Consider the following 56,623-nt stretch of genomic DNA (forward strand, 5'->3'; position numbering starts at 1 on the left):
ACTTTCACTGCCCGCCATTGCCAACCCGGACAAGTCGCCTTTGACATCGGATAGAAACACCGGGACGCCCGCAGCCGAGAACCCCTCGGCCAGGATTTGCAACGTCACCGTTTTGCCTGTGCCCGTCGCCCCTGCGATCAACCCGTGCCGGTTGGCATATTTGAGGGTCAGGTTTTGAGGCTGGCTGTAATCTTCACCCGCGCCGCCCAGAAAAATGTTTTTGTCCATGTAGGTAAGGCCTTAATTCCACCGATCTGGACCCAGCATACAAAGTTAACCTTTGACTGCGATAGTCATTTTGCTGCCCTCGCTGTCAGAGGTCGGGGGCGGCAAACTTCCTCCCTGTCGACTGACCGCGCCTTCGGGCGCGGTTTTTTTAAAGCAATGCTGGTTCTTCCATTAAAATTTCAGGTTTTCAGTTGACGCATGCGACCGCCTTTCGTAACGTCTGCGCATAACTAAGTCGGCCAGTCCGACGGGGAGAAAATTTTATGAAAGGGAGCCGCTCCACCGGTTCCCTTTCTTTTTTGTTTCATCCAGGTTTCAAGCACTGGAAAGCGGCAAAAAGCTGACTACGGTCACCCATTTGTGCAGCTTAATGCCTGACACCATGATCCAAGGATGATAGACGGGTCAAAAAGCTCAATCACATTGCCGAGGCATTCATGATCAAGAACACTCTATCTCTCAGCCTTGTGGCCGCTGCGCTTTGGTGTGGTGCCGCTTATGCACAAGAAGCAACGCAGGATGCCGAGGCTCCGCAAACCCAAACCGGTGCTGACCTGGATCTTGGGGAATCCGGCCCGCGTATTGGCGAGCAGTACCTTAAGGAAGAGACCGGCGACTGGGCAGTCATGTGCATCAATACAGGAACTGACAGCGAACCTTGTGTAATGCGACAGATTCTGACCGGTCAGCAAGACCAGCCCATTGCGGAAATTACGATTGAAAAGCTGCCCGAAGAAGCTCCGGCCGTAGCTGCTGCGATCATCGTTGTGCCCCTCGAAGTGCTTTTGCAAGCTCAGATATCCTTGTCGATCGACGGAGCGCCGGGCAAACGATACAACTATCACCACTGCAACCCCATTGGGTGCCTTGCGCAAGTGGGCTTTACCCAGCAAGACGTCGAAGCTTTGAAGAGTGGGACCAAAGGTACCTTGTCGATGGTTTCTGTTCTGGCACCTTCGCAGGCGCTGCAATTGGAAATATCACTAGCAGGGTTCACTGCCGGGTTTGACCAGTTGGAAGTCATCAAAAATTAATGACTAGTAAAACAGAAAACGCCGCCCAGTCCTTCGGGCGGCGTTTTGTCGTTTTGCTTCCGAAGTTTCAGACCCGTTTCAGAGCCAAAACCGCGTTCAACCCGCCAAAGGCAAACGCATTGCTAAGCGCAACATCCACCTTCGCGTCCCGCGCCTCATTTGGCACCACGTCCAATGCACATTCGGGATCTGGATCTTCATAACCGATGGTTGGGGCGATAACCCCGTCGCGCAACGCCATGATACATGCCAGCAACTCGACCGCGCCAGTACCCCCAATCAAGTGCCCGTGCATGGATTTCGTGGACGATATCATCAGGTCGTCTGCGTGCGGCCCGAACACACCGGCCACCGCCGCGCATTCGGTCTTGTCGTTCGCCGCTGTGCCCGTCCCATGCGCATTGATGTACCCGACCTGGTCCGCATTCAGGCGCGCATCGGTCAGCGCACCTGACATGGCACGCGCCGCGCCCTGCTTACTGGGCATCACGATGTCAGACGCATCCGAGGACATGGCAAAGCCGACAACCTCACACAGGATATCTGCCCCTCGTGCGCGCGCATGTTCGTATTCTTCAAAGACAAAAGCCCCGGCCCCTTCGCCCTGCACCATTCCATTTCGGTTGGCGCTGAACGGGCGGCAAGCGTCCTTGGACATCACGCGCAGGCCTTCCCAGGCTTTGACGCCGCCGAAACACAACATGGATTCTGATCCACCCGTGATCATTGCAGGTGCTGCGCCGCTGCGAACCATCTGAAACGCCAATGCCATCGCGTGATTGGATGAGGCGCAAGCGGTTGAAACCGTAAAACTTGGCCCCTTCAGGTTATGTTCCATAGACACATGGCTGGCCGCCGCGTTGTTCATCAGTTTGGGCACCACAAATGGATGCACACGGTTTTTACCGTCCTCGTAGACGGAACGGTAATTATCGTCCCAAGTGGACACGCCGCCACCGGCGGTGCCAAGAACCACACCGGACCGAGCAGCAAGATCTCCGTGAAACTCGATCCCGGATTGGTCAATCGCCTCTTTCGCGGCGGTCAGCGTGAATTGCGTAAAGCGATCGTAAAGGCTCATCTGCTGGCGATTAAACCGCCCTTCGGCCTCGAACCCGCGCACTTGGCCGCCGATTTTGATGGAAAGCCGCTCAACATCGCGGAATTCAAGTTGCGAGATACCACAACGCCCTTCGCGCATAGCTTCAAGCGTATCAGGGACAGAGTGACCCAGCGAATTAATCGTCCCGGCCCCGGAAATAACAACGCGTTTCATAACTTCAGGTCAGACCTTTTCCGACACAAGCTTTTCGATCCCGGCAATGATCGCTGCCACATTTGAGATATCGAAATCGCTGGCTTGTGGTTCATTCGCGTTGAACGGGACCGAGATATCGAACTCTTCTTCGATGGCGAAAATGCTCTCGACCAGACCCAGGCTGTCGATACCCAGATCTTCAAGTGTACTTTCGGGCGTGACGTCCGAAGGCTCCAGCACGGCCTGCTCAGCAATGATTGCGATGACGCGGTCGGTGATGCTCATGTCGGTCCTCTGATTTTCCCGTTGCGGATGATTTAATCACTCGGGGGCTGTTTGAAAACAGCCTTTTTCAACGCCTCGACGTCACGCGCCATGCGGGGCAAACGACGTTGTGCTTTGTAGATGTCGGTATGGGTTTCCATTTTGATGGCCGGATATCCCATTAGTACCCGACCTGCAGGAACGTTGGACAGGATTTTAGTGCCGCCCGCCGCTATCACGCCGTCACCGATAAAGATGTTGTCGACCACGCCGGTCTGGCCACCCAGTACCACGTTATTGCCAATCTCGACCGAGCCGGACACGCCAGCCTGACCACAAATTAGACAATCCTGCCCAACCCGTGTGTTGTGCCCCACATGCACAAGATTGTCCAACTTGGACCCGTTTCCGATGCAGGTATTCCGGATCGTTCCGTTGTCGACGGTACAATTGGCGCCGACTTCAACGTCATCCCCGATCTCAACTGCACCCAGCGAATGAATGCGAAGCCAGCTTTGCGCCCGCGCATCACCTTTGTCGCCCATTGTTTTGCGGACATTCTCAACATCCGAAACCTCGGGGGTAACAAAGCTGAACCCGTCGCTCCCTATCCGTGCGCCGGGTTGGGCAATGAAACGATCACCGATCTGCGCCCTGGACCCGATGCTAACCATCTCACGTAACATGGCGTTTTCGCCCAGAACCGTATCCATGCCAATCACGCAATGCGGTCCTATAACTGCGCCTTTGCCAATACGAGCCCGCGCTCCGATAACGGCCAAGGGACCAATGGCCGCATCTTCTGCGATCTCTGCTGTTGGGTCGATGACGGCTGAGGGGTGAATGCCCGGCGCAACGCCCTGCCCGCGGTCCAGCATTGCGGTGACCCCGGCCATCGCCATGCGCGGACGGGGCACGAAAATAGCCGCCTCCAACCCTAGCGCTTGCCAATCCGCACCTTCCCACAACACGGCTGTCCGTGCCGAGCTGCCGCTCAGCGCCTCGGCATATTTCGGAGACATCGCCATCGCCAGATCGGTCGCCGCTGCATCACCCGGCTCAGCCGCGCGTTCAACGATCAGGCCAGTATCGCCCTGGCAGTCTGCCCCAAGAGCGTCGGCGATTTGCTGGATGGTATAGTGCATATCGGGCTTCCCGGTTTAAGGATCTGCCCCGCTGATTACCCCTGAACGTCCGGCAGGGCCACCCCTGCTTTCTGCAAGGCCTCCCAGATTTTCCGATCACGCTCATAGACATCCCGGCGATACTGAACCTCCCCCTTGGGGCCGACATAAGCCGTGCGGTAGATCAGGTGAACCGGAACATGCTGTTCCAATTGCACCGTGGTTTCCTTACCCGTGGCCAGAACACGCTGAAAAAACGCCTTTGGGTTTTCTTCCTGCTTGGCCAACAACGCATAGGCGAAATCAAACGGATCTGCTAGGCGGATACACCCGTGCGAGAACGCCCGCACCTCACGCGCGAACAGACTTTTCTGAGGCGTATCATGCAGATAGATGTTGTACTTGTTGGGGAACATGAACTTCACCAGCCCCAGCGCATTGCTTTTGCTGGGCGGTTGGCGCATCGCAAACGGAAAGTTCCGCGCGTTGAACTGGGTGAAATCCACCGCGCCGCGATTGACCTGCCGACCGCTGCGGTCGGTGATCTGGATATGGCCAACGGCGTTGGGATTTGATTGCAGTTGGGGCAGGTATTCCTTGGTGATGATCGAGCGCGGCACATACCAACTGGGGTTGATGACCATATGCTCCATCTCGTCCGAGAACTCGGGGCTGCGTCGGTCATGTGTGTTCTTGCCGATCACCGTGCGCGTTTCGAACGTGACCAAACCGTCATCGACAATCTTGGCCGAGAAATCAGCCTGATTTACCAAAATGTGCCGCTCACCCCGTTCGCGCGGCAACCAGCGCTCGCGCTCCAATGCGACATAGACAGCCTTTAGACGGTCTGCGGCGCTGCGGTTCAGCTCAGAAATCGTGCCCTGACCGGCCACACCGTCCGGCGCAAGACCATGATCTGTCTGGAATGCTTGCACGGCACCCAACAAAGCCGCATCGAAATCCGGATTGGCCGTCGGACGCAGATATCCCATGGAAACCAAACGGTTCCGCAGCTTTATTACATTGGGCCCAGTGTCACCATACTCCAACTTGGCAACAGGAACCGTCGCGCCCCAACCGCCTTGATGGATGAGGTCCTGCAGCACCAACTTCTGCTTCATCAACGCCCGGTACTGGGTTGTTTGCGGGGCCAATTGATCGAAATACGAGCCATTTTCCCCTGCGATCAACCCCTGCAAGTGCTCCTTTGTCGAAGCCCTTTGAACCTTGCGCACTAACCCATCATCAATCTGGGATGGGCGCAGCGCGCCCGACTGAAGATTGCGCGCGTATTCAGCGAAAGCGCGGGTCAGACTGATCTCAACAGCGCCCAGATCGCGCGTCGTACGGGCCTCTTGCATCTGTTCCACAAGGGACTGGGCGCTCTCCGAACCCTGCGGCAATCCATGCATATCAGTCGATGACAAGGCCTGGATCAGCCGTGCGCGGCGCGCCGAATGTAGCGGCGTTTCGCCAACCCAGACCGGGGCAAAACCATTCTCGCGGTAAAACTCGGCGATTCCTGACCCCGAGGGCGCAAATTCGGCAACAGCCATCTGAAACGCCGTCGCTGGCCGGGTGTCTGCATTCACTACGGAAGCCGAAGCCAGAAAACATGCGGTGAATATAATACCAGAACGGGTCCGAATACCTGAGAACATTGGATGGCCTTGATTATTCATTATTTTACGCAGCAGAAATGTGCGCGGATCAAATATGGTTACGCCTTGGGCGCGTTGTCTATTCACAAACGTATCAACCTGGTGCATCTTTCGGTGCGTGATGCGTCTTTGCATCGCCCGGCGGAAACGCGCCGCCAAATGTCTCAATATTATACATATTCGCATCACCTGCGCAAAAAACTGCCGAAAATTCCCCCTTGAATTGATGAATCCGAAAGACTTCTTGGCGGACAAATCCGACTGTGTCATAAATCCCGCATCTGGGATGGGAAAAAATTAATATCGCGCGCGTAACATCGTGTGCAGGCAGGAACAGTACGGGACGAAACTGAAATGACGATGAGCAGTACATCGGGCTTGACCCGGCGTGCCCTTCTGGGCGCATTTGCAGCTACGGCAGTTGTGGCCGCACCGACCTATTCCAATGCAGCAGGTTTCCTTCGAGGCGGCGGCGATATCCGCCGTATTCGTATGTATTCCGGTCGCACCGGCGAACGGATTGATATGATTTATTGGGTCGATGGAAAATACATCAAGGACGCTGTCAAAGAAGTGAATCACTTCATGCGTGACTGGCGGACCGATCAGAGCAAAGACATGGATCTGCGCACGATCGACATCATGGCTGCATCGCATAACCTTCTGGATGTAAATGAACCCTATATGCTGCTGTCCGGCTATCGTTCTCCGCAAACCAACGCGATGCTTCGGTCTCGTTCTCGTCGGGTTGCCAAGAACTCGTTGCATATGAAAGGCCAAGCGGCTGACCTGCGCCTGTCGTCGCGTTCAGTGTCGCAAATGGCCAAGGCTGCAATGTCCTGCCGCGCTGGTGGAGTGGGCAAGTACTCCCGCTCGAATTTCGTCCATATGGACTGCGGTGAGGTCCGTAGCTGGGGCGGTTAACACTTCCAAAATCTTAAAAAACAACGAGTGCCTCTGGGCGCTCTTTGTTTTTAAGTAACCTAGAATTATTCCTTATGAAAAGAACAACTCAACCTTGATGAACTGCGATCCATCGACCAGATATTGTCGCTTACCGGACTGTATCAGAACCAGTCATCATAGCGTCAAATTAAAGGACGCACTCTCCAATATAAGACACTCAGAATAACTGCTAATGCGAGGTGGTATGGCGCACCTGAGAGGATTCGAACCTCTGGCCTCTGCCTTCGGAGGGCAGCGCTCTATCCAGCTGAGCTACAGGTGCCTTGGCCGTTAGCTATCCTTGTTCCGATCCGGGTGCAACTGAAAATCCACCCGGATCGACCAGCTTTTAGGCAAACAAATCATGCGCCAGTTCAAGGGCATCAACCAGCGTGTCGACCTCATCTTTGGTGTTGTACAGTCCAAAGCTGGCGCGGCAGGTGGCGGTCACGCCGAAGAAATCCATCAGTGGACCAGCGCAATGATGACCGGCCCGCACGGCAACCCCTTTTTTGTCGAGGATCGTCGACACGTCATGCGCATGCCCTGCCCCATCCAGCGTAAAGCTGAAAATAGCGGCCTTATCGGGACGTGTGCCTTGTACCTGCAGCCAGTTCAAACCGGTCAACCGCTGCATCGCATAGTCGCGAAGCGCGCCTTCGTGGGCGGCGATGTTCTCCATCCCAAGGTCCATCATATAGTCAAGCGCCACGCCCAAACCAATCGTTTGCACGATACCGGGTGTTCCGGCCTCAAACTTCATTGGGGGGTCGTTGTAGATCACCTGATCTTTGCTGACCTCTTTGATCATGTCGCCGCCACCGATGAAGGGGCGCATCTCGGCCATGCGTTCGGATTTGATATAGATCGCGCCCGAACCGGACGGGCCATACAGCTTGTGCCCGGTGATTGCATAAAAGTCGCAGCCGATATCCGACACATTGACCGGCATATGCACGGCACCCTGGCTGCCGTCGACCAGCACCGGAACGCCTTTGGCATGCGCACCTTCGGTAATGGCCTTAACATCCACCACCGTTCCCAGCACGTTCGAGCATTGCGTGACCGCGACCAGTTTGGTCTTAGGACCGATTGCATCGATCACGGCCTGCGGGTCCAGCCCGCCATCCGCATCGATATCGACCCACTTCAGGACAACCCCCTGCCGTTCGCGCAGGAAATGCCAGGGAACGATGTTGGCGTGATGCTCCATGACGCTAAGGACAATCTCATCCCCGGCCTGAAGGCGCGGCATCGCCCAGCCATAGGCCACAAGGTTGATCCCCTCGGTCGTGCCCGAGTTCAGGACGATCTCATTCTCATCCGCCGCCCCAAGGAAACGGGCGATGGTGCCGCGGACGGACTCGTACTTTTCGGTCGCGAGGTTGGACAGGTAATGCAGGCCACGATGCACATTCGCGTATTCCTCGGCATAGGCGCGGGTCACCGCGTCGATCACCACCTGAGGTTTCTGCGCAGAGGCACCATTGTCCAGATAAGTCAGCGGTTTGCCGTTTACCTCACGCGACAGAATCGGAAAGTCCGCGCGGATTTTTTCTACGTCATACATGGTCTTCATATCCCTATACCGGGCCGCTTGGTGTTAAAGCGAGGACAAAGGGGGCTGCGATCAACGCAGACAACACTATGACCCCAAAGGATTTCCAAAGCGTTCCGAACTTATGCGCTTCATTGAGGAAATGCAGCGTGACGTAAAGGCTCACCAGCGCTGTGGCAAACAAAAACAGCACCATCAAAACCGGAACGAAAATTGCCAGCACAAGCGTTACGAACATCGCCGCGCTTTGCAGGAACTGCAACCAGACCGTCAGCGTCATGATCTCGTCGAATGACGCGCGCCCGCCCAGCAAACGCCCGACGAACAGGAACGCCGCAATGCTGAACATCATTAGGGCGGCCGAGCGGATAAGGCTCATGAAAATCGGTTCGGGTGCAGGAACATTCAGGCCTTCCGGCGAAGGAACCAGATGTTCGATCCCAAACTGCACCAGCCCATTCAAAACGACGGCCAGACAGAAGGCCAGCCACAGAACTTCGCGCCCGACGCGAAAGGATAATAGGTGCCGGGCCGCTTCAGCCGGGTTGACCAGCGTCAGGACCGCAATGTTACCTAGGGTCGAGAAATTCATTCCACCTGCCTTTGTGTTTGTCTCAGGCCCGCCAGCCAGAACCAGATAAACACGCCAAACCAGGCTGCCCCTACCAGGGTTAACGCAGGTCCTGGCCCGATGAGACCCGCCACCAGACCGTTCAACAACACCAATGGTGTCGACGACAGTAAAGCCCAAAACAAAGCCAGACGAGCACCGTAAGCCGTGCCGCGACCGCCAACCAAACGAGCGGCCCCGTATGATACGAACGCCAGAAGGTAAAACAGCAACGGCAGTATGAAAACAGTGCCTAGCAAAGCCGCGGCCATCAGCGCGTTCAGCTCAAGCCCTTCCAAATGCGCCCGCCGCGCGAGGCCGGGAAGCTGTGCGATGAAAGCCACCACGCAAAACCCCATGACAAAGACCAAGGCCCTGTCTTCCCGCTGCCCCAAATCCAGAAGCCGACGCACGACGCGCCCCGGCCCCCGGTACGTGGCCACGATATCCGATGTGACTGGCATCAGCTGCGGCGCGCCAGCCAATCTTCCAAACGGTTCACGATCTTTTCAGCAACTTCGCTGTCTTCGATCTCGTCCACCGCTTCGGCCAGAAAGGCCAGTGTCAACATGTTGGTTGCGTCTTTGACCGGAACGCCGCGTGATCGCAGGTAGAACAGAGCCGTCTCGTCAATCGCGCCCGAGGTCGAGCCGTGTGAACAGGCCACATCATCGGCATAGATCTCAAGCTCGGGCTTGGCGAGGAACTGGCTGTCGTCGTCCAACAGAAGCGACTGGCTGATCTGATAGCCATCTGTCTTCTGCGCGCCTTCTTTCACGAGGATCTTACCCTGGAAGACGCCGGTCGCACCGTTGCGCAGAACCTTCTTGAACACCTGGCGGCTTTCGCAGTTCACCGCGTCATGGGTGATAAACACTGTGTCGTCATGGTGAAAATCACCGTCTCCGACACATGCACCTGCCACATGGGCAACCGCATCATCTCCGGTCAGTTCCACGACCTGCTCATTGCGGGTCAGAACGCCGTTTGCGGTCAGGGTAAATGACTTATAGGTCGATTCCGTTCCCAGACGGGCGAACATATGAGTCATTGCCCGACGTTCATGATCGCGACCTTGCGCGCGCACATGATGCAGCGTCCCATTGTCGGCGATGTCAATCTCCATCACCTTGTTAAAGCGCGACGCGGCCGGACCAACCTCAAGCACGGTGACTTCGGCATCTGGTTCGACGCGGATCACGTGATGCAGCATCGCGTCCGATGTTTCCGAGGCGTGACGATACATCAGGCAGATCGGCTTGGACGGTTTGCCTGTCACATGGATGGCAACACCATCTTTGGCAAAGGCTGTGTTCAGCGCAGCTAGCGGACGTGGCACCGGGGTCTGGCCACGGCTCTCTAACGCGCCATACAGCTCTTTGGCCCAGTGAATATCCTTGCCGCAGATATCCTCGATCCGGTCGATCATCACACCCTCAAGTGTCAGATCATCGGATTCCTCGGGGCTGAATACTCCGTCGACGAAGACAATTTTCAGATTGTCCATGTCTTCGAAAATCATGGGCTCGCCCGCGTCGAAAACCTCGGCGCGCGGTGCTTGAGCCGAGATCAGCGTATCAGGACGTGTGTACTTCCAGTACTCATCGCGACGGCCAGGCAGGCCCATCTCTTGCACACGCGCAAGCGCATCCTCGCGTGCGGCACGGGTGCATCCGCACATCTCGGGCATGGCCAGGGATGCCAGCCGCTCCTCGGTTGCGGTCAGTTTCTCTTGTGGCAAAGCCATCAGTTCACCTCGGCCAGAATGTCGGCATAGCCGTTATGTTCAACTTCCAACGCCAGCTCGGGTCCGCCGGTCTTCACGATACGACCGTCAGCCATGATGTGTACGACGTCCGGTTTGATGTGATCCAGCAACCGCTGATAGTGGGTGATGACCAAAAAGCTGCGACCTTCGTTGCGCAGCGCGTTCACGCCTTCGGACACCAGCTTCATCGCATCCACGTCGAGACCCGAGTCGGTTTCGTCCATGATGCACATCTTGGGTTCCAGCATAGCCATCTGCAGGATCTCGTTGCGCTTTTTCTCACCGCCCGAGAAACCAACATTGACCGGACGCTTGAGCATATCGGCGTCGATTTTCAGCGTCTTGGCCTTGGCGCGCACTTCTTTCAGGAAGTCTGCCGCTGACAGCTCCTCTTCTCCGCGCGCTTTCCGCTGAGCGTTTACCGCCGTGCGCAGGAAAGTCATGTTGCCAACGCCGGGAATTTCGACCGGATACTGGAACGCAAGAAAGACGCCAGCGGCAGCACGCTCTTCTGGCTCCATGTCCAGCAGGTCTTCGCCTTCCAAAGTCGCCGTACCTTCGGTGACTTCATAGCCGTCACGTCCTGACAGCACATAGCTGAGCGTCGATTTGCCCGAGCCGTTCGGTCCCATGATCGCGTGTACCTTGCCAGGCTCGACCGTCAGGTCCACACCCTTGAGGATTTGCTTATCTTCGTCTTCAAGCTGTACGTGCAGGTTCTTGATTTCCAGCATGTTTTCTCTTTCTGCCCCGATCAGGGAGCGCGTATCGTTTCAGGTTGTTTTGTGCAATTGGTCAACATAACTATTCGCGGATTCCTCAGAAATTTCTCCACGTTTCAATAGTTCTGTCAGTGAAAGAGCCGCGACATCGAAGCTTTCGAATACCGAGTCGGCCAGAATGGCGAGATGCTTTAGTTTTTCGCTTTCCACTTTATCCAAGTTCAACAAGTTTCGCAGAAACACTGCGTCCCCATCGGTCAACTGGTTGGCGTGAAACCTTGGGCGCAGGCGTTTGGACAACTTGCTTCCATGCAGCGCTCTCGGTTTGAAGAAGAGAAACTTGTGAAGAGAGTATCCGTATCTTTCCAAAACAGACATCTGAGCATTCAACAGTGGTTGGTCCTGGTAGATGGGAATCGCAGCCACTTCAGAAATAACCGCGCATGCCTCGCTCAGCTTTTTGCCACCTTCTTCAAAAATCTGGGTCTCGGCACCTTGAACGTCGATTTTGAGCAAATCAAACTCGGGCAAGCCTTCAATATCGTCCAGACGATGTCCGACAACATCCAACTTTTCCTTAAGCGTGAGTTGTTTGTCCCACTTCCCTAGAGTTGCCAACCAATCCGGGTTTGGCTCGTAAAAAGACGTAAAACCACTGCTCCTGTACACGTTGAGCGTTTGTTCACCTCCGCACCCCACAGCATACGGTAGATAGTGTTCCTGCGATCCTGCTGACTCAACCAATTGGGCATATGCCTCTGGTTGAGGTTCAAAACCCCACACTTCACACAGCTTCGCATCTCTGAGTTTGTAGTACGGTGATTCATCCAGTGGATTGGCTCCGATATCCACAACGCGCGTCAATCTTTCCGGACCGAGAAGATCGATCAGGTGGTGCAACCTGTTGATGTCAAAAAATTTTGGCATTTCACAGTAGTCCCAGAGGAAGCCTTTTCCAGAATGCTTCTACCCAACCGAGCCTTCCAGCGAGATTGCAACAAGCTGCTGCGCTTCCATGGCAAATTCCATCGGCAATGCCTGCAGCACGTCCTTGCAGAACCCGTTGACGACCAAGGCCACGGCTTCTTCCTCGTCCATACCGCGCTGGCGGCAGTAGAACAGCTGATCGTCGTCCACTTTGGATGTCGTCGCTTCGTGTTCCACACGGCTCGAGTTGTTCTTGACCTCGATATACGGAACCGTATGTGCGCCGCATTTGTCACCGATCAGCAGGCTGTCACACTGCGTATAGTTCCGGCTGTCCTTCGCCTTGGGGTGCATCGAAACCAGCCCGCGATAGGTGTTCTGCGCCTTGCCCGCGCTGATGCCCTTGGACACGATGCGCGACTTTGTGTTCTTACCTAAGTGAATCATCTTGGTGCCGGTGTCGGCCTGCTGATAATTGTTGGCAATCGCGATCGAATAGAACTCACCTTGGCTTTCATTGCCACGCAGGATGCAGGACGGGTATTTCCAGGTCACGGCCGAGCCGGTTTCGACCTGCGTCCACATCACCTTGGACCGGTCGCCCCGGCAATCCGCCCGCTTGGTCACAAAGTTATAGATACCGCCCTTGCCGTTTTCATCACCGGGGAACCAGTTCTGAACGGTCGAGTATTTAACTTCAGCATCTTCTTCGACGATGATCTCAACCACAGCGGCATGCAACTGCGCGGTATCACGTTGCGGCGCGGTGCAGCCTTCCAGATAGGACACATATGATCCCTTATCGGCGATGATCAGCGTGCGTTCGAACTGACCAGTGTTTTCGGCGTTGATGCGGAAATAGGTGCTCAGCTCCATCGGGCAGCGAACACCCGGTGGGATGTAAACGAACGATCCGTCCGAGAATACGGCCGAGTTCAGCGTGGCATAGAAGTTGTCGGATACCGGAACCACAGTGCCCAAGTATTTCTTAACCAGTTCAGGGTGTTCCTTGATCGCCTCAGAGATCGAGCAGAAGATCACACCAGCCTTGGCAAGCTCATCCTTGAAGGTTGTACCAACAGAGACCGAGTCAAATACCGCGTCCACAGCGACCTTACGGCCTTCGGCGGGCGCATTCTCGGCGCCTTCGACGCCGGCCAAAATCATCTGTTCTTTCAGCGGAATGCCCAGCTTTTCATAGGTGGCCAGCAGTTTGGGGTCGACCTCGTCCAGCGATTTTGGCTTTTCTTCCATCGACTTGGGACGGGCATAGTAATACTGGTCCTGAAAGTCGATCGGCGGGTAATGTACCATCGCCCAGGTCGGCTCTTCCATCTTGGTCCAGCGTTCAAAGGCCGACAGACGCCATTCGGTCATCCATTCAGGCTCTTCGTTTTTGTCAGAGATCAGTCGAACGATATCCGGGTTCACACCTTTGGGCGCGTACTCCATTTCGATATCGGTATCCCAGCCGTATTTATAAGTGCCAGCCTCGCGCACCGCGTCCACGGTTTCCTGATCGACACCTTCTTTTACCTGGGTCTGGTCCAAAGCGGCCATTTCCTTCACTCCGTCAAGTCACGCGGCACGCGCGCGATGCTTTTTCTCTTTTTCCAGCCACGTTTCGGCGAAACGCAGCACATCTTCTTTCGTCGTAAAAGGTCCCAGCGAAACGCGTATTGCGCTGGCTGCCGTGACCTCATCATACCCCATTGCCGTGAGGACCGTGCTGGCGCGCACCTTGCCACTGGAACAGGCAGAACCCGCGCTGATGGCAAACCCCGCCAGGTCCATTTGCATGACCTGCGTTTCGCCTTTCCATCCCGGGGTGGCAAAACACAATGTGTTAGGCAGGCGATCCTGATCCTTCCCGACAAAAATAGTCAATTTAGAACCGGCCTCAAGGGCATTTTCTAGAATATTTCTAATTTCTTTGACCTTGTCCCAAACCCCATTGGCAAGATCCCGTGCAGCGGCTTCTGCTGCGGCCCCGAAGCCCGCGATTCCAATGACATTTTCGGTACCCGACCGGCGCCCCATTTCCTGACCACCGCCTTGAATTTGGGCAGGCAAATCCGTGCCGCGTTTCATCACAACAGCGCCGACACCCTTGGGGCCACCCAATTTATGCGCTGAGATCAGCGCCATTTGGGCACCCAGCCAGTTGAAGGCCACCGGTAGTTTTCCAAAAGCCTGCGTCGCGTCGGTTACGGCAAGCCCCGCAGGCAAAGCCTGCACGATACCGGTTTCCGAATTCGCCAGCTGCAAGGTCGATTGAGCAGGATCGGAGACTTGAACGCGGCCCGAGGCGTCCGCTGGCAAGTCTTCTGTAATCCAGGATCTTACCGCGTCATGCTCAACAGCAGATCCATGCAGGCCACGCCCGCGTAAGGTCAGCGCCGCCCCCTCGGTGGAACCCGACGTGAATACGATATCCGCCCCATCCGCACCAAAGGCCGCCGCGATTTGCGCCCGCGCCTTCTCGATCAAGGCCTTGGCGGCACGTCCCTCGGCATGCACCGAAGAAGGGTTGCCGCAAACCTCCATCGCCGCGATCATCGCCTCTCTGGCCTCGGGGCGCAAAGGAGTCGTGGCATTATGATCCAGGTAAACACGACTCATAGAGTCACCTTTTCACGAATGCGAAGTGGTATCGCGTTTTCATAGACCAAGTGCATAATCTCACTCGTCCACCACTGCAAACAGGCTCGGAACCGCGGGACACGGGGCCAAATCGTTTCTGATTACGTCCGACAGTCGGGTTTGATGTAGAAAAACATAAACATGGGCACTTAGCCCTTCCCACAAGCGGTTGCTTAGCGATTGCGCCCGGCTTCCTGATGACGCACCCGACGCCCCTGCGCCTTTTTGCAGCGCATCCACTGTTTCGTCGACCGCCGACAGAATCTCGACCACGCGAATTTCCGAAGGCGACCGCGACAACCGATACCCGCCACCCGGTCCGCGAACCGATGAAACCAGATCGGCTCGGCGTAGTTTCACGAACAATTGCTCAAGATAAGGCAGTGAGATGTCCTGCCGCTCAGAAATCTCACTCAGCGTTACAAGCGTATCTGTCGGTTGCAGGGCGATATCGGCCATAGCTACCATCGCGTAGCGACCCTTGGTCGAAAGCTTCATTCTCGTCCCCTTTTGGTCGATACCGCGCGAAAACATTGACGCCGCCGCTGCCAGTGCGTATCTCCGACGGGCAGCGCATTGCGCAATGCAAAATTATTAGAACCGTTCTAAGGTGCCTGACGATAACCGTCAAGTATATCCCGGCACCAAGAAGAAAAAGACAGGACCAAAGCACACATGCCCGAGGTGATTTTTCCCGGACCCGAAGGCCGCCTGGAAGGCCGCTACCACCCGCAAAAGGAAAAAGACGCACCGATCGCCATCGTGCTTCATCCGCATCCTCAATTTGGCGGGACCATGAACAACAAGGTGGTCTACAATCTGCATTACGCATTCTACAACATGGGCTTTACCGTTTTGCGGTTCAATTTCCGTGGCGTGGGTCGCAGCCAGGGTGAATACGACCAGGGTGTTGGTGAGTTGAGCGACGCAGCCTCGGCGCTGGATTACCTGCAGTCAATGAACAACAACTCGAAACACTGCTGGGTCGCGGGTTTCTCGTTTGGTGCATGGATCGGCATGCAGTTGTTGATGCGGCGCCCGGAAATCACCGGCTTTATCAGCGTGTCACCCCCTGCAAATATGTACGACTTTTCGTTCCTGGCGCCCTGCCCGTCCTCGGGCCTGATCATCAACGGATCAGCCGACCGCGTGGCACCACCTGCGGACACAACCTCGCTGGTGAACAAGCTGCACGAACAAAAGGGAATCACCATCACCCATAACGAGGTTGATGGCGCCGATCACTTCTTCCAGGATCGTCACATGGATACTCTGATGACCGATGTCAGCGACTATGTGAAACGCCGCCTGACCGAGAACACACGCTGATGTCTGACACCATCACCACCCTGGCCGCCAAGCTGGCCGAGGACACAATGAAAGTGATGGATGAAACCGGCGACGACCGTTTCTTTGTCGAAGTGGGCGAACATCTGGGAGCGTCCTCGCAGACTTTGGAAGAGGCCTTCCTGACCGAAATTCGCGTGCGCTTGGCCGAGCGCAAAGCCCGCAAGTTCGTGATCCAGAGGCTCTCGGATCACCGCTCCAAATTGAAAGCGATCGAAAAACAATGACGAACAGACTGTCCGCGCAAATCGAATTTCTCAAACGCGTGGACAGGCTGAAATCGGTCAATCGCGCGAACTTTCTTCTGGATCAGTCCCGCGCTGAAAACGCCGCTGAACACAGCTGGCAACTCGCGCTTTGGGCGCTGGTTATGCAACCCTTGGCTGATGAAGGTGTCAGCATTGATCGGGTCATCCGCATGCTGTTGCTGCATGATTTGGTCGAAATCATTGTCGGCGATCATCCGATCCATCTGCAAACCGATTGGCAAGCGGTCGAACGGGCCGAGCAAGCCGCCGCATCAGAATTGTTCGATCTTTTGCCCGAAGATCAGGCCGAGGCTTGTCTGAACCTGTGGCAAGAGTTCGAGGCCGATCAGACCCAAGACGCCAGATTTGCGAAATCCCTTGATCGCTGCCAGCCGATGTTTCAGGTCCTCTGCGCCGCGGCCCCGAGGGCGGATCACAAAGCTATTGTTCAGGACAATCTGAACGGCGGGCGGGCCGCTTATCTGAAGACCGAATTTCCAGACGCCTATACCACAGCGCAAAGCCTGCTGATCGGAGACACCCCTGCACAGACTTCATTCTCAGCTCGCCTTGGATTTCTTGCCGAAAGCGACCAACTGAAATCCGTCTACCGGGCTTCGCGCCTGCTCAGCGGTGAGCGGTTCGAGAATTCGGCCGAGCATTCATGGCACATCATGCTGTACGCTTGGATTCTGTCCGAATACGCAGCACCCGATGTGTCCATTGACCGCGTTTTACAAATGCTTCTGCTGCATGATGTTGTTGAGATCGACGCCGGGGATAACCCCATTCATGGTCATGTCGACCACGCGGCCCAAGAAGCCGAAGAGCAAGCCGCAGCAGAGCGCCTGTTCGGGATGCTACCGGATAATCAAAAGGCGACCTTTCTGTCTCTGTGGCATGAGTTCGAAGCAGCCGACAGTCCCGATGCCCGCTTTGCCAAGGCAGTTGACCGTTTTCAGACACCAGTCGGAAACCTGGCAACGGGCGGCGGATCATGGGTGGATTATGATGTCAGTTATGCGCAGATCGAAACCCGTGTCGGCACTCCGGTCAAACGCGGCGCACCAGACTTGTGGGCGTGGCTGCAACCCCAGCTAGATGCCTATTTCGCCGCCATGGCCACCACGTAGGAAAAGAAAAAGAGGCGCAAAGGCCTCTTTTTCCCTTGTTTCGGCAGGCGCTCAAACCTGAAAACTATCTAACCGTTCAACAAACTTGGCCGCGTTTTTGTCGACGGACCCCCCGCCAGCAAGCCACCCAAGCGCCACGATCAAAGCCGAAACAAAAACTATTATTCCTGCAAATTTAGTCATGCGATGTAACCTGGAAAACAAAAATCATTAAAAAACAACGCGTTTTTAACATAACCCAGGGTCAAAAAATAGTCAGGTTATCCATACTTCCTAAATGGCTAGTGTTTTTGCCTTAACGTCATTGCGCATGTCGAGATTCCGAAATTTTGCTTGCTCGCTTTGCCGTTTTCATGCTCAACCTCGCAAAACATTTGTCGAGATACTTACCGTGCCCAAAGCCTATCTGATCTTGTTGCTGGCGGTCATCGCAGAGACCATCGGCACAACGTCCCTGCAAGCCAGCCAACAGTTCAGTCGTTTCTGGCCCTCCGTTCTGGTGGTTGTCAGCTATGGCATTGCTTTTTACCTGCTGGGCCTGACGCTAAGATACATGCCGGTCGGAATTGTTTATGCGATCTGGTCCGGGCTTGGCATCTTTCTGATCGCGATCATCGGCTTCATTGTTTTCGGGCAAAGGCTGGACTGGCCAGCCGTCATTGGGTTGATCATGATTTTGGCCGGAATCCTGATCATTCACCTGTTTTCCAAGACGGCCGGCCACTGATCGCCGGTTAGGGCTGGTCTATTTGGTCAAACCACGCTATGCGCGCGGCAACTTCCCGTTCAAAGGCTGACCTCTCATGGACCTGCGCAATATCGCAATCATCGCTCACGTGGACCACGGCAAGACGACCCTGGTGGATGAGCTGCTCAAACAATCCGGCGCGTTCCGGGAAAACCAAGCTGTGGCTGAACGCGCCATGGACAGCAACGATCTTGAACGCGAGCGTGGCATCACCATCCTGGCCAAAGCCACCTCGGTCGAGTGGAAGGGCACGCGCATCAACATCGTCGACACCCCCGGGCACGCCGATTTTGGTGGCGAGGTTGAGCGGATTCTCAGCATGGTCGACGGCGTGGTACTGCTGGTCGATGCCGCCGAAGGCCCGATGCCACAGACCAAGTTTGTGACCTCCAAGGCGCTTGCGCTGGGACTGCGCCCGATCGTCGTTTTGAACAAAGTCGACAAGCCCGACGCCGAACCCGACCGCGCGCTGGACGAATGTTTCGACCTGTTCGCCAACCTTGGCGCTGATGATGACCAACTGGACTTCCCGGCAATGTACGCATCGGGCCGTTCGGGCTGGGCAGATATGGAACTGGACGGACCGCGCAAGGACCTGACTGCGCTGTTCGACCTGATCGTTGATCACGTCCCTGCCCCGCAACAGGCCGAACGCAAGGACGAACCGTTCCGCATGCTGGCGACCACGCTGGGCAGTGATCCCTTCATCGGCCGTATCCTGACCGGCCGCGTGGAAAGCGGCACGCTGAAAGCCGGCGACAGCCTCAAGGCGCTGTCACGCGATGGCACCCAGATCGAAAACTTCCGCGCGTCGAAAATCCTGGCGTTTCGTGGCCTCGCGCAACAACCCATCGACGTGGCCGAAGCTGGGGACATCGTTACCATTGCAGGGATGAGCAAGGCCACGGTGGCGGACTCGTTGGTATCCCCGCAGGTCGAAGAAGCCCTGCCCGCCCAGCCCATCGATCCACCGACCATCACTGTGACCTTTGGCATTAACGATTCCCCTCTGGCAGGTCGTGACGGCAAAAAGGTCCAATCCCGCGTTATTCGTGACCGACTGATGAAAGAGGCCGAATCCAACGTCGCCATCCGCATCACCGATACCCCCGGCGGCGAGGCGTTTGAGGTCGCGGGTCGTGGCGAATTGCAAATGGGCGTTCTGATCGAGAATATGCGCCGCGAAGGGTTCGAACTCAGCATTTCGCGCCCGCAGGTTCTGTTCCGTGAGGAAGAAGGCCAGCGTCTGGAACCTATCGAAGAAGTCACTATCGACGTCGATGACGAGTTTTCGGGCTCGGTGATCGAAAAGATCACCGGTGCACGCAAAGGTGAATTGGCCGAAATGCGCCCCGCCGGTGCAGGCAAAACCCGGATCATCGCACACGTCCCTTCACGCGGGTTGATCGGGTATCATGGCGAGTTCCTGACAGACACACGTGGCACCGGCGTTCTGAACCGCGTGTTCCACGGCTGGGCCGCGCACAAGGGCCCGATCCCGGGCCGTCGCGCAGGCGTTCTGATCTCGATGGAGAAGGGTCAGGCCGTGGCTTATGCCCTGTGGAACTTGGAAGAGCGTGGCCGCATGTTCGTTGCCCCACAAACCGACGTTTACCAGGGCATGGTTATCGGTGAGCATTCGCGCGACAATGATCTGGAAGTAAACCCTCTCAAGGGTAAAAAGCTGACCAACGTTCGCGCAAGCGGATCTGACGATGCCGTACGGCTTACGCCCCACGTTCAGTTCTCGCTGGAAGAGGCGATTGCTTATATCGATGATGATGAATTGGTTGAGGTCACCCCAAACGCTGTTCGTCTACGCAAACGCTTTCTGGACCCGCATGAACGCAAGCGTATGGCGAAGTCTGCTTGAGTCTCCCTTAAGTATAGTTGCCGCAATTGCAACAATGCCACACATCTGACAAATTTGTGCGCGCATGAACTGCGCAAATATACGAAAAGCCCGCCGTTTTGGCGGGCTTTCTCTTTGTTTTAAGTGTATTTTTTTCGCGTAAAATTTGTTCCTAAAATTAATTCAAATTAAACACCCCCTGTAAATGTGACCCAAAATGGGTGTAATTATGGTTGAAGTATGGCACAATTGATGTACCAAAACGTAAAGCACAAACTGTAGTGCAATAGTGTTAGTAACGAGTTCTGAAGGAGCGGCGCCATGCGCGTGAAATCCCATTTATTATCTTTTGTATTTGTCTCAGCAACATTACCGTTCATCACCGCCAGCGCGGCGCAGGCGGAAAGATGCAACATCAAAACAGCCCGACAATCGGTATCGACAGAAACGTTGTGCGGCTGCTCAGTCGTCGATACGCGCATGTTGCGCTATATCCAACGCCGAGCTGATTTCGAGGACATTCTGGCCCGTACACTTGATAGTTGTCCGGCTTTTGCGGCTGTCCTGACTGATTTGCCAACGGCGTCCACGGCTGCATCTGATCGCGATAGTGACAGCGACACCTTTGGCGCTTCAGGCAACGGTGATAACGGCGGCGGCAGCAGTGACGACGGCGGCGGCAACAATGGCGGCGGCGGCGGTGGCGGCGGCAATAACGGCGGCGGTGGCGGCGGCGGCAATAACGGCGGCGGCGGTGGCGGCGGCGGCAATAACGGCGGCGGCGGCAATAATGGCGGCGGTGGCAATTCCGGTAACGGCAACGGCGGCAACAATGGCGGCGGTGGCAATTCCGGTAACGGCAACGGCGGCAATAATGGCGGCGGTGGCAATTCCGGTAACGGCAACGGCGGCAACAATGGCGGCGGTGGCAATTCCGGCAACGGCAACGGCGGCAACAATGGCGGCGGTGGCAATTCCGGCAACGGCAACGGCGGCAACAATGGCGGCGGTGGCAATTCCGGCAATGGCAACGGCGGCAACAATGGCGGCGGTGGCAATTCCGGCAATGGCAACGGCGGCAATAACGGCGACGGTGGCAATTCCGGCAATGGCAATGGCGGCAATAATGGTGGCCCGGGCAATGGAAACGGGAACGCCGGAAACAGCGGTAATGGCGGCGGCAACAACGGTGGTTCAGGACCGGGCACCGGCAATGGCGGCAGCAATAATGGCCAAGGCGGCGGTAGCGGCAATGGCGGTGGCGGTTCCGGGAACGGCGGCAGCAATGGCGGCGGCACCGATGGCGGCAGTGGCAACGGCGGCAATAACGGTGGCCCGGGCAATGGGAACGGGAACGCCGGAAACAGCGGTAATGGCGGCGGCAACAACGGTGGTTCAGGACCGGGCACCGGCAATGGCGGCAGCAACAACGGACAAGGTGGCGGCGGCGGCGGCAACGGTAATGGCGGCAGCACAGGCGGCGCTTCTGGTGGAAATGCTGGCGGCCCCGGCAGCGGTGGAACGTTTTAACCGAACTGCTGGATCTGACTTGCGTCCTAAGATGCTGAATTAATGATCAGATCAAGCTAAAAACCATGGAATGCACAAAGGGCGACCTCCGGGCCGCCCTTTTTTTCTTCAAGCCTGATGGGCATTTGAGAAAAGCCTCAACTACGACCGTAAACACCAACCCAACCGCTGGGTTTCCTTGGGTTTTGCATGCGAAGGAACAGATATTGCGTGGCGGCCCACGGTTTTATTTGATTGGTAAGGTTATCCAGGACCAAGTCTCCGGCTGCCGAGCGATAGACAAGCACGGCATGTGAATTGCGCTTTGCATCTAACACAGTCGCGATAAGCAATTTACTGGGATCAACCCCGGCCCGAATTAAATCGCGTTTCTTAAGCAGCGCAAAATCTTCGCAATCTCCACCACGAGAGGTCGGCAAGGCCCATCTTTCCGCGGTCCGATATTGCGACCGATCCGTTACCGCGCGTGTCGTAGCATTCACCTGACGATTTACCCGTTGAATAATCTGCATCTCTTTCTGGCTGGACATGGACACAGTTGCTTTGGTCGAACACGCCCATCTGTATTGACGGCACAATTGCCGAGCGCCTGACGGCGGCGGCGACACGGCTGCAATCTGGATAAAGCGTCCCTCGGTTGCTTGTGCATCGGTGCCAACACCCAAAGTTCCTAACGCCAATGCGGATACAGCAACCAGTCGACCAATTGATGAGATCAACCGTGCAGATACATCTCTGAGTTCATTGCTCAACAGCTTCATGCCTGTTCCTCGACCATTATTCATCCTCGCAATTGCGGACAAACAGGACCGTAGATCGTTTAGCTTAACTATCAGTAGACGGGACCGTTTGCGCAATCTGAGGTGAAGTTGCAAGGAAAAAGAGGCGGAAATTCGTTCCGCATTTTGACCATTTCAGGCAAGAATTGTGAGGGCTTGGCCACAATCCAAAAGTTACGCCAGGTTAACTTAGCGTAAGCTTTTAAAGGCAAATAACTGTAATATATATAAATATTGCGATATCAAAAAAGTCAGGCGACTCATCAAGTTGCCTGACTTATCCATTGGCTAAATTCCGCCTACACAACCAGAAGTTGGCCAATCTTTGGCGGTCGAGCTTTATTCAGTGGTCTCGACAATCAACAATTCACGTTCACTAGCCCCGCGTGCATGGTCCAGCGCCTGTTGATATTCGGGTGAATTGTAGCATTCCACTGCGGCCTCGACCGAGGGGAAACGGGCAACAACATTGCGTGGGCGCTCTTTCCCTTCAAGCTGCACATACCGTCCAGCACGTGCGATGAACGAGCCCCCGTGCTTGGCAAGCGCCGGTCCTGCCAGTTCAGCATATTTGCCATAGGCCTCGTTGTCCGTCACGGTCACGTGGGCAATCCAAAGTGCCGGCATTTTATCCTCCCAAAACTTGTTCTGCGGCTTTGATTGCCGCTTCTGAATTTGACGCATCCCGGCCACCGCCCTGCGCCATGTCCGGGCGTCCGCCGCCACCCTTGCCACCCAGTTCGACCACTGCAGCCCGTACCAAATCAACGGCTGAAACCTTGTCGGTCAGGTCCGATGTTACACCAGCAGCCACGGCAGCCTTGCCACCGGCATCCGCAATCAACAGCACCGCGCCCGAGCCCAGACGGCTTTTGTGTTCGTCAATCAATGCAGGTAGATCCTTGCCCGAAACTCCGCTCAGCGCCTGCGCCAGGAAAGGCACACCGTTCACTTCGCGCGTCTCGGCTCCGCCGCCCTGCCCTGCACCACCGGCCATCGCCAGATCACGGCGCAACTGAGCAACCTCGTTTTGCAAGGCTTTGCGTTCATCCAGCAGAGACTTGACACGGGTGACCACATCATCCGGCTGCGCTTTCAATTCCGAAGCAATCTGACCCAGCCGCTGATCTTGCGCCGACAGATGCCGGAATGCCTCATCCCCGGTCAGCGCCTCGATCCGGCGCACACCGGCACTGCTGGCACTGTCACCCAGTACAACAAACGTGCCGATATCACCGGTCTGACGCACATGCGTGCCGCCACACAGTTCGATGGACCATGTATCACCGTCATGACCCTTGCCTGTCTGAGCTTTACCCATCGACACAACCCGGACTTCGTCTCCGTACTTCTCACCAAACAACGCCTGCGCACCCAGTTCGCGCGCATCGTCGGGCGTCATGATTCGCGTTTCAACGGTCGAGTTCTGGCGAATGAATTCATTCACTTCACGTTCAATCTTTTGAATCTCATCAGGGCTAAGCGCTTTGGAATGGCTGAAATCGAAACGCAGCCGATCTGATGCATTCAGCGAACCGCGCTGTGCCACGTGATCACCCAGCGTTTCACGGAGCGCCTCGTGCAGCAAGTGCGTGGCCGAATGGTTGGCCCGGATCGCTGTTCGACGGGCATGATCAACCTCAAGCTCAACAGCATCGCCCTTCGACAAAGTACCCTGACTTACCGTGACCCGATGCGCATAAACCTTACCTTCTGCAAACTTGCGCGTGTCTTCGACTTGCGCCACGTCTTGCAGGTTCTCAAGACGCCGAATTTCCCCGGTGTCACCAACCTGACCACCAGCTTCGCCATAGAATGGCGTCTGGTTCACGACAACCCATCCCGAGCCGCCCTTTTCAATCTTGTCAACCAAAGCGCCATCAACCACCAGAGCTGCCACCTGCCCTTCGGCTTTTTCGGTGTCGTAACCCAGAAAATCGGTGGCGCCCGCTGCATCCAGCACATCAAACCAAACAGCCTGATCCGCTGACTCACCGGACCCGGCCCAAGCGGCGCGGGCCTTGGCTTTTTGCTCGGCCATGGCCGCATCGAACCCGTCCGTATCCACAGTCCGGCCTTTTTCACGCAATGCATCTTGCGTTAAATCCAGTGGGAAACCGTAAGTGTCATACAGCTTGAACGCCGCTTCACCAGACAATGCACTGCCTTCAGGCAGGCCAGAGACCTCATCATCCAACAGCTTCAGACCGCGATCCAGCGTCTGTTTAAAGCGGGTTTCTTCCAGCAGCAGCGTCTCTTCGATCAGGGCTTGCGCCTGACCAAGCTCGGTATATTGCGCGCCCATCAGTTGCACCAGCGCGGGCACCAACCGGTGCATGACCGGGTCTTTCGCGCCCAGCAAATGCGCGTGACGCATGGCGCGGCGCATGATCCGCCGCAGAACGTAGCCTCGGCCGTCATTCGACGGCATCACACCATCTGCGATCAGGAACGATGTCGAACGCAGGTGATCCGCAATCACCCGGTGATGCACGTTCTGATCACCATAAGGATCAACGCCCGTGGCGTCCGCCGACGCCTCGATCAGGGTTTTGAACAGGTCCGTGTCATAGTTGTCATGGCTTCCTTGCAGCAGCGCCCCAATCCGCTCCAGCCCCATGCCGGTGTCGATCGACTGCATGTCGAGTTCGACCATCGAGCCGTCTTCGAACTGCTCGTTCTGCATGAAAACGATGTTCCAGATTTCAATGAACCGGTCGCCGTCTTCCTCGGCCGATCCGGGAGGGCCACCCCATATGTGATCGCCATGATCATAGAAAATCTCGGTACACGGACCGCACGGGCCGGTGGGGCCCATCTGCCAGAAGTTGTCATTGGTGGCGATACGGATGATCCGGTCTTCTGGCACACCAACCTTCTTCCAGATTTCAAACGCCTCATCATCGGTGTGATAGACAGTGGTCAGCAGGCGGTTCTTGTCGACACCGAATTCCTTAGTGATCAACTCCCAGGCAAACGGGATTGCCTCGGGTTTGAAATAATCACCGAACGAGAAATTCCCTAGCATTTCAAAGAACGTGTGGTGCCGTGCGGTATAGCCCACATTGTCCAGATCGTTGTGCTTGCCGCCCGCGCGCACACATTTCTGAGCGGTGGTCGCACGCTGATAGTCGCGGGTTTCCACACCGGTAAACAGGTTTTTGAACTGCACCATCCCCGAGTTCACGAACATCAGCGTCGGGTCGTTGCGCGGGACCAGAGGGCTGGACGGCACCACTTCGTGCCCCTGTTTGTCAAAGTAGTTCAGAAATGTTGATCGGATATCATTCAGCGTGGGCATAAGGCTCTCTCGGCGCGCAATCATATTGTGTCAAAACGGGTTTATCCCTGTCCCTGCGGATAGTCCACAGCGTTGGACTCGCAGAACGAAACAAGGCGACCCCGATGGACCGCCTTGTTTCGGATTTTCTAAGCACTGGCTGTGTGACGCGGAATTTTTTCCGTTCCCGTCAGCGAGCGTTTATGCCTCGAGGATATCATCATCCTCAGTCGCGCCGGGCGGCATTTCGAAATCCAGACCGTGTGCTGCGCGAATCTTGTCTTCAATCTCAAGCGCGGCGCGGCTGTTGTCGCGCAGGTATTGCTTGGCATTCTCTCGCCCCTGCCCGATCCGTTCGTCGCCATAGCTGAACCATGAGCCCGACTTTTCGACCACGCCAGCCTTGACGCCCAGATCCAGCAGTTCGCCCATCTTGCTGATGCCTTCACCATACATGATGTCGAATTCGACCTGTTTGAATGGTGGCGCCACCTTGTTCTTGACCACTTTGACGCGGGTCTGGTTGCCCACAACCTCATCACGATCTTTGATGGCGCCGATACGGCGGATGTCCAAGCGGACCGAGCTGTAGAATTTCAGAGCGTTACCACCGGTCGTGGTTTCCGGGCTGCCGAACATCACGCCGATTTTCATCCGAATCTGGTTGATGAAGATTACCATGCAGTTCGAGCGGCTGATCGAACCGGTCAGTTTGCGCATCGCCTGGCTCATCAAACGGGCCTGAACGCCGACATTGCTGTCGCCCATGTCGCCTTCCAACTCGGATTTCGGCGTCAAAGCCGCAACAGAGTCGACGACAACCATGTTCACCGCACCCGAGCGCACCAACGTATCGGTAATCTCAAGCGCCTGTTCGCCGGTGTCGGGCTGTGAGATCAGCAACTCGTCCAGATCGACGCCCAGCTTGCGCGCATATTGCGGGTCCAGCGCATGTTCCGCGTCAACAAAAGCGCAAACACCACCACGCTTTTGCTGTTCGGCAATGCAGTGCAACGTCAGCGTCGTCTTACCAGAGCTTTCTGGCCCGTAAATTTCAACGATCCGGCCCATCGGTAGGCCGCCAATCCCCAGAGCAATATCCAGACCCAGAGAGCCGGTCGAGCTGGCCTCGATGTCCTGCTTGGAATCCTCGCCCAGCTTCATGATCGAACCCTTGCCGAACTGGCGTTCGATCTGGGCCAGCGCGCTGTCGAGCGCCTTTTGCTTGTCTGCGTTTTTCTTGTCGCTCATCGTCAGAAGATCCGCCATTGTCCTGTCGCCTTCCCTTTTGTCACACCCTTGAACGGGCGGCAATCGCTGCTTTGTTCGCCTCTTGTTCCTTATGGGACCAAAAAGAGAACATTTCAACTAAAACTTACAATACTTACTGTTGGGCAATTGTGTTAAAGAGTCGTTTACGCCAATCTGCACCCGTAACAAAGATCGGCAAAAGGCAAATAAATGCTTGTTTTCTATAAGGAACGCCTCGCGTTTCTGGCTGTTCCAAAGACCGGCAGCACGGCCTATCACTCAGCCCTGCGCGAGCGCGCCGATTTTGTCGTAGCCGGTCCACCGGATCTGAAGCACGCTCCTGTGCGGCGCTATGACCGCTTTTTTCAGAACATTTTTCGGAAAATGTACGACACCGAAATGGAGGTCATGGCCGTCGTACGCGAACCGATCGACTGGCTGGGCAGTTGGTACCGATTCCGCAGCCGCGATGACCGGGTCGGGCATCCACATTCAACTCGTGACATATCCTTTGACGATTTTGTGCAGGCCTATATGAAATCTCCGCGCCCCGATTTCGCGGATGTGGGCAGCCAAAGTCAGTTTTTCCGCACCCGAAGCAACGGTTTTGGTGCAAGCCATGTCTTCAAATACGAAAATCAGGATAAGATTTTGAACTTCCTTCAGGATCGTCTGAACATGCAGATTAACCTGCAGCAGGAAAATATCTCACCCCGACGTGAGCTTGCCCTGTCACTTGAAACCGAGCGAAAGTTTCGAAAACGCCACGACGCCGAGTTCATATGCCACGACGCTGCACTTTGATTTGGTCAGTTAATCTGTTGAAACACCGCTTCGGTCAGCTCATTCAATGAGAATGGTTTCGGCAAGAAGGCCGAATGCGCGATTTCCGGCCCGGAATCACCAAAGGCCCCTTCGGTATAGCCAGACATGAAGATCACCCGTACATCCGGACGCGTTTTCATCGCCTGACGCACCCAAGTTGGCCCATCCATCCCGGGCATGACCACATCGGTGACAAAAACATCGACATTCAACGCCCCGTCCTCAAGCAAGCGCAGTGCCTCTTCTGCCGACCCGGCCTCAAGAACGGTATAGCCCTTCAACCTTAATGCGCGTGTTGCAAAGGCACGCACCGGGGCCTCGTCTTCAACCAACAGCACAACACCCTCACCCTGCCGAGCGCTCTGCATTTCGACCGCGGGCAACAACTCTTGCTGAACTTCCTGAGGCGCGGCGGACACCGGAAGGTAGACAATGAACTCAGTTCCATGTCCCGGAAGGCTGTCGACAAAAATGAACCCGCCCGTTTGCTTGACGATTCCATAGACCGTGGACAAGCCCAACCCCGTACCTTCGCCAGTGCGCTTGGTCGTATAGAACGGCTCAAATACCTTTTGCAGCTTGTCTGCCGGGATACCAGTGCCGCTGTCGATTACCTTGACGGTCACGTATTCCCCCGGCTGAACCGTGGCACGGTCGCGTGTGAAGGGTTGGCTCAGCACGACCACCTCGGTCTCAATCCGAACCTCGCCGCCATCCGGCATGGCGTCGCGCGCGTTCACAACTAGGTTCATCAGCACCTGCTCTAGCTGTCTTTTGTCCGCCCGGACGGGTTTCAGAACCGGATCATGGCTGAGTATCAGACGCACTTTTTCGCCCACCAATCGGTTCAGCAGGTGGATCAGATCCGAGATCGTATCGCGCAGATCCAGCACCTCGGGCTGCAAGGTTTGTTTGCGCGAAAACGCCAGCAGCTGACTGACCAGAGCCGCAGCCCTGTTGGCATTCTGGTTGATCTGAACCAGATCGCCGTAGTTCGGGTCATTTTGGTCGTGCCGCAAAAGCAGCAGGTCGCAATGCCCGGAAATGGCTGTCAGCAAATTGTTGAAATCATGGGCAACGCCACCGGCCAACTGGCCCACCGCCTGCATTTTCTGACCCTGCACGAACTGTGCCTCAAGCGTTTTGAGTTCAGTAGCGTCATTCAACACCGCAATCAGGCAGACCTGCCCGTTGTTTACCACACGGTTTAAGGTGACCTGAACAAAAATCTCTTTGTCCTGGCGGGTCAGCCGCAGAAACTCGGACCGCATCGTGGGTTCTTGTGCGGCGGTCCGCCCCAACCAATCCAAGATTGGATGCCCCAGCCCTTGCATGATCTGATCGACATTGGTTTCGTCGGGCTCGATATCACCGATCAACTTTACCGCCAGCCGGTTCGCCTCGAGAATACGACCATCGGGGGCAAGGCGCATGATCGGCACTGGCAAATCGGCAAAGGATGTACCACTGCTGGCTTGCCGGTCCTGCGCCACAGGCAACACAAGCAGGTTTCGCACAGTGCCGGACCAGCCGAGTTCGCTTACAATGGCTGAAACCGCACCCCTTGTTGTCTGAACCTGTACAATTTCACCCTGCGTATGAGAATCGCTCGTGAGCACTTCGTTCAGCGCGTCCGGCCTCTGCCCCAGCATATGCGCCGCTGCATCATTCACCCGCAGCAAAGTGCCGTTGCGCCCCTCGGTCAGGACCGGGATGTTGACCTCGTCCCACTGTCCTGGCGTATCCAGATGAAAACGCCAGCAAAACCGACCCTGACCAACATTGAACACTGAAACCGGGATCGTTGACCCAACGGTCACAATGTCTTCGCGGGCTTTGCCATAAATTTCAGCCGATGACTGCAGTCGAAGCAAAATAGCCGGAGGGTTCGCGAACAGGGATTTCAGGCATTGCTCTAACCGACTGCCCGGAAAGGCCTGAAACTGCGCGCGTGCCTCGGGGTTGGCGGCCAGAATTTCGCCTTGGGCATTCGCAATCACGCAGGGAAACAGATCTTGCTCTGCGAAAACGGCCATGGTTTTCACCGCCTGCTGCGCCAAATAGTCCGTGATCTTCCCCCGAAGAACCACCAGAAACGAAGCGGCCAGAAGGGATACGCCCGCAACCATGAAGCCTGTATGCCAAACGTCGGGCAACAGCCCTAAAACCGGCGTCAGGCTTAGAAGCGCACCGATGACAACCAAAGAGGCAAGTCGCAGGCCGGATGGGGTTTTGTGGTCAGACGGATCGGCGAATACTTCCGTAGTGTCAGTCATAAACAACTCAAGTCGATGGGCTTTGGCGTAGTCAGCCCAAATAAGGTTAATGTCCGATTAAGCGAAACCGGATACTCTACCTAAAGTTGCTATGCTCTGACGCACTATCGCGTCAAGTGTGCAGTGAAGAAACCATCAGCTCCGTGCGAAACAAGCCACGTTTTGCGAAATGCCTCGGACCACTCTGGATTGGCGCACAGAAAGGAGGCGACGACAGCGCCGTTTTCATCCTCCAACATCGAACACGTCGCATAGGCCAAGACACCGCCCGGCGCGACCATTGTCGATAACTTATCCAGAATGGTCGATTGAATTCCGGTAAGCTCCTGCAAGCGACTTTCGGTTAGCGCCCACTTGCCCGCAGGCGCACGTCGCCACGACCCGCTGCCCGAACATGGCGCATCCGCGAGAATGACATCAAACGGCTTTTGCTGTTCGAGTTGGTCCGTGGACACGATCTGAATCCGCACCCCCGCACGTTCCGCGCGCGCAGGCAAGTCACGCATCCGGCCTGCGTTTACATCATGGGCAAACACCTCGACCCCCTGATGCGCGGCCAGGGCCAACGACTTGCCACCCCCACCTGCGCAATAGTCCAGAACCCGCATCCCCGGGCGCAGATTCAAAGCGGCCACAACGGCCTGACTGGCGGCGTCCTGAAGTTCGACCAGCCCCGTTGCATAGGTCCGGCTTTGGGCGATCTTGCGCGCGCCTTGGGTCACTTCCAAGGCTGTTTCGCAAGTTGGATGCGGGGCGGCTGTAATGTCTTCAGCCGCTAGCGATTTGCTTGCGAAAGCTACATCCGTTTTGACCAGATTAACCCGCAGATGCACCGGCGCGCGGTGTTGCAGCGCCCGCGCGACGGCAACTGCCTGATCTCCCAGTGAGGACTGAAATCTGGGCCAGAGCCATTCGGGAATGTCCAAAGACTCGGCATCCGAACGAAAATCACGCCCGACCTCACACTCAGATAAAATCGCGGGCGCGTGACGGGCGCCTGTGAACAAATCCTCCGGCCGTTCGCCAGAGGCGCGAAGCGCACCGATCATCAAACCTCGGCCAGTGTCAGCACCACCCAGCGCCGCATAGGACCGCTGACACCGCAACGCATCAAACACATGATCACGAACCGCAGCACGATCCTTGGATCCGGCAAACCGGCTGCGTCGCGCCCAGTTGGTCAGTGACTTCTCGACAGGCATACCCAAGAGAATCTGGTCAAGGATTTCAATCGAAGCCTGAATACGAGCGGCCGGGGTCATGGTGTATTCCGATGCTGTTGTCTTGGCGCGTAAAGATGCGCTGAAAACGCAAAACGGCGCCCTGATCCGGACGCCGCATTACGCATTGGATGCAATTACATCACCCGGTAGTTCGGGCTTTCACGGGTGATCTGCACGTCATGTACATGGCTTTCTTTCAGGCCCGCACCAGTGATTTTGACGAAATTGCAGTTCTTGCGCATCTCTTCAACTGTGGCGCAGCCAGTATAGCCCATCGCCGCGCGCAAACCGCCAACCAATTGGTGAACCACCGCACTGGCCGACCCTTTGTAAGGCACCTGCCCTTCGATCCCTTCGGGAACCAGCTTGTCGTTGGCCGCATCCTTCTGGAAGTAACGATCCGCCGAGCCGCGCGCCATCGCGCCCAGGCTGCCCATGCCGCGGTAGGATTTGAATGAACGGCCCTGATACAGGATCACCTCGCCCGGGCTTTCATCGGTGCCCGCGATCATCGAGCCGACCATCGCACAGGATGCACCCGCCGCAATCGCCTTGGAAAAATCGCCCGAGAATTTGATGCCACCATCTGCAATCACCGGAACCTCCCCTGCGGCCGATGCGCAATCCATGATCGCTGTCAGCTGAGGCACCCCAACACCTGCGACCATCCGCGTGGTACAGATCGACCCCGGCCCGATACCGACTTTGATTGCATCCGCGCCCGCGTCGATCAGCGCCTTGGTCGCCTCACCCGTTGCTACGTTACCTGCGATGATCTGAACCTCATTCGACAGCGTCTTGACCCGTTTCACTGCGTCCAGAACGCCTTGCGAATGACCATGCGCCGTATCCACCACAATGATGTCGACACCCGAATCCACCAACTGTTCCGACCGTTCAAACCCGGCATCCCCGACCGAGGTCGCCGCAGCCACACGCAGACGGCCCAGACGGTCTTTACAGGCCGTCGGGTTCAGCACCGCTTGTTCGGTGTCCTTCAACGTCAGCAGGCCGGTCAGCTTGCCCTCGCCATCGACCACCAGCAGCTTTTCGATCCGACGGGCTCGCATCAGGCTTTTGGCCTCTTCCAGATCGGCGGGCTCTTTCAGCATCGCCAGATTGTCCGAGGTCATCATCGCCTTGATCGGCGTGTCATCCGAGGTCGCAAAACGCATGTCGCGGTTGGTCACGATGCCAACGACGCGACCTTGGTCATCAATCACCGGAAAGCCAGTAAAGTTGTAACGCTGCACCAGCGCCTGCGCATCTGCCAGCGTCTGATCCGCACTCAGGGTCACCGGATTATACACAATGCCGGATTCAAACCGCTTGACCCGCCGCACTTCGCGGGCCTGTTCCTCGGTTGTCAGGTTCTTATGAATAACGCCAATGCCACCGGCCTGCGCCATGGCAATGGCCATGCGCGCCTCGGTCACCGTGTCCATGGCCGAGCTGAGCAGCGGGATGTTCATGGTAATCTCTCGGGTCACGCGCGTGGTCGTGTCCGCCGTCGCAGGCAGCACCGCCGATGCCCCCGGAACCAAGAGTACGTCGTCAAAGGTAAGTGCCTCACGAATCTGCATCTGCTAACCTCATGCAAAAGCCCGTTTGGCGGTGACCCTATTACATGGATTCATCCCAAGGAAAAGCCCCTGACCTAAACTAGTTTTCCCCCGCAAGCCGCTACCACGGTAAAAAACGACGTTCATTATCCAAAACGTGCCGCGGAATGCCCTTTCCCTTTGCGCACAAACCCATATCTTGCCGGCAAACGCGCGAATACAAAAAGGCAGGCCAGATATGACCACCGACCCCCTTGTTGTCTTTACCCCCTCGGGCAAACGCGGGCATTTCCCCGTCGGCACCCCGGTTTTGACCGCTGCCCGTCAGTTGGGCGTCGACCTGGATTCGGTCTGTGGTGGCCGTGGCATCTGTTCGAAATGCCAGATCACGCCCAGCTATGGAGAGTTTCCCAAGCATGGCGTCACCGTATCTGAGGACGCGCTGAGCGAATGGAATGCGGTCGAGCAGCGTTACGATGATAAGCGCGGCTTGAAAACCGGTCGCCGTCTGGGTTGTCAGGCGACGGTTCAAGGCGACATCGTGATCGACGTCCCACCTGAAAGCCAGGTACACCGTCAGGTCGTCCGCAAGGCTGCCACCGCGCGCGCCATCACCATGGACCCGGCAACCCGGCTGTATTTTGTGGTGGTGGAAGAGCCCGATATGCACTCACCCACCGGCGATCTGGAGCGGCTGGAGCGTGCCTTGCGCGAACAGTGGCACATCGATGCGGTCACAGCCGATCTGTCGCTGATGTCCAAGCTGCAGCCGGTTCTGCGCAAAGGTAAATGGGAAGTTACCGTTGCTGTTCACAAAGGGCACAAGGATTCGGTCGCGAAGGTCGTTGAAATCTGGCCCGGCCTCCATGAAAGCGGGTTGTATGGGCTGGCTATTGACCTCGGCTCGACCACAATTGCGGCCCACCTGACCGATCTGGAAACAGGTGAAGTCAAGGCATCATCGGGCCTGATGAATCCACAGATCCGCTTTGGCGAAGATCTGATGAGCCGCGTATCATATTCGATGATGAACCCCGGCGGCGATCAGGAAATGACAAAAGCCGTGCGCGAGGCGATCAATGACCTGTCCACCTCGATTGCGGATGAAGCTGGGATTGATGCCGACCTGATCGTCGAAACCGTGTTCGTCTGCAACCCGGTCATGCACCATCTACTGCTGGGGCTGGACCCGGTTGAACTTGGTCAGGCGCCGTTTGCTCTGGCCACGTCGGAAAGCATGTCTCTGCCCGCGCGTGAGATGGACCTGACGAAAATGAACCCACGCGCGCAGGTCTATATCCTGCCCTGCATCGCGGGTCATGTCGGCGCCGACTGTGCCGCCGTTGCCCTGTCCGAGGAGCCCGGAAAATCCGAAGACCTCGTTCTGATCGTCGATGTCGGCACCAACGCCGAAATTCTGCTGGGCAACACCAGCCGCGTTCTGGCTTGTTCCTCGCCCACGGGTCCTGCATTCGAGGGCGCGCAGATCAGTTCCGGCCAAAGAGCCGCCCCCGGAGCCATTGAAAGGATCGAGATCGACCCCGTTACCAAGGAACCCCGCTTCCGCATTATTGGTTCCGAGAAATGGTCTGACGAAGATGGCTTCGATCAGGACGTTGCCACCACCGGTATCACCGGCATCTGTGGTTCGGGCATCATCGAGGCGGTCGCTGAAATGCGCATCGCCGGGTTGCTGGATGAAAGCGGTCTAATCGGGTCGGCCGAGCAAACTGGCACCACGCGCTGCGTGCCCGAAGGCCGCACCCATGCCTACCTGATCCATGACGCCAGCGCCAAGGGCGGCCCGCGCATAACCGTGACCCAAGGCGACATCCGTGCCATCCAGTTGGCCAAATCCGCGCTTTATGCCGGTGCGCGCCTTCTGATGGATGTCATGGAGGTCGATAAAGTGGATCGCGTGGTACTGGCCGGAGCTTTCGGTGCGCATATTTCGACCAAACACGCGATGGTTCTGGGCATGATCCCCGACGCGCCGCTGGACAAGGTCTCAAGCGCGGGCAATGCGGCGGGCACCGGTGCGCGGATTGCGCTGTGCAACATCACCGCCCGGTCGGAAATCGAGCGCGTCGTGCGCGAGATCACCAAGGTTGAAACCGCGATTGAACCCAAGTTCCAGGATCATTTCGTCGCCGCAAACGCTATCCCGCACAAAACCGATCCGTTCCCGGAGCTGTCGCAGGTGGTCACCCTGCCCTCACCTACCTTCAACTCGGCCGGAGGGGCCGATGAAAAGTCTGGTCGCCGACGCCGACGCCGGTCATAGTCGCGTCACCTGAGGTAGGCGATCATGCAAGCAGCGAACGAAGAACAGGCCGAATTTTGGAGCAATTCTCCCTCTGGCGCCAATTGGCTCACCTATGAAGAGCAGATGGATGAAATGTTGGCCCCGGTTCTTGATCTGGTCCTAGACCGAGCCGGGCTACAACCCGGCATGCGGGTGCTGGATATCGGCTGCGGCACCGGTGCAAGCAGCGTCAGGGCGGCAGAGTCCGTAGGCGAAAGCGGTCACGTACTGGCGGCGGACTTCTCGCAGCCATTTCTGGACCGCGCGGGGCAACGGGCCATCGAAAAAGGGTTGTTAAACATCGACCTCCAACATGCCGATGCCCAGACCCACCGGTTTGTCGAGGCAGATCACGACGCAATGATCTCGCGTTTTGGGGTGATGTTTTTTGAAGACACGGTCGCTGCCTTTGCCAACATGGCACGTGCGTTGAAGCCGGGTGGTCAGATGACCTTTGCCGCCTGGGGACCATTAGACGGAAATCCCTGGTTCAAGACACCGCATAGCATCGCATGTGCCCGACTGGGCAACCCACCTGTAATGGATCGAAACGCCCCCGGCCCATTGGCCTTTCATGACCACGAACGGGTCTCTCGCCTACTGGACCAGGCTGGCCTGACCGATATTCGTGTCGAACAAGTACATGTCTTACTGCGCATTCGCGGAACGATCGAGGATTGCGCAACCTTGTGTACACGTATCGGTCCGGCGGCCCGTCTGATCGCCTATTTTGAAGGGGATGCCGAGGACGTATTGAATATCCAGCAAGGAATTACAAAGGCATTTCAACCGTATGCGTCTGAAAAAACGGTCGAAATCCCGGCTTTGATCAACCTGTTTCAGGCGCGAAAATCTGAGTAATTGGAGCGGGTAGCGGGAATCGAACCCGCGCGTTCAGCTTGGGAAGCTGACAGGCTACCATTACATCATACCCGCCGCGTGGCGCTGAATAGCACCGGCGATTGATTAACCGCAAGCGTCTTTCCATCTCAGCTCCCATTTTACTCGGTCCGGGCACGCAGGTCGTCGATCAGGGATTGATCCACATCCAGCGCCTCGCATGCCGCATCCAGCGTGCGCTGATCCAGATGCTGGGGGTTCAGGTCGATATCTTTCGAAAACGCGTCAACAATTGCCTGCATTGCTTTGATTCTTGCATATTTCTTGTTGTTGGCAGGGATCACATACCATGGCGCGACATCGGTTGAGGTACGGGCCAACATTTCATCTACGGCAACTTCTGCTTCGGCCCACCGCTCTCGATTGCGAAAATCTTCATAGGTCAGTTTCCACCGCTTCATCGGGTTGCGCAGACGTTCGGTAAACCGCTCCATCTGTTCTTCCTGAGATATGTGAAAAAACAGCTTTACGATGCGGGTGCCGTCATCCACCAGCATACGTTCGAAATCATTGATCTCACGATAGGCCGCGCGCCAGCGCTCTTCGGGGGTGAACTTCTCGATCCGTTCCACCATTACCCGGCCATACCAACTGCGATCAAAAGCCGAGATCGCGCCTTGAGGTGGTAGCCTCTCCCAAAACCGCAACAGGTAGTGACGGTTCAGATAATAGTTCCGTGGCGCCCCAATCGGCCACACTTTGAAACTGCGTGGATCCAGAGCCTGACTGATTCGTCGGATCGTGCCGCCCTTGCCTGCCGCGTCCCATCCTTCAAAGACCAGCACGCCCTTGGTTCCGTGAAACAAAAACGCCTGTTGGATCAGCGCCAACTGCGCCTGCAACTCGGCCAGTTTCTTGAAATAGCTCTGCTTGCCCAATTTCAGGTTCAAGTCCGCGTCGGCGAGCTTTGGGGGGTGATGTCGGGTCATGATTGCGCTGGTCCTTCGTCATCTGTCCTAGTCAGTCTGACCCGCCACCCTCGCCTTAGCCTTGATTGGTATCAAAAACGAAAAAGGCTGGGCGCGAGGCCCAGCCTTTTACTGTATTTGGTGTCCGGTTCAGGACGCGCGGCGACGACGACCACCACCGCGACGGCCGCCGGCGGCGCCTGCGGCCCCAGCTTCGTCCGGCGCTTTGTTGAATCTAATCCACTCACCGCCATGCGGGTCGTTGTTGGTCAGCAGGTTGGCGGCACGAATGGCCTCCATCTCTTTACCAGCGCGCGGCTTGGTCGAACCCAGACCAAACATCTGGACGAAAGCCTCGTCATCCATGCCTTCGGGCAAGATGATGCCAGCGGCTGTGACGGCCTCTTTCTTCTCGGCAATCTTTTTCTGCGTCACCGGCAAGGCGACCGGGTTCATAATCGCCGAGGTCATGCCAGCGCCCATTGCCATCGGCAGGAACGCGTTATTGATGCCGTGACGGTTCGGCAGACCGAACGAGATGTTGGACGCACCGCAAGTGGTGTTCACGCCCAGTTCCTCGCGCAGGCGACGGACCAGAGCGAACACCTGCTGGCCTGCGGTTGCCATCGCACCGATGGGCATAACCAGCGGGTCAACGACGATGTCATGGGCCGGGATGCCGAAATCAGCGGCACGCTCGACGATCTTTTTGGCAACCTCGAACCGCACATCGGGATCTTCGGAAATACCGGTGTCGTCGTTCGAGATCGCAACGACTGGAACGTTGTACTTTTTGACCAGCGGCAGAACCATTTCCAACCGCTCTTCTTCGCCGGTGACCGAGTTCAGCAGTGGACGACCTTCCGCGGCTTCCAAACCCGCTTCCAAAGCGCCGGGAACTGAGGAGTCAACGCACAGCGGCACATCGACCAGCCCCTGTACCAGCTCGACAATCTTGCGCATCAGCGGCGGCTCGGTCTCGTTCGGGTTGGGGTTCGAGTTGTAGACAACGCCTGCGTTGATATCCAACACGGTGGCCCCTGCGGCGACCTGTGCGATGGCGTCTTTCTCAACGGTTGAGAAATCGCCCGCTTCCAGCTCTGCGGCCAGCTTTTTACGACCGGTCGGGTTGATCCGCTCACCGATGACGCAAAACGGTTCGTCAAATCCCAGGACGGCTGTTTTTGTTTTTGATTCTACGACTGTACGGGTCATGTCCGTTCCTTAAGCGTTTGCAGGCTTTGCCGAAGCGCCGCCGTTTTTGATCGCCCAGTTGGCGTTGGTCTTGATGCCACCAAGCGGGAAGAAGTGTACGTTGGTGATGTTGAAATCCGGGTTGGCCGCTTTGTGGTTGGCCAGCTCAGTCACAACATCGGTCGGTTCATACGGCAGCAAGAGCTTCGAGACATCCATAGCGCGCTTTTGCAGAACCTTCAGCGACGGGCCAACACCGCAGGCGATGGCGAATTTGATCAAGGTCTGCAGCTTGGCCGGGCCCGCGATGCCGATATGGATCGGCAGATCGATGCCCGCTTCTTTCAGGCTGTCGGCCCATGCGATGATCGGCTTAGCATCGAAAGCAAACTGGGTTGCCAGAGCCATTTCCGCATCCGTGGTTTCGTTGAATTTCTGTTTCCAACGCAGCGCGTCGTCGACATTCTTGGTCGAGCCGTCCGGGTCAATGTCCTTGTTGCCCTCGGGGTGGCCCGCCACGTGCAGACGCTTGAAGCCTGCCTTGTCGAACAGGCCGGATTCCAGCAACTGCATCGAGCTGTCGAAATCACCGTGCGGATTTGCGACACCACCGGCAAGCAACAGCGCCTGATCAACACCCGCTTCGCCCTGATACATCGAGATCCAGTTTTCCAGCGTGGCGGCATCCTTGATGATCCGCGCCGGGAAATGGGGCATCACGGGATAACCTTCGTCGGCGATCCGCTTGGCGGTCTTGACCATATCTTCGATGGGCGTGCCCTCAATATGGGCGATGTAGACGCGGGTGCCTTCGGGCAACAGCGCGCGGAAATCTTCGACTTTTTCGGCGGTGCGCGGCATCACCTCGATCGAATAGCCTTGCAAAAAGGCTTCGACGGTCGGATTCACAGGGCCGTTTTCGACCGCATCACGTTTCTTGAAGTTCAGCAAAGCCATTGCGGCCTCCCATATAGATTTTGGGCTCATGCCCAACCGTCATTGGCGATCAGAGCCTTGATGCGGTCCTGATCGTATTCCGTTTCCAAACGCACGGCCTCGGCCTCGGCAATCTCGGACGGGTCGCCCTCGACAGCAAAGGGTTCGGCCTTGCGCCACTCGGCCAGATAGGCATCGCTGTCCTTGGCGTTCACTTTCATCGCAGCCCGGTCGATGGCTTGTTCGAACCGCTCCTCCAACTGCCGCTTTGCGCCACGACGGCCTTTGCCGACGATGACTTGGGCGGGAATATCGCGCCAGTATACGATGGTGACGTCAGGCATTGCCGTTGATTCCTCCTAACCAGATGGATCGGTTCTAGACTTCTATATGGGTCAAAGTCGGTCGATTTTCGACACAAGCAGTCTTTCAAACGACGTTTTTGTCCCCCACAGGATACGGCGCTTGTACTCAATTCTCGCGCAAATGCGCACATCAAAATACTCATCACTTTAATGAGCGTCTTGCACGAAACATTTGGCCGACCTATGGTCGGGGTAACTCGAAAATCGGAGGGCGTTGAAGATGGCGCCCAAGCGTCCCAAAGGTGCGGGCGCGTTCCCCAAGGCGGTCGAAAGCCCCGCGCCGGCAAGACCCGATCCAGATGCGTTATATGCGGCGCTGGATCTGGGAACAAATAGCTGCCGCATGTTGATAGCCCAACCCAAGGGTAGCGGGTTTCATGTGGTAGACAGCTTTTCCAAATCCGTGCAACTGGGCGCGGGGCTGGAACGGACCGGACGGCTGTCTCGGTCGTCGATGGCGCGCACCATTCAGGCACTGCGCATCTGTCAGCAGAAACTGAAGCGAAACAAGGTCAAACGGATGCGCCTGGTCGCGACCGAGGCCTGTCGGCGCGCCAAGAATTCTCGCGACTTCATCCGGCAGGTAAAACGCGAGACTGGCCTGACTCTGGAAATCATCCAGCCCGAGGAAGAGGCCCGCCTGGCCGTGATCTCGTGCGCGCCGCTGGTATCGACCAAGACCGAACAGCTATTGGTCGTAGATATCGGCGGCGGTTCGACCGAGTTGGTGTGGATCGACGTCTCTTCCGTACCGCGTCGGGATCGTCCGGCGGCGATTATGCGGCTGCACCACGGGTTCCATACAGCCGATAGCCCTTTTCCGGCAGCAAAAGTGGTGGATTGGATCAGCGTTCCGTTGGGGGTGGCCACTCTGCGTGATCAGTTCAATGATGTCGAAGACGACTCGGCTCGTTTCGCGCTGATGAGCTGGTTTTTTGAAGAAAACCTGGCCGATTTTGCCCCCTACAAGGACGAACAGGCCCGCGAAGGGTTTCAGATTGTCGGTACTAGCGGCACGGTAACGACCGTGGCCGCCTCGCATCTGGGGCTAAAGCGTTATGACCGGACCAAAGTGGACGGTTTGCGCATGACCAGCGATCAGATTGACAAAGTCATACGGGGATACTTAGAACTCGGCCCACTGGGGCGGCGGCGAGATCCGCGTATCGGCGATGACCGGCAGGCCCTGATCATGTCCGGCTCAGCCATTTTGCAGGCATTGCTTCGCTGCTGGCCCACTGACCGCCTTTCCGTGGCGGATCGTGGGCTGCGCGAAGGCCTGCTTTATGCGCAGATGAGTGCGGACGGTGTATTGGAAGACGGACCGTTCTAATGGCGAAGACACCAAGTGGCAAAAACAACTCGGGCCGCGGACAGCGCGACCTGAAGGTCAAGGTCAAGACTGCGCGCGGGCGCAAGCTCAGCTCGACCCGTTGGCTTGAGCGGCAGTTGAACGACCCGTATGTGAAGCGCGCGCAAGCGGATGGCTATCGCGGACGTGCGGCCTATAAGATTTTGGAACTGGATGACAAGTTCCGCTTTCTCGTTCCCGGTGCGCGCGTGGTCGATCTGGGTTGTGCGCCCGGTGGCTGGCTGCAGGTAGCCGTTAAACGCGTCAATGCGCTGGGCGAGCGATCTGGCAAACGGATTGGAACCGTTCTGGGCGTCGACTTACAAGAGGTTGAACCGGTCGCAGGTGCCGAGGCGCATGTGCTGGACTTCATGGAAGACGATGCCGACGAAATGGTCAAAGCCTGGCTGGGCGGCAAGGCAGATGTCGTGATGTCCGATATGGCGGCGTCGTCGTCCGGGCATAAGCAAACCGATCACCTACGGATCATGGCCCTGTGCGAAACCGCGGCCTATTTTGCCTTCGACGTGCTGGAAGAAGGCGGCACGTTTGTCGCCAAGGTTCTGGCCGGGGGGGCCGAGGGCGATCTGCAAAAGTTGTTGAAGCAAAAGTTCGAAAAGGTGGCAAACGTAAAGCCCCCTGCGTCACGGTCTGACAGTTCCGAGAAATTTGTTGTCGCCACGGGATTCCGCGGCTGACTTAATCATCAAGCCAGCTTCGATCACCGGTCAGGAATTGCTCGCGCAGCGACGCGGCAGCTGTGCTTTGCAACAGCAGGGCTTCGCCATGGTTGATATATTCTGGCTTTCTCGCCTGCAGTTCAGCGATCCTCTGGCCCAGGGACAAAGGATTTTGCAGCTGCGATGTGTGAACCGGTTTGTCAGACATGGGTCACCTTAGGGTCTGGCGGCGTTTCTACCTTGACCCATGGTTAACCCAATAATTAGTCGGGAACGTGGCAAAATCCGGGCCACGCCATGCCGGTTTACGGGGTCAGCTGAGCCTTGAGCTGCAGCAATCCCGGATCTTCGGGCAGTATGTCTAGCCCCTCTTGCAGTACGGTGCGCGCGGCCTGTAGCCCACGATTAATCTGCGCCAACTGCACCAACATTGGCCAGGCCTCGGCGCGCTGTGGGTCCAGGGTGACAACTTCGCGAAAGGCTAGCTCAGCCGCAGGTGCGTTGCGGAACGTCAACGCCATTCCACCTAAAACAAGATGGGTTTCAGGGAAATCCAGCCGGTTCCCGATTGCACCCTGCCATTCGGCCATGCTCTGCGCAACTTGTGTTTGCTGATCTGGCGTCAGCGCCTGAGCTGGGATGTTCAGGAACTCTTTGGCTGCCGAAATACGCACGTTGCGCATCGGGTCAGAAAGCAACGGTTCCAACCGCCCCACCCGGTTTGGCAGCGCTGCCTCACGTTGCAACGGTGCTGCGTTGGCGCGCACTAAGGGGTTAGTGTCCGACAACAATGGTGCCGTTTTTACCGCAACCTCGGGCGAGGCGAAGGGCTGCAATAGATACGCCGCCGTGGCGCGCACGATGCCAGCCATGTTCGGGTCAGTTGCTATTTCCAGCAAAGCCTCTGGCCCGTCAGCCTGCCCGGTCAGAGCCACCTGAAACGTCGTCCCGAAATGCTCACGACGTTGGGTGGAGTCAGGAAACCACCCTTGGATTTGTCCCGCGGCCCAGGCTTGATCTTCGGATTGGTGGCAATCGGTACAGGCGTCCTGCCCCAACCCCAGATCAGGGCGCGGGATGCGAAAGCTGTGATCGCGTCGCCAATCGACACCCATATATACCCGCTCGATCATATGACAGGATACGCACTGGGCGCCTGCGCTGTCGTCCGGGTGATGATGATGCGCCGGTGTATCGTAATCTTTGGCCGTCAGGGTCGGGAAAACTGGATTTCCCGCCGGGGAATGGCACTGGGTACACACGCCATTGCCTTCGGCTTTCAGTTCGGCACTGTGCGGGTCATGGCAATTCATGCACCCGACGCCCTGTGCATACATCTTGGACTGCAGGAATGAGCCGTAGACATAGACCTCGTCCAAAATCTGGCCGTCAGGGTGATAGAGGCCTGGGCGTAGCACCGACAGGTTGTAAGCGTCATGATAGGGTGTTCCCGGCACCGGGTTTCCATCGCCGTGTGCTTCACGCCGGGAATGACAACCGGCGCATTGCTGGATTTCCGCCTCAGTCTGGCCTTTTCCCCAATCCATGGTGAACCCAAACGCGCTCAGATCAGCGCTGATGTTTTCTCCTTGCGTCCAGTCGATATGGGCCGAGGATGGGCCATGGCAGGCTTCGCACCCTACCCCAATCTCAGCCTGAACTGAGCTGTAATTGCGGGTCTGCCCATCGTAATTCTTTTCAAACCCTGTCGCGTGGCATTCAGCGCAACGAGCGTTCCAATTCTTATACGGCCCGGTCCAGTGCAGACCATCATCCGGGGGAAGGTCCTGATCGGGATAGAGGTGATACCACCGCTGTTCGCTTGTATCCCAAACCACATCGAAACTCTGCAAACGGCCGGGTTCGGTTTCGAACAGGTATTGCTGCAACGGTTCAATACCAACCACCGAATGCAGATCGTAAAGAGTTGTAGTGCCATCCTTTTCGGTCACACGGGCCTGCACCATATCGCCTGTCTGGCTGAACTCGACAAACATGTCGTCATGATCAAACCGCGTTCCATCAAAATCAGCCGCGACGTGCCCGTCTTCTACCTTGGTCCAGGCCAAAGCGTGATGGGATGCAGACCAGGCCTCGGCCTCAGCCTTGTGGCACGCGATACATTGGTCCGAGCCGACATACTCGGGCGATTGAGCAAATGCGTAAACCGGTGCCAGCACCCCGAAAAGGAATACTGCCGACCTCATGCCGCTTGCCCGTCCAGCTCATCCTGCATATCCATCAACGCCCCGTTATATTCGGCACCCAGGATCAGCATCGCGGCACACAGATACAGAAAGATCAGCGCGGCCATCGCCCCGGCCAGACCTGCGTAGGTGGCGCTGTACGAGGCGAACTGCGCGATATAAACCGAAAACCCCCAACCTCCCGCAGCCCAAAGGGCAAGCGTCAGCACAACGCCCGGCAGAATCTGGCGCAGCTTGTGCCGTCCCGTTGGCAAGACCAGATGTGCCAGGACAACAACACCTGCGGGAACGGCTACCGTGAAAGTCCAGCGCAGACGATCCACCGACAACCAATCGGACACGTTCACATCCGTCTTCTCGGACACCAACTGCGTATAGACTGGCAGAACCACTTCGACCGCCGCTATGATCATGATTATAAGACCACCAACAATCACCAGCACCAGACACAACAGCCGCGTTTTCCAAAACGGCCAGCTGTCGTGGTCGTGATAGGCTTGATTCATGGCCTTGCGCACGGCCAATACCCCGTTTGAGGCAAAAAACACCGCCAGCAAACCGCCCAAAGTGATTACCCCTGAACCAGATTCCGTCAGGACCGAGCGCAGTTCAGCCACAATCGGCCCGGCCACATCTTTTGGCCAGGCACCAAAAATCAGCTCGATCAATTCGTCAGTGACGTAATCCTGTGACAGTGAACCTGCCAAAGCCACGGTAAACAGGGCAAACGGAAAAAGCGCCAACATTAGAGACATGGCGACATGGCTGCTCATGACGAAGCCGTTCTTGGCGTCAAAGCGGACAATAGCCACCCAAAGTGCCCGAACCGGTCGGCTCAAATAAGGAATCACACGCGCGTTCATTCCCAAAGCCTAACCTGCCTGTGGCACCCAAAGAACCGGCAATCCCGCGATCTACCCAAATAATCTCAGACAAAGGTTTGGACGCATTGCATAATCCGGCTCTGCTGTGCAGGATCGCTATACGCGCTAAGGACAGTTCCCGAGACAGGCCAAGCTATGACACTGGACAATGACGAAACCACAACACCGACAAAGCTGAAGCTTTCCGTTGTGCGCGACGTGTCGATTGTGGCAACGCTGCTGGTGCTGGGGCTATACGCTGGTTCCGCGTTTCTGATCCCGCTGACAATGGCCTTGCTGGTCAATGTCCTGATCATCGCACTGAGCGACCGGATCATCGCCCTGACCCGCATGCCGGTGTGGTTGGCCAATGTGGCCGGTGTCACCGTCGTTTTGGCCGGGTTGTTCGTGATCATGTATATTTTGGGCAGTCAGGCCACCCAATTCGCCCGCACGATCGGCACTTACGAAAACCAGTTCGACGAGACGGTCAACCGCGTAACCGGTTGGGTTGGCAATGACGTGACCACATTTATCCGCGACAACCTGATCAACATCGACATGTCTTATATCGCGCGCGTTCTGTTGGGCAGCGCTACATCCCTGCTGAACCAGTTTTTCCTGATCAGCCTTTATGTTGCCTTCCTGATGGCCGAACGATTGGCCTTTCGCAAAAAGATTCAACTGGCCGCGGGCGATCCCAAAACGGGTATCGAATTCGCAGCCATTCTGGATGCGATCTCGTTCAGCCTGCAACGCTATGTCGGGGTGAAAACACTGATCAGCCTGATCACAGCAAGCATCAGCTACTCAGTCTTCAAGATACTTGGACTGGAATTCGCCGAGACCTGGGCCGTCTTGACCTTCGCGCTGAACTTCATCCCGTCCATCGGCTCGATCATCGCGGTGATCTTCCCATCCCTGATCGCGTTAGTGCAGTTTGAAAGCATCGGACCATTCCTGATGATCATCTTGGGCTGCGGCACGCTTCAATTCCTGATCGGCAACTTTCTGGACCCCGCGCTGCTGGGACGTTCGCTGAACATGTCCACTTTTCTGGTCATTCTGGCACTGATGTTCTGGACCACGATCTGGGGTTTGATCGGGGCGTTCCTCAGCGTGCCGCTCACCGTTTGTATCCTGATCGTCTTTAGCCATATTCCGGCCCTGCGTCCGATTGCGATCCTGATGTCTCTGGACGGAAGGCTGGGGGAAGACGTCCGCCATGGTGTCGTTAGCTAGACGATGCCTGCGCCCCTGTTCATCGGATCCGAGATCTATCGCAGCTCGACCTATGGTTCAAAACACCCGCTGGCCATTCCGCGCGTGTCTACCGTCATGGATCTGTGCCGGGCGCTAGGGTGGTTGACGAGTTCGAATTATCGCGTCAGCCCGTGCGCAAAACCTGCTGCACTTCACGCATTTCATACACCCGATTATATCGAAGCGTTGCAACAGGCTGAGCGGGATCAGGCCGTTTCAGATGAAACGCGGGCGAAATACGCTCTTGGCACATTGTCGAACCCAGTATTCACCGAAATGTACAGACGTCCCGCCACCGCCGCTGGTGGATCAATGTTGGGTGCAGAGCTGGTCCGTGATGGAGGTATCGTCTACAGCCCGGCCGGCGGCACGCATCACGGCCTGCCGAACCGCGCCAACGGGTTTTGTTATCTGAACGACCCGGTTTTGGCGATCCTGACCTTGCTGAAGAACGGCCTCGACCGGATCGTCTATGTTGATATCGATGCGCATCATTGCGACGGGGTCGAGGCCGCCTTTCGCGGTTCAACTAAGGTTCGCATGATCTCGGTTCACGAAGCGCGGCGTTGGCCGTTCAGCGGAACTTTGATCGACAACGCAGGTGGGGCCGCGTTCAACCTTCCGGTTGGGCGAAACCTCAATGATGACGAATTCGATGCCATTATTGATCAACTTATCCTACCCGCGACCGCATCATTTCGACCACAGGCCATCGTAATGCAATGCGGCGCGGATGCCGTGACCGAGGACCCGCTGTCGCGTCTGACGTTGTCAAACAACGCCCACTGGCGCACCGTTGCCAACCTGCGCGATATGGCGCCCCGACTGTTGGTCCTGGGCGGTGGCGGATATAACCCCTGGTCCGTCGCACGGCTGTGGAGCGGCGTTTGGGCGACCCTGAACAAGATCGACATACCCGAGACACTGAATGCCACAGCGCGATCGGTGCTGGGTGAACTGACCTGGAGCCGCGCGGCTGGAAAACGCCTTCCGCGACACTGGCTCGAAACCTTGTGCGACACGCCGAACCACGGCGATATTCGCCCCGAATTGCAGAACGACCTGCAACAATTAGCGGCCCGGATTTCATAGTGGATTGGTGGCGATAACGCTGCTAACCTTCGATCATTATTAAATATTCCTGACCATTCCGCTTCGGCGCAGCCCTGATATGTCTTTTTCTGACATCTGGCCACGATTGGACCAAATAAATGAATGCACTTACTCAGATAAATGATCTCAAAGCTCGCATGGGCAAGTCAATTATCGGGCAGGTCGAGGTAATTGACCGGCTGCTAATTGGATTGCTGGCGAACGGAAACCTATTGATCGAAGGTCTGCCGGGTCTGGCAAAAACTCGTGCGGTCAAAGCCATGGCGCGCAATCTTGATGCAGATTTCAGCCGGATACAATTCACACCAGATCTGCTGCCATCCGACGTAACCGGCACCGAAGTATTCCAACAAACCAGTGACGGCGGCACGTTCCGGTTCGATCCTGGCCCGATCTTTGCCAACATCGTGCTGGCCGATGAAATCAACCGCGCGCCTGCCAAAGTCCAAGCCGCGCTGTTGGAGGCGATGGAGGAACGGCAAGTCACCGTTTCAGGCACCACACACAAAATGGAGCCTTTGTTCATCGTGATGGCTACGCAAAACCCGATTGAGCAAGAGGGCACTTATCCCCTGCCCGAAGCGCAGATGGATCGGTTCCTTATGCACGTTCAGATCACCTACCCCCCGGTCGAAGACGAGGTAGAGGTTATACGGCTGGTGCGCGGTGAAGAAGTCGCCGCCGGGACCGGCGTATTCAGAAAGACCCGAACCCCGATCCCGCAAGACGCCGTTTTTCAGGCACGGCTCGAGATAGGGCAAATTCATGTGTCCGACGCAATGGATCGATACATGGCTGATTTGGTGCAGGCGACCCGCACACCCGAGAAGTTCAGCGATGAACTGGCCAGTTGGATTGAAATTGGCGCCAGTCCGCGCGCCTCGCTTGCGCTGGACAAGTGCGGACGCGCGCATGCCTGGATGAATGAACGCGATTATGTGGACCCCGCGGATATTCGCGCCGTTGCCCACGACGTGTTCCGCCACCGCATCACGCTTAGCTTTGAAGCGCAAGGAAGCGCCAAAACACCGGATGACGTGATAACGGAAATCCTGCGCCTAGTGGCGCTGCCCTGATTGATCGGAGAGAAGTTCGTGGCCCAGACCGCCACATATCCTAATGACCCACGCATTCATGTGGATGCCCAACACCTGTTGCGGCTTGGCGCGAAGTCGCGCGTGCTCAGCCTTTTGCCGAGACAACCTGCGCGTTCAATCCTGAATGGCCGCCATGCGTCGCGGCTGCGAGGGCGCGGTCTGAATTTCGAAGAACTGCGCGGCTATCTCCCTGGCGATGACATACGGACTATCGACTGGAAAGTGACGGCGCGCACCGGAAAACCTCATGTTAGGGTCTATACCGAAGAACGGGATCGCCCTGCCCTGCTGCTGGTCGATCAACGCGTTTCGATGTTTTTCGGTACCGAAGTGTATATGAAATCAGTCATCGCCGCCGAGGCCGCCGCGATTGCGGCCCATCGCGTCCTGTCGCAAGGTGACCGTGTCGGCGGCATCGTCTTTGGCGACACTGATCTGGCCGAACACCGCCCGCAACGCCGCGCCGCTGCCTTAACGCGGTTCTTATCCTCGGTCGCTGCGTTGAATGGCGATTTGAACGCGTCCTTGCGTCCTGATCCGACCATCGCGCTGAATGACGTGCTGAGACAGGCGGTCGGTATTGCACATACCAACGCGTTGATCTGTGTGTTTTCGGATTTCGATGGTCTGGACAGGGCATCAGAACGCCTGCTGAGCCGCTTAGCGCAATCCAACGACCTTATTCTGTTCAATATTTCCGACCCTAGTGCGCATCAACTGACCGCAGGCTTGAAGATGACAGTTTCGGATGGGATGAAACAAATCGAGCTCGACAGTTCCGACCCGGACCTGTCCAGCCGTATCAAGGCTGCAATGGATAATAGGTTGGCGCAATTGCAACTCTGGTCACGGCGCTATGGCTTCCCGATTGTCCCGCTGACAACGTCCGAGCCGGCCCTTGATCAATTGCTGAAATTGTTCGGTCATCCCGGAGGACGGACATGAGCGCCGAGGTGGACGGCAAATCCCTGGTAGAGCTTCTCGATATGCTGGTGCCCGCGCCCGTGCCCGAACCAATTCCAATGACACCGCAGACCTGGGGTTGGCTGGCTCTTGCAGTCGTTGTAGTGGCAGTCATTGTTGTGGGACTTCATTTGTTTCGCGGACATCAGCGATCCAACGCATACCGACGCGCCGCACTTGCCGATCTACAAGCCGCGAACGATGACCCCGCAAAAGTCGCAGAGATTTTACGCCGTACGGCACTTGTTGCATATCCACGCGCGAAGGTTGCCAGTTTGCATGGGCAAGAGTGGCTAAACTTTCTGCAGCAAACTGCTGAAAAAATGCCGGTTTCCTCTCCGGCATCTCGCCTACTACTCGAAGGGCCCTACAGAATAAGCCCATCAAGCCCGGAACTGTCACATATGGCACGGGTCTGGATACAAAGCCACAAACCTGAAGGAGGGCGCAGATGATTTCATTCGCCGCGCCCTGGGTTTTTCTGATGTTGCCCTTACCGCTGTTGGTCTATTGGTTTGTTCCACCGCATCGTGAACAGACCAGCGCAATTCGCATCCCGTTTTTCCGCCATGTCGCCAAGGCTGCACGGGCTGATCCGCAATCGGGGTCTATGATCTCACAGCGGTCAATGCTGCAAGCATTCGTGGCCATCTTGATCTGGCTGCAGCTTGTTACAGCCCTTGCTCGTCCTGAAAAACTGGCTGATCCTATTGTCGTCGAAAAATCTGCGCGGGACGTTGTGTTGGCTCTCGACATCTCAGGGTCGATGGATCAGCGCGACTTCCAATCCACAGATGGAACGCCCAAGCAGCGCCTTGCTGCTGTCAAAGACGTGTTGCGCGCATTTATTGCCGAGCGCCAGGGTGACCGGATGGCGCTTATTATCTTTGGTACCCGCGCCTTCGTACAGGCACCATTTACCGAAGACCTTAATAGTTTGAATGGGTTCCTGGATCAAACTCAAGTCGGCATGGCGGGTCCGAATACGGCTTTGGGTGATGCGATCGGGCTTGGAATACGTATCTTTGACTCAAGCGAGGTAGATCAGCGTTTGATGATTGTACTCAGCGACGGCGCGGATACGTCCAGCCGCATGACGCCCGCCAACGCTGCAGCCATCGCAGCGGATAATGGTGTGGTCATTAATACCATCGGCGTTGGTGATCCTGACGCCACTGGCGAAGACCGTGTGGATCTGGACGCGCTGCAAGCCATCGCGGATCGTACTGGTGGCCAGTATTTCTTTGCCAACGATCAGGCTGCGCTGAGCGACACATACCAGAGAATTGATGAGCAGAACCCCAGAATTGTCGAAACCCAAAGCTACCGCCCACGCGAAAGCCTGACGCATTACCCGTTGCTGATGGCGCTGATCGTTTTTCTTTGCAGTTCGGCCGGCTTTCATTTCGCACAACGTCACAGGAGAGCGACATGATCGACGCTGTGACTGAATTTCATTTTATCAGAGTAATTTACCTTCTATTCCTAATCCCAATCGCAGTGCTGTGGTGGGCGATCCGCCCGAAACACAAGGGGCTATCTGACCTGCCTGCTGGTATAGCTCCTCATTTGGCTAAAGCACTTTTGTTAGGTGCCGAAGCAAACCGCCGGATCTATCCGATCGACGTTGCCATGACCGTCGCCGTTCTACTCACGCTGGCCGCTGCTGGTCCGACCTGGACGCGGGCGGCCAACTCTCTGATCGCGGATACGGCCCCCCTGGTGATCGCCTTGAAAGTTACCGACAGCATGGAAGAGACCGATCTGACCCCGTCGCGCCTGCAACGGGCGAAATTTAAGATCACCGATATCATCGACGCACGGTCTGGCGCACAGACCGCTTTGATTGCCTATGCAGGCTCATCGCACCGGGTTGCACCCCTGACAGAGGATGCGAACATCTTGCGTCCATTGTTGGAGGGCCTGACCCCTGCCGTGATGCCAAAGTCCGGAGATGCCGCAGGAGACGCTTTAGTACTGGCGCAAAGCATCTTGGATGAAAGTCAGACACCAGGCGCAGTGCTGTTTGTTCTGGATGATCTAGACCCCTCGCAGATTCCAGAGTTCGAAACCGCGTCATCGCAGATTTTTTTTCTGACATTGCTGCCTGACAGCCAGGAAATCGTTCAGCTCAACACCCTGAAAAACGCCGAAGTGGTCCCGTTTTCAACTGATGACCGGGATGTCACGCGACTGCTGAGGCAAATACAGACAGCTTATGTCGATGCTCTGGATGACGAGGACCGGCTTGATTGGCAAGACCGAGGGTGGATTCTGGCCTGGCCAGCTGCGCTGTTGTCCCTTCTTTGGTTCAGGCGGGGTTGGGTCATTCGGTGGGCCATGCTGGGGCTATTCCTTGTTCAACCGTCTGGCCCGGCCAATGCCGACGGATGGCGCGATTGGTTCCTGACGCCCGACCAACAGGGCCAGATCGCCATGAACCAAAAACGCTTTGCTGATGCGGCAGAGTTGTTCGAAGACCCATATCACGAAGGTTACGCTCGTCTAAAAACAGGCCAATACCCCGAGGCCGCGGCGATCTTTGCGGAACTTAAAACGCCTGAAGCAGCCTTCGCCGAGGGAATGGCACGCATCCGAAACCGGGAATACAGACCAGCTATTTCGGCCTTTGAAACTGCGTTAGAGCGTCGCCCTAACTGGCCGGATGCGCAACATAATCTTGAAGTTGCCACAGCCATTTTGGACTATGTTGAAACCACTCGCGAACAATCTGATACCGGTGAAGAGGCAGGTATCGGCGCGGATGACACCGTATTCGACAACGACGCAGGTCGGGGCGAAAACACAACCATTCAAGCCCAAACCGACGGCAGCCAGCCCCTTTCCGCGGATCAATGGATCAGCGCCATCGACACAGACATGCAGGACTTTCTGCGCAATCGGTTCTTGTTGGAAAATCAGGAGCGAACGCAATGAAGCGCCTTCTCCTCCTGCTGCTTTTGTTACCTAGCGCAGTGCTTTCGCAAGGAACAACTGCAGTCCAACCTCAAGTGACGGTGGAGACGCCGACCGAAGACGTGATCGTGGGGCAACCGGCGATCGTGCGCATCAAGGTACTGGTTCCTACGTTCATGCCGTCTCCACCCGTCTTCCCGTCACTGGAACAGGAAAACCTGTTGGTCCGGCTTCCTGAACGCGCATCAGGTCCCGTCAGTGAGCCCGTGAACGGTGAAACATGGTCCGGGGTTCAGCGCAGCTATCGCATTTACCCTCTACTTGCCGGGCAAATCAGCCTTGGCGTCACCGACATGAAGGTGACGTTTGCCGACCCTGAAACGAATGCTCCAATACAAGTCTCGGTCCCGCTTTCACCGATAGCAATCAATGCTGTTGTCCCAGACGGTGCAACCAACCTGAACCCTCTGATCATCGCGACGGGTTTTGAATTGGAGCAAGAGGTTGAGGGCGTGACTGAGATGCAGGCCGGAGATGCAATTACACGGCGGTTAACAGCACGTATCACCGGCACCAGCCCGATCCTTATTCCGAAACTTATTCCTGAATATCAAGAACCTCTGCTGCGCCCTTACCCCAAGGACCCACGCTTAACTGAAACCGAGGATAGAGGTATTCTGTCCGGCCAACGGGTCGAAGAGGTAGTGTACCTTGCCCAAGATGGCGGCCAAGCGCAGCTGCCGCCCGTGTCTTTTCAGTGGTTCAATCTGTCAACTGACGCGGTCGAAAACGTGGAAGTACCGGGTGTGGATCTGACGCTCACCGCGCCCAGGTCGAACCCTCTGACGACGGACAGGATGGTTGAATATGCGCTTTGGTTGGGATTGGCGGCAATTGTTATTTGGGCGTCTTTGCGTTGGGGCGCACCGCGCTTTCGCACTTGGAAAGACGCGCGGCACCAAGCATATAGCGCATCGCCTGCATTTGCTCTGGCGGAATTGCAACGCGCGCTAAAGGCCCATGATCTGTCCGAAGCTTATTCAGCGCTGGAAACCTGGAAAACCCGCAGCAGTGATCCACAGGGGTATCGGGAACTTGAGGCACAGTTGGCAAGGATCGGCTGTGCACGGTATGCATCTGATACCAATCAGAAAACACCGGATTGGTCCGCTGCAATTTCGGCCATGAAGGAACTTGCAGAAACACCACAATCGCAGGCTCAACCGCTTCCACCGCTGAACCCTTAACGCTTAGGTCTGGCAGTTCGCGATCAGCGCCTGTCTGTTCTTCAACCGCACCCGTCCATAACCGAGTTCAATCAAGTCCAAATCAGCAAGGCGGTGCAGGCTGCGATGCAAAGTAGGTTGTGACACAGCGATCATCTCGGCCAATTCTTCCTGTGACACGACGATCCATCCATCACATTTCGAGGTGCCTTCATCCAGATGCAGCAGCCTGAGAACTAACCTCTTTTCGCTGCCCGTGACCGCCAGGTTTGCCATGATCCGAAGGGCGGTTTGCATATTCTCGTGGGTCAGCGCGTAAAAGTCCCGAACGTAGTCAGGCTTGGACTGAACCAACTTGGTCACGCGGCCGCTTGGGAAGTACACCGCGTGCGTCTCTTGCGTCGTTACGACACTAATCAGACGCGGTTCATCCGCAAACAACGCCAGATCCCCGACCCAAAACCCCGCGCCTTCGCGATGCAGAACGAATTCCTGCCCGTCATCCGCCGGAGCGGTGATCTGCACGCCACCGCTGAGGACAGCAAAGACCCCGTTGGACGGATCGCCATGGTGATACAGCGTTTCCCAGGCTTCATAGGTTTTCGGGACCCCGCACTCCAACAAATCACGCTGAAATGCGGCGGAACGTTTGCTGAACCAGCCTCCGCCCTGCAAGAGTTTCATATTATTCGCTTTGTCAAACATTAGAATTTTTCAATATCATCATATGATGAGTTTTCAATCTCATTGATCGCCTAACCTGAGCACGCTCGATTCCCCTACGGGTGATGTAACGCCGTTCAGAAATCGACCATTTCTTGGCAGCTTATTGGCTGAAACAGCCAGCCTCCAACTAATTTTCACCTCCGGGTTTTTTCGACCCTTTCAAATCAGGAGTACATCATGTCACCACCACGTTCGATTGCATACAGTTGGCGCAGAGGCTTGCGCCGGGTTGCTGTGGCTACATTCGCCGTTGCGTTGGCAATTCCCGCCTGGGCGCAGGAACAGAAACCCAACATCCTGGTCATCTGGGGGGACGATATTGGACAATCCAATATTTCGGCCTACACGATGGGGTTAATGGGCTATCAGACGCCCAATATCGATCGCGTCGCCAAGGAAGGGATGATCTTCACCGACTATTATGGCGAGCAATCCTGCACCGCGGGCCGGTCATCCTATATCATGGGGCAATCAGTATTCCGGACCGGGTTGTCCAAGGTTGGATTGCCGGGTGCCGATCTGGGTATGCAGGTCGAAGATCCAACCATCGCGGGCTTGTTGAAGGACCACGGCTATGCCACTGGTCAATTTGGTAAAAACCACCTGGGCGACAAGGATGAGCATCTTCCGACAAATCACGGATTTGATGAATTTTTCGGAAACCTGTATCACCTGAATGCCGAGGAAGAACCGGAAAATGAAGACTATCCCGGCGACGCGGTTCTGGCCGATGGGCGCACCTTCCGCGAAGCGTATGGCCCGCGCGGTGTAATCAAATCCAAGGCGGACGGCACCATAGAAGACACCGGCCCCCTGACCCGCAAGCGCATGGAGACGGTAGACGAAGAGACCGTTGCCGCTGCAATTGACTTCATCAAGCGAGCCCATGAGCAAGGCCAGCCCTTCTATGTCTGGTGGAACGGCACTCGGATGCATTTCCGCACCCACGTCAAGGATGAAATGCGCGCGCAAGCGAACGATATAATTGGTGGCGTTGCAGACGAATACACTGCGGGCATGATTGAACATGACATGCATGTAGGGCAGTTGCTGGACCTGCTGGATGAGCTTGGAATCGCAGACAACACGATCGTCCACTATTCCACCGACAACGGACCGCACATGAACACATGGCCGGATGCTGCCATGACACCGTTCTGGGGCGAAAAGAACACCAATTGGGAAGGCGGATGGCGCGTTCCATCGATGGTGCGCTGGCCCGGTCAGATCGAGGCTGGATCGGTCACCAATGAGATCGTGCATCACATGGACTGGCTGCCGACCTATCTGGCCGTCGCTGGTGATCCAGAGATCAAGGAAAAGCTGAAGGCTGGCTATAGCTCCTCTGGTATGGGCCGCGATTACAAGGTGCATCTGGACGGTTATAACATTCTGCCTCTGCTGACCGGTGAGGCCACGGAAAGCCCCCGACGTGAAATTTTCTATTTCTCGGATGACGGTGACCTGACCGCGCTGCGTTTTGACGATTGGAAGTTGATCTTCCTAGAGCAGAAGGCGTGGGCCACCCTGCGCGCCTGGATCGAGCCTTGGACTGAACTGCGTATTCCGCTGATCGTGAACCTGCGCCGTGATCCGTATGAGCGCGCATATCGGACCTCGAACACCTACTATGACTGGCTGTTGGACCGGGCTTATTTCCTAGTGCCAGCACAGCAATATGTCGGGTCTTTCTTGGAAACCTTCCAGGAGTTCCCGCCACGCCAGAAAGCGGCAAGCTTTAATCTGGATCAGGTGATGGAGAAACTGGTCACGCCGACCAACAACTAACTCCCTCGGAAGCTTAGGGTCGCCGGTTCAACGGCGGCCCTTTTCACGTTGAAGAAAAAGGAATTTCTCATGAAGACCGCCCTTCTCGCTGCTGCCGTTTTCATGGCCCCGTCGATTGCCCTGGCCGATCCGCTGCCCAGTTGGGGAACCTCTGCGTCGAAGGATCAGATTGTTGCTTTTGTTGACGCCGTCACCGATCCGGACAATCCCGATTACGTGACACCAGCAGACCGGATCGCCGTGTTCGATAATGACGGGACGCTTTGGGCGGAACAGCCGGTGTATTTCCAACTGACCTTCGCCATGGACCGCCTTGCCGAAATGGCCGCGGTTGATCCTTCGATCCTGACCAGCCCAACGCTGGAAGCTGCGGCCAAGGGGGATATGGAGGCAATCGCGGAAGGCGGCCATGAGGCCTTGATCGAAGTCCTGAATGCCTCGCATTCCGGGGTCAGCGTCGAAGAGTTTCAGGCCTCGGTCACCAAATGGCTGGACACCGCGCGTCACCCCGATACCGGGCTGCCCTATGACCAGATGACCTATCAGCCAATGGTGGAACTGCTACGCTATCTCAGGGATGAAGGGTTCCGCACTTACATCGTTTCGGGCGGCGGGCTGCATTTCATGCGCGTGTTTGCAGAGGACGCCTATGGCGTGCCGCCAGAGCAGGTACTGGGCACCTATACTGCCACCACTTATGAAACGGCCGAAGGCAAACCCACGATCATCAAGGCCCCCGGCATTGCCTTTATAGACGACAAGGAAGGCAAGCCGGTTAATATCGAACGCACCCTTGGCAGGCGCCCCATTCTGGCCGGTGGAAATTCGGACGGGGACTTTGCCATGCTCGAGTGGACAACCGCCGGGCACGGACCGCGTTTGGGCGTCCTGATCCATCACACCGACGCTGAAAGAGAATGGGCCTATGACCGTGAAAGCCCGATCGGAAAACTGGTCGACGGGTTGGAGAAAGGCCCCGATATGGGCTGGGTCATCGTGGATATGGCGCAAGACTGGAATCGCATC

General features: G+C 56.5%; 53 protein-coding genes and 2 tRNA genes (2 of these 55 cut by a window edge). 24 read left to right on the plus strand and 31 right to left on the minus strand.

Going from position 1 to position 56,623, the window contains the following annotated elements:
* Positions 1–228, minus strand: partial view of a helicase HerA-like domain-containing protein gene (locus ACR0JB_RS05375; protein ID WP_170394124.1) — the 5' portion only. It extends 1,314 nt beyond the left edge of the window; 228 of the gene's 1,542 nt are visible here — the first part of the coding sequence; the start codon lies at positions 226–228; the stop codon falls past the left edge of the window.
* Between the two features lie 437 nt (positions 229–665).
* Between ACR0JB_RS05375 and ACR0JB_RS05380 the strand changes: the two genes are divergently transcribed.
* Positions 666–1,262 (plus strand): invasion associated locus B family protein, encoded by a 597-nt coding sequence (locus tag ACR0JB_RS05380; RefSeq protein WP_170348738.1) that lies wholly within the window; start codon positions 666–668, stop codon positions 1,260–1,262.
* Between the two features lie 67 nt (positions 1,263–1,329).
* Here ACR0JB_RS05380 and ACR0JB_RS05385 read toward each other — a convergent pair whose 3' ends face one another.
* From ACR0JB_RS05385 to ACR0JB_RS05400, 4 genes are read right to left on the minus strand one after another with little or no spacing between them, the layout of a single operon-like run.
* Positions 1,330–2,538 carry a beta-ketoacyl-[acyl-carrier-protein] synthase family protein gene (locus ACR0JB_RS05385; protein WP_170375382.1) on the minus strand — a complete coding sequence of 403 codons (1,209 nt, stop codon included), beginning with the start codon at positions 2,536–2,538 and terminating at the stop codon, positions 1,330–1,332.
* A 9-nt stretch (positions 2,539–2,547) separates the two neighbouring features.
* A complete protein-coding gene (locus ACR0JB_RS05390) occupies positions 2,548–2,805 on the minus strand; it encodes an acyl carrier protein (protein WP_170348740.1) in 258 nt (85 codons plus the stop codon).
* 32 nt (positions 2,806–2,837) lie between these two features.
* Positions 2,838–3,929, minus strand: a complete 1,092-nt coding sequence (lpxD, locus tag ACR0JB_RS05395) for a UDP-3-O-(3-hydroxymyristoyl)glucosamine N-acyltransferase (protein WP_170394126.1) — start codon at positions 3,927–3,929, stop codon at positions 2,838–2,840.
* 35 nt (positions 3,930–3,964) lie between these two features.
* Positions 3,965–5,569: a L,D-transpeptidase family protein gene (locus ACR0JB_RS05400; protein WP_170394128.1), complete on the minus strand. Its 1,605-nt coding sequence runs from the start codon at positions 5,567–5,569 to the stop codon at positions 3,965–3,967.
* Positions 5,570–5,572: 3 nt separating this feature from the next.
* Between ACR0JB_RS05400 and ACR0JB_RS05405 the strand changes: the two genes are divergently transcribed.
* Complete coding sequence (locus tag ACR0JB_RS05405; RefSeq protein WP_170394130.1) at positions 5,573–5,791, plus strand: hypothetical protein; 219 nt, start codon at positions 5,573–5,575, stop codon at positions 5,789–5,791.
* A 132-nt stretch (positions 5,792–5,923) separates the two neighbouring features.
* Positions 5,924–6,493 carry a peptidoglycan L,D-endopeptidase MepK gene (gene mepK, locus ACR0JB_RS05410; protein WP_170348744.1) on the plus strand — a complete coding sequence of 190 codons (570 nt, stop codon included), beginning with the start codon at positions 5,924–5,926 and terminating at the stop codon, positions 6,491–6,493.
* A gap of 227 nt (positions 6,494–6,720) precedes the next feature.
* On the opposite strand, the gene ACR0JB_RS05415 is transcribed toward mepK, so the two are convergent.
* The 10 genes from ACR0JB_RS05415 to iscR all read right to left on the minus strand — a co-directional run bounded on the left by ACR0JB_RS05415 (position 6,721) and on the right by iscR (position 15,240).
* Positions 6,721–6,797: transfer RNA gene (locus tag ACR0JB_RS05415), tRNA-Arg, on the minus strand.
* A 66-nt stretch (positions 6,798–6,863) separates the two neighbouring features.
* Entirely contained in the window at positions 6,864–8,084 is a 1,221-nt protein-coding gene (locus ACR0JB_RS05420) for a cysteine desulfurase (RefSeq protein ID WP_170358520.1), read from the minus strand.
* Between the two features lie 13 nt (positions 8,085–8,097).
* A complete protein-coding gene (locus ACR0JB_RS05425) occupies positions 8,098–8,664 on the minus strand; it encodes a YIP1 family protein (RefSeq protein WP_170358522.1) in 567 nt (188 codons plus the stop codon).
* On the minus strand, positions 8,661–9,146 hold the full coding sequence (locus tag ACR0JB_RS05430) for a YIP1 family protein (RefSeq protein ID WP_170394132.1): 486 nt from the start codon (positions 9,144–9,146) through the stop codon (positions 8,661–8,663). The genes ACR0JB_RS05425 and ACR0JB_RS05430 overlap by 4 nt, the downstream gene beginning before the upstream one ends.
* Positions 9,146–10,429, minus strand: a complete 1,284-nt coding sequence (gene sufD, locus ACR0JB_RS05435; RefSeq protein ID WP_170348748.1) for a Fe-S cluster assembly protein SufD — start codon at positions 10,427–10,429, stop codon at positions 9,146–9,148. The genes ACR0JB_RS05430 and sufD overlap by 1 nt, the downstream gene beginning before the upstream one ends.
* Positions 10,429–11,184, minus strand: coding sequence for a Fe-S cluster assembly ATPase SufC (sufC, locus tag ACR0JB_RS05440; RefSeq protein WP_170348749.1), 756 nt, complete (start codon positions 11,182–11,184; stop codon positions 10,429–10,431). Before sufC ends, sufD begins: the two co-directional genes overlap by 1 nt.
* A gap of 39 nt (positions 11,185–11,223) precedes the next feature.
* Entirely contained in the window at positions 11,224–12,099 is an 876-nt protein-coding gene (locus ACR0JB_RS05445; protein ID WP_170394136.1) for an FkbM family methyltransferase, read from the minus strand.
* Between the two features lie 39 nt (positions 12,100–12,138).
* A complete protein-coding gene (gene sufB / locus ACR0JB_RS05450; RefSeq protein ID WP_170348751.1) occupies positions 12,139–13,659 on the minus strand; it encodes a Fe-S cluster assembly protein SufB in 1,521 nt (506 codons plus the stop codon).
* Between the two features lie 18 nt (positions 13,660–13,677).
* Positions 13,678–14,721: a cysteine desulfurase family protein gene (locus tag ACR0JB_RS05455; RefSeq protein ID WP_170505313.1), complete on the minus strand. Its 1,044-nt coding sequence runs from the start codon at positions 14,719–14,721 to the stop codon at positions 13,678–13,680.
* 60 nt (positions 14,722–14,781) lie between these two features.
* Positions 14,782–15,240, minus strand: coding sequence for a Fe-S cluster assembly transcriptional regulator IscR (gene iscR / locus ACR0JB_RS05460; protein ID WP_170348753.1), 459 nt, complete (start codon positions 15,238–15,240; stop codon positions 14,782–14,784).
* Positions 15,241–15,417: 177 nt separating this feature from the next.
* Here iscR and ACR0JB_RS05465 point away from each other — a divergent pair, with 177 nt between their 5' ends.
* The 6 genes from ACR0JB_RS05465 to ACR0JB_RS05490 all read left to right on the plus strand — a co-directional run bounded on the left by ACR0JB_RS05465 (position 15,418) and on the right by ACR0JB_RS05490 (position 21,600).
* Positions 15,418–16,071 carry an alpha/beta hydrolase gene (locus ACR0JB_RS05465; RefSeq protein ID WP_170348754.1) on the plus strand — a complete coding sequence of 218 codons (654 nt, stop codon included), beginning with the start codon at positions 15,418–15,420 and terminating at the stop codon, positions 16,069–16,071.
* Entirely contained in the window at positions 16,071–16,316 is a 246-nt protein-coding gene (locus ACR0JB_RS05470; protein ID WP_170348755.1) for a hypothetical protein, read from the plus strand. Before ACR0JB_RS05465 ends, ACR0JB_RS05470 begins: the two co-directional genes overlap by 1 nt.
* Positions 16,313–17,470, plus strand: a complete 1,158-nt coding sequence (locus tag ACR0JB_RS05475; RefSeq protein WP_480789736.1) for an HD domain-containing protein — start codon at positions 16,313–16,315, stop codon at positions 17,468–17,470. The genes ACR0JB_RS05470 and ACR0JB_RS05475 overlap by 4 nt, the downstream gene beginning before the upstream one ends.
* 391 nt (positions 17,471–17,861) lie before the next feature.
* Complete coding sequence (locus ACR0JB_RS05480; protein ID WP_226688434.1) at positions 17,862–18,197, plus strand: DMT family transporter; 336 nt, start codon at positions 17,862–17,864, stop codon at positions 18,195–18,197.
* Positions 18,198–18,273: 76 nt separating this feature from the next.
* Entirely contained in the window at positions 18,274–20,091 is a 1,818-nt protein-coding gene (gene typA / locus ACR0JB_RS05485; protein WP_170394144.1) for a translational GTPase TypA, read from the plus strand.
* 459 nt (positions 20,092–20,550) lie between these two features.
* Complete coding sequence (locus ACR0JB_RS05490; protein ID WP_480789737.1) at positions 20,551–21,600, plus strand: hypothetical protein; 1,050 nt, start codon at positions 20,551–20,553, stop codon at positions 21,598–21,600.
* 137 nt (positions 21,601–21,737) lie between these two features.
* On the opposite strand, the gene ACR0JB_RS05495 is transcribed toward ACR0JB_RS05490, so the two are convergent.
* The 4 genes from ACR0JB_RS05495 to recA form a co-directional block, all read right to left on the minus strand.
* A complete protein-coding gene (locus ACR0JB_RS05495) occupies positions 21,738–22,361 on the minus strand; it encodes a transglutaminase-like cysteine peptidase (RefSeq protein ID WP_170394146.1) in 624 nt (207 codons plus the stop codon).
* A gap of 357 nt (positions 22,362–22,718) precedes the next feature.
* Positions 22,719–23,006: a DUF1330 domain-containing protein gene (locus ACR0JB_RS05500; protein ID WP_170348761.1), complete on the minus strand. Its 288-nt coding sequence runs from the start codon at positions 23,004–23,006 to the stop codon at positions 22,719–22,721.
* A 1-nt stretch (position 23,007) separates the two neighbouring features.
* Entirely contained in the window at positions 23,008–25,680 is a 2,673-nt protein-coding gene (gene alaS / locus ACR0JB_RS05505) for an alanine--tRNA ligase (RefSeq protein ID WP_480646683.1), read from the minus strand.
* 180 nt (positions 25,681–25,860) lie between these two features.
* Positions 25,861–26,928, minus strand: a complete 1,068-nt coding sequence (recA, locus tag ACR0JB_RS05510; protein ID WP_170348763.1) for a recombinase RecA — start codon at positions 26,926–26,928, stop codon at positions 25,861–25,863.
* A gap of 192 nt (positions 26,929–27,120) precedes the next feature.
* On the opposite strand from recA, the gene ACR0JB_RS05515 reads away from it, so the two are divergent.
* Positions 27,121–27,714: a sulfotransferase family 2 domain-containing protein gene (locus ACR0JB_RS05515; RefSeq protein WP_170505823.1), complete on the plus strand. Its 594-nt coding sequence runs from the start codon at positions 27,121–27,123 to the stop codon at positions 27,712–27,714.
* 5 nt (positions 27,715–27,719) lie between these two features.
* Here ACR0JB_RS05515 and ACR0JB_RS05520 read toward each other — a convergent pair whose 3' ends face one another.
* The 3 genes from ACR0JB_RS05520 to guaB form a co-directional block, all read right to left on the minus strand.
* Positions 27,720–30,011 (minus strand): hybrid sensor histidine kinase/response regulator, encoded by a 2,292-nt coding sequence (locus ACR0JB_RS05520; RefSeq protein WP_480789738.1) that lies wholly within the window; start codon positions 30,009–30,011, stop codon positions 27,720–27,722.
* Between the two features lie 104 nt (positions 30,012–30,115).
* Positions 30,116–31,273: an RsmB/NOP family class I SAM-dependent RNA methyltransferase gene (locus tag ACR0JB_RS05525; protein WP_170505817.1), complete on the minus strand. Its 1,158-nt coding sequence runs from the start codon at positions 31,271–31,273 to the stop codon at positions 30,116–30,118.
* 95 nt (positions 31,274–31,368) lie between these two features.
* Entirely contained in the window at positions 31,369–32,817 is a 1,449-nt protein-coding gene (gene guaB / locus ACR0JB_RS05530) for an IMP dehydrogenase (protein ID WP_480789739.1), read from the minus strand.
* 217 nt (positions 32,818–33,034) lie between these two features.
* Here guaB and ACR0JB_RS05535 point away from each other — a divergent pair, with 217 nt between their 5' ends.
* Positions 33,035–35,080 (plus strand): ASKHA domain-containing protein, encoded by a 2,046-nt coding sequence (locus tag ACR0JB_RS05535; RefSeq protein WP_480789740.1) that lies wholly within the window; start codon positions 33,035–33,037, stop codon positions 35,078–35,080.
* A 24-nt stretch (positions 35,081–35,104) separates the two neighbouring features.
* Entirely contained in the window at positions 35,105–35,962 is an 858-nt protein-coding gene (locus ACR0JB_RS05540; RefSeq protein ID WP_480789741.1) for a class I SAM-dependent methyltransferase, read from the plus strand.
* Between the two features lies 1 nt (position 35,963).
* Here ACR0JB_RS05540 and ACR0JB_RS05545 read toward each other — a convergent pair.
* From ACR0JB_RS05545 to ACR0JB_RS05565, 5 genes are all read right to left on the minus strand, one after another.
* Positions 35,964–36,037: transfer RNA gene (locus ACR0JB_RS05545), tRNA-Gly, on the minus strand.
* Positions 36,038–36,102: 65 nt separating this feature from the next.
* Positions 36,103–36,930, minus strand: coding sequence for a polyphosphate kinase 2 family protein (locus tag ACR0JB_RS05550; RefSeq protein ID WP_480643781.1), 828 nt, complete (start codon positions 36,928–36,930; stop codon positions 36,103–36,105).
* A gap of 129 nt (positions 36,931–37,059) precedes the next feature.
* Entirely contained in the window at positions 37,060–38,124 is a 1,065-nt protein-coding gene (locus tag ACR0JB_RS05555; RefSeq protein ID WP_170348771.1) for a methyltetrahydrofolate cobalamin methyltransferase, read from the minus strand.
* 9 nt (positions 38,125–38,133) lie between these two features.
* Entirely contained in the window at positions 38,134–39,060 is a 927-nt protein-coding gene (locus ACR0JB_RS05560; RefSeq protein ID WP_170358556.1) for a methylenetetrahydrofolate reductase, read from the minus strand.
* Positions 39,061–39,086: 26 nt separating this feature from the next.
* Complete coding sequence (locus ACR0JB_RS05565; RefSeq protein ID WP_170324990.1) at positions 39,087–39,383, minus strand: virulence factor; 297 nt, start codon at positions 39,381–39,383, stop codon at positions 39,087–39,089.
* 241 nt (positions 39,384–39,624) lie between these two features.
* Between ACR0JB_RS05565 and ACR0JB_RS05570 the strand changes: the two genes are divergently transcribed.
* Both ACR0JB_RS05570 and ACR0JB_RS05575 read left to right on the plus strand, forming a co-directional pair.
* Positions 39,625–40,737 (plus strand): Ppx/GppA phosphatase family protein, encoded by a 1,113-nt coding sequence (locus ACR0JB_RS05570; protein WP_170358558.1) that lies wholly within the window; start codon positions 39,625–39,627, stop codon positions 40,735–40,737.
* Positions 40,737–41,453 (plus strand): RlmE family RNA methyltransferase, encoded by a 717-nt coding sequence (locus tag ACR0JB_RS05575; protein ID WP_170348775.1) that lies wholly within the window; start codon positions 40,737–40,739, stop codon positions 41,451–41,453. The genes ACR0JB_RS05570 and ACR0JB_RS05575 overlap by 1 nt, the downstream gene beginning before the upstream one ends.
* A 1-nt stretch (position 41,454) precedes the next feature.
* On the opposite strand, the gene ACR0JB_RS05580 is transcribed toward ACR0JB_RS05575, so the two are convergent.
* The 3 genes from ACR0JB_RS05580 to ACR0JB_RS05590 form a co-directional block, all read right to left on the minus strand.
* Positions 41,455–41,643: a hypothetical protein gene (locus ACR0JB_RS05580; protein WP_170348776.1), complete on the minus strand. Its 189-nt coding sequence runs from the start codon at positions 41,641–41,643 to the stop codon at positions 41,455–41,457.
* A gap of 97 nt (positions 41,644–41,740) precedes the next feature.
* On the minus strand, positions 41,741–43,642 hold the full coding sequence (locus ACR0JB_RS05585; RefSeq protein ID WP_480789742.1) for a multiheme c-type cytochrome: 1,902 nt from the start codon (positions 43,640–43,642) through the stop codon (positions 41,741–41,743).
* Positions 43,639–44,505, minus strand: coding sequence for a YihY/virulence factor BrkB family protein (locus ACR0JB_RS05590; RefSeq protein WP_480789743.1), 867 nt, complete (start codon positions 44,503–44,505; stop codon positions 43,639–43,641). The genes ACR0JB_RS05585 and ACR0JB_RS05590 overlap by 4 nt, the downstream gene beginning before the upstream one ends.
* A 156-nt stretch (positions 44,506–44,661) precedes the next feature.
* Between ACR0JB_RS05590 and ACR0JB_RS05595 the strand changes: the two genes are divergently transcribed.
* The 8 genes from ACR0JB_RS05595 (at position 44,662) to ACR0JB_RS05630 (ending at position 53,104) form a co-directional block, all read left to right on the plus strand.
* Positions 44,662–45,747, plus strand: coding sequence for an AI-2E family transporter (locus ACR0JB_RS05595; RefSeq protein WP_170394171.1), 1,086 nt, complete (start codon positions 44,662–44,664; stop codon positions 45,745–45,747).
* Between the two features lie 3 nt (positions 45,748–45,750).
* Positions 45,751–46,860, plus strand: a complete 1,110-nt coding sequence (locus ACR0JB_RS05600; protein WP_170394173.1) for an acetoin utilization protein AcuC — start codon at positions 45,751–45,753, stop codon at positions 46,858–46,860.
* 119 nt (positions 46,861–46,979) lie between these two features.
* Positions 46,980–47,957 (plus strand): AAA family ATPase, encoded by a 978-nt coding sequence (locus ACR0JB_RS05605; RefSeq protein WP_170394175.1) that lies wholly within the window; start codon positions 46,980–46,982, stop codon positions 47,955–47,957.
* A gap of 18 nt (positions 47,958–47,975) precedes the next feature.
* Positions 47,976–48,923: a DUF58 domain-containing protein gene (locus ACR0JB_RS05610; protein ID WP_170394177.1), complete on the plus strand. Its 948-nt coding sequence runs from the start codon at positions 47,976–47,978 to the stop codon at positions 48,921–48,923.
* On the plus strand, positions 48,920–49,396 hold the full coding sequence (locus ACR0JB_RS05615) for a DUF4381 domain-containing protein (protein ID WP_170394179.1): 477 nt from the start codon (positions 48,920–48,922) through the stop codon (positions 49,394–49,396). The genes ACR0JB_RS05610 and ACR0JB_RS05615 overlap by 4 nt, the downstream gene beginning before the upstream one ends.
* Positions 49,393–50,376, plus strand: a complete 984-nt coding sequence (locus ACR0JB_RS05620; RefSeq protein WP_170394181.1) for a vWA domain-containing protein — start codon at positions 49,393–49,395, stop codon at positions 50,374–50,376. The genes ACR0JB_RS05615 and ACR0JB_RS05620 overlap by 4 nt, the downstream gene beginning before the upstream one ends.
* Positions 50,373–51,878 (plus strand): VWA domain-containing protein, encoded by a 1,506-nt coding sequence (locus ACR0JB_RS05625; protein WP_170394183.1) that lies wholly within the window; start codon positions 50,373–50,375, stop codon positions 51,876–51,878. The genes ACR0JB_RS05620 and ACR0JB_RS05625 overlap by 4 nt, the downstream gene beginning before the upstream one ends.
* Positions 51,875–53,104 (plus strand): BatD family protein, encoded by a 1,230-nt coding sequence (locus ACR0JB_RS05630; RefSeq protein ID WP_170394185.1) that lies wholly within the window; start codon positions 51,875–51,877, stop codon positions 53,102–53,104. Before ACR0JB_RS05625 ends, ACR0JB_RS05630 begins: the two co-directional genes overlap by 4 nt.
* A 3-nt stretch (positions 53,105–53,107) precedes the next feature.
* On the opposite strand, the gene ACR0JB_RS05635 is transcribed toward ACR0JB_RS05630, so the two are convergent.
* A complete protein-coding gene (locus ACR0JB_RS05635) occupies positions 53,108–53,767 on the minus strand; it encodes a Crp/Fnr family transcriptional regulator (RefSeq protein WP_254437328.1) in 660 nt (219 codons plus the stop codon).
* A 219-nt stretch (positions 53,768–53,986) separates the two neighbouring features.
* Between ACR0JB_RS05635 and ACR0JB_RS05640 the strand changes: the two genes are divergently transcribed.
* Positions 53,987–55,597: an arylsulfatase gene (locus tag ACR0JB_RS05640; RefSeq protein WP_174820415.1), complete on the plus strand. Its 1,611-nt coding sequence runs from the start codon at positions 53,987–53,989 to the stop codon at positions 55,595–55,597.
* Between the two features lie 69 nt (positions 55,598–55,666).
* On the plus strand, positions 55,667–56,623 hold the 5' portion of the coding sequence (locus ACR0JB_RS05645; protein WP_170505791.1) for an HAD family hydrolase. The gene runs 18 nt beyond the window's last position; the window shows 957 of its 975 coding nt (coding positions 1–957); its start codon is at positions 55,667–55,669; its stop codon lies beyond the right edge, outside the window.

This window comes from Ruegeria sp. BI7, assembly GCF_056537925.1.

What these genes read in the sequence shown, in the direction of transcription:
- ACR0JB_RS05470 (WP_170348755.1), top strand. Translation starts at nt 16,071, where the DNA reads ATGTCTGACACCATCACCACCCTGGCCGCCAAGCTGGCCGAGGACACA.
- ACR0JB_RS05585 (WP_480789742.1), bottom strand. Translation starts at nt 43,642, where the DNA reads ATGAGGTCGGCAGTATTCCTTTTCGGGGTGCTGGCACCGGTTTACGCA.
- ACR0JB_RS05490 (WP_480789737.1), top strand. Translation starts at nt 20,551, where the DNA reads ATGTTGCGCTATATCCAACGCCGAGCTGATTTCGAGGACATTCTGGCC.
- ACR0JB_RS05475 (WP_480789736.1), top strand. Translation starts at nt 16,313, where the DNA reads ATGACGAACAGACTGTCCGCGCAAATCGAATTTCTCAAACGCGTGGAC.
- ACR0JB_RS05520 (WP_480789738.1), bottom strand. Translation starts at nt 30,011, where the DNA reads ATGACTGACACTACGGAAGTATTCGCCGATCCGTCTGACCACAAAACC.
- ACR0JB_RS05380 (WP_170348738.1), top strand. Translation starts at nt 666, where the DNA reads ATGATCAAGAACACTCTATCTCTCAGCCTTGTGGCCGCTGCGCTTTGG.
- ACR0JB_RS05630 (WP_170394185.1), top strand. Translation starts at nt 51,875, where the DNA reads ATGAAGCGCCTTCTCCTCCTGCTGCTTTTGTTACCTAGCGCAGTGCTT.
- ACR0JB_RS05600 (WP_170394173.1), top strand. Translation starts at nt 45,751, where the DNA reads ATGCCTGCGCCCCTGTTCATCGGATCCGAGATCTATCGCAGCTCGACC.
- ACR0JB_RS05590 (WP_480789743.1), bottom strand. Translation starts at nt 44,505, where the DNA reads ATGAACGCGCGTGTGATTCCTTATTTGAGCCGACCGGTTCGGGCACTT.
- ACR0JB_RS05500 (WP_170348761.1), bottom strand. Translation starts at nt 23,006, where the DNA reads ATGCCGGCACTTTGGATTGCCCACGTGACCGTGACGGACAACGAGGCC.
- mepK (WP_170348744.1), top strand. Translation starts at nt 5,924, where the DNA reads ATGACGATGAGCAGTACATCGGGCTTGACCCGGCGTGCCCTTCTGGGC.
- sufC (WP_170348749.1), bottom strand. Translation starts at nt 11,184, where the DNA reads ATGCTGGAAATCAAGAACCTGCACGTACAGCTTGAAGACGAAGATAAG.
- ACR0JB_RS05535 (WP_480789740.1), top strand. Translation starts at nt 33,035, where the DNA reads ATGACCACCGACCCCCTTGTTGTCTTTACCCCCTCGGGCAAACGCGGG.
- ACR0JB_RS05560 (WP_170358556.1), bottom strand. Translation starts at nt 39,060, where the DNA reads ATGGCTTTGCTGAACTTCAAGAAACGTGATGCGGTCGAAAACGGCCCT.
- ACR0JB_RS05540 (WP_480789741.1), top strand. Translation starts at nt 35,105, where the DNA reads ATGCAAGCAGCGAACGAAGAACAGGCCGAATTTTGGAGCAATTCTCCC.
- sufB (WP_170348751.1), bottom strand. Translation starts at nt 13,659, where the DNA reads ATGGCCGCTTTGGACCAGACCCAGGTAAAAGAAGGTGTCGATCAGGAA.
- ACR0JB_RS05550 (WP_480643781.1), bottom strand. Translation starts at nt 36,930, where the DNA reads ATGACCCGACATCACCCCCCAAAGCTCGCCGACGCGGACTTGAACCTG.
- ACR0JB_RS05390 (WP_170348740.1), bottom strand. Translation starts at nt 2,805, where the DNA reads ATGAGCATCACCGACCGCGTCATCGCAATCATTGCTGAGCAGGCCGTG.
- ACR0JB_RS05605 (WP_170394175.1), top strand. Translation starts at nt 46,980, where the DNA reads ATGAATGCACTTACTCAGATAAATGATCTCAAAGCTCGCATGGGCAAG.
- ACR0JB_RS05420 (WP_170358520.1), bottom strand. Translation starts at nt 8,084, where the DNA reads ATGTATGACGTAGAAAAAATCCGCGCGGACTTTCCGATTCTGTCGCGT.
- sufD (WP_170348748.1), bottom strand. Translation starts at nt 10,429, where the DNA reads ATGGCTTTGCCACAAGAGAAACTGACCGCAACCGAGGAGCGGCTGGCA.
- ACR0JB_RS05465 (WP_170348754.1), top strand. Translation starts at nt 15,418, where the DNA reads ATGCCCGAGGTGATTTTTCCCGGACCCGAAGGCCGCCTGGAAGGCCGC.
- ACR0JB_RS05425 (WP_170358522.1), bottom strand. Translation starts at nt 8,664, where the DNA reads ATGAATTTCTCGACCCTAGGTAACATTGCGGTCCTGACGCTGGTCAAC.
- ACR0JB_RS05445 (WP_170394136.1), bottom strand. Translation starts at nt 12,099, where the DNA reads ATGCCAAAATTTTTTGACATCAACAGGTTGCACCACCTGATCGATCTT.
- alaS (WP_480646683.1), bottom strand. Translation starts at nt 25,680, where the DNA reads ATGCCCACGCTGAATGATATCCGATCAACATTTCTGAACTACTTTGAC.
- ACR0JB_RS05515 (WP_170505823.1), top strand. Translation starts at nt 27,121, where the DNA reads ATGCTTGTTTTCTATAAGGAACGCCTCGCGTTTCTGGCTGTTCCAAAG.
- ACR0JB_RS05640 (WP_174820415.1), top strand. Translation starts at nt 53,987, where the DNA reads ATGTCACCACCACGTTCGATTGCATACAGTTGGCGCAGAGGCTTGCGC.
- ACR0JB_RS05555 (WP_170348771.1), bottom strand. Translation starts at nt 38,124, where the DNA reads ATGACCCGTACAGTCGTAGAATCAAAAACAAAAACAGCCGTCCTGGGA.
- ACR0JB_RS05580 (WP_170348776.1), bottom strand. Translation starts at nt 41,643, where the DNA reads ATGTCTGACAAACCGGTTCACACATCGCAGCTGCAAAATCCTTTGTCC.
- guaB (WP_480789739.1), bottom strand. Translation starts at nt 32,817, where the DNA reads ATGCAGATTCGTGAGGCACTTACCTTTGACGACGTACTCTTGGTTCCG.
- typA (WP_170394144.1), top strand. Translation starts at nt 18,274, where the DNA reads ATGGACCTGCGCAATATCGCAATCATCGCTCACGTGGACCACGGCAAG.
- ACR0JB_RS05635 (WP_254437328.1), bottom strand. Translation starts at nt 53,767, where the DNA reads ATGAAACTCTTGCAGGGCGGAGGCTGGTTCAGCAAACGTTCCGCCGCA.
- ACR0JB_RS05405 (WP_170394130.1), top strand. Translation starts at nt 5,573, where the DNA reads ATGGCCTTGATTATTCATTATTTTACGCAGCAGAAATGTGCGCGGATC.
- ACR0JB_RS05495 (WP_170394146.1), bottom strand. Translation starts at nt 22,361, where the DNA reads ATGAAGCTGTTGAGCAATGAACTCAGAGATGTATCTGCACGGTTGATC.
- ACR0JB_RS05565 (WP_170324990.1), bottom strand. Translation starts at nt 39,383, where the DNA reads ATGCCTGACGTCACCATCGTATACTGGCGCGATATTCCCGCCCAAGTC.
- ACR0JB_RS05385 (WP_170375382.1), bottom strand. Translation starts at nt 2,538, where the DNA reads ATGAAACGCGTTGTTATTTCCGGGGCCGGGACGATTAATTCGCTGGGT.
- ACR0JB_RS05525 (WP_170505817.1), bottom strand. Translation starts at nt 31,273, where the DNA reads ATGACCCCGGCCGCTCGTATTCAGGCTTCGATTGAAATCCTTGACCAG.
- ACR0JB_RS05430 (WP_170394132.1), bottom strand. Translation starts at nt 9,146, where the DNA reads ATGCCAGTCACATCGGATATCGTGGCCACGTACCGGGGGCCGGGGCGC.
- iscR (WP_170348753.1), bottom strand. Translation starts at nt 15,240, where the DNA reads ATGAAGCTTTCGACCAAGGGTCGCTACGCGATGGTAGCTATGGCCGAT.
- ACR0JB_RS05570 (WP_170358558.1), top strand. Translation starts at nt 39,625, where the DNA reads ATGGCGCCCAAGCGTCCCAAAGGTGCGGGCGCGTTCCCCAAGGCGGTC.
- ACR0JB_RS05595 (WP_170394171.1), top strand. Translation starts at nt 44,662, where the DNA reads ATGACACTGGACAATGACGAAACCACAACACCGACAAAGCTGAAGCTT.
- ACR0JB_RS05620 (WP_170394181.1), top strand. Translation starts at nt 49,393, where the DNA reads ATGATTTCATTCGCCGCGCCCTGGGTTTTTCTGATGTTGCCCTTACCG.
- ACR0JB_RS05455 (WP_170505313.1), bottom strand. Translation starts at nt 14,721, where the DNA reads ATGAGTCGTGTTTACCTGGATCATAATGCCACGACTCCTTTGCGCCCC.
- lpxD (WP_170394126.1), bottom strand. Translation starts at nt 3,929, where the DNA reads ATGCACTATACCATCCAGCAAATCGCCGACGCTCTTGGGGCAGACTGC.
- ACR0JB_RS05400 (WP_170394128.1), bottom strand. Translation starts at nt 5,569, where the DNA reads ATGTTCTCAGGTATTCGGACCCGTTCTGGTATTATATTCACCGCATGT.
- ACR0JB_RS05625 (WP_170394183.1), top strand. Translation starts at nt 50,373, where the DNA reads ATGATCGACGCTGTGACTGAATTTCATTTTATCAGAGTAATTTACCTT.
- ACR0JB_RS05615 (WP_170394179.1), top strand. Translation starts at nt 48,920, where the DNA reads ATGAGCGCCGAGGTGGACGGCAAATCCCTGGTAGAGCTTCTCGATATG.
- ACR0JB_RS05575 (WP_170348775.1), top strand. Translation starts at nt 40,737, where the DNA reads ATGGCGAAGACACCAAGTGGCAAAAACAACTCGGGCCGCGGACAGCGC.
- recA (WP_170348763.1), bottom strand. Translation starts at nt 26,928, where the DNA reads ATGGCGGATCTTCTGACGATGAGCGACAAGAAAAACGCAGACAAGCAA.